The organism is Flagellimonas sp. ABD4_174, from assembly GCF_056160185.1.
This window is the reverse complement of record NZ_JBSWWP010000001.1, coordinates 2,764,740-2,821,896: the sequence shown is the minus strand read 5'-3', so window position 1 is coordinate 2,821,896 and position 57,157 is coordinate 2,764,740. Positions and strand designations below refer to the sequence as shown.

56 protein-coding genes and 1 riboswitch (2 of these 57 only partly in view) are annotated in these 57,157 nt (G+C 41.4%); of the genes, 31 read left to right on the top strand and 25 right to left on the bottom strand.

Annotated elements, in window-relative coordinates:
* Nucleotides 1-1,029, bottom strand: partial view of an NADP-dependent phosphogluconate dehydrogenase gene (gene gndA / locus ACXAFK_RS12585; RefSeq protein ID WP_474957987.1) — the 5' portion only. 381 nt of this gene lie to the left of the window's left edge; only the first 1,029 of its 1,410 coding nucleotides appear in the window; its start codon is at nt 1,027-1,029; the stop codon falls past the left edge of the window.
* A gap of 168 nt (nt 1,030-1,197) precedes the next feature.
* Between gndA and zwf the strand changes: the two genes are divergently transcribed.
* Together zwf and pgl are read left to right on the top strand one after the other, a co-directional pair.
* Nucleotides 1,198-2,730: a glucose-6-phosphate dehydrogenase gene (gene zwf / locus ACXAFK_RS12580; protein WP_474957986.1), complete on the top strand. Its 1,533-nt coding sequence runs from the start codon at nt 1,198-1,200 to the stop codon at nt 2,728-2,730.
* Between the two features lie 132 nt (nt 2,731-2,862).
* The gene (gene pgl, locus ACXAFK_RS12575) at nt 2,863-3,588 is read left to right on the top strand and encodes a 6-phosphogluconolactonase (protein ID WP_474957985.1); all 726 of its coding nucleotides are present in this window, start codon (nt 2,863-2,865) and stop codon (nt 3,586-3,588) included.
* Here pgl and ACXAFK_RS12570 read toward each other — a convergent pair.
* The 6 genes from ACXAFK_RS12570 to ACXAFK_RS12545 all read right to left on the bottom strand — a co-directional run bounded on the left by ACXAFK_RS12570 (nt 3,569) and on the right by ACXAFK_RS12545 (nt 8,992).
* On the bottom strand, nt 3,569-4,114 hold the full coding sequence (locus ACXAFK_RS12570) for an acyl-CoA thioesterase (RefSeq protein ID WP_224837791.1): 546 nt from the start codon (nt 4,112-4,114) through the stop codon (nt 3,569-3,571). The two genes, pgl and ACXAFK_RS12570, sit on opposite strands and share 20 nt — an antisense overlap.
* Nucleotides 4,115-4,185: 71 nt before the next feature.
* Nucleotides 4,186-4,551, bottom strand: coding sequence for a 6-phosphogluconate dehydrogenase (locus ACXAFK_RS12565; RefSeq protein ID WP_293296239.1), 366 nt, complete (start codon nt 4,549-4,551; stop codon nt 4,186-4,188).
* A 10-nt stretch (nt 4,552-4,561) separates the two neighbouring features.
* Entirely contained in the window at nt 4,562-5,896 is a 1,335-nt protein-coding gene (gene rmuC, locus ACXAFK_RS12560; RefSeq protein ID WP_474957984.1) for a DNA recombination protein RmuC, read from the bottom strand.
* A gap of 133 nt (nt 5,897-6,029) precedes the next feature.
* Complete coding sequence (locus ACXAFK_RS12555; protein WP_338196075.1) at nt 6,030-6,809, bottom strand: ABC transporter ATP-binding protein; 780 nt, start codon at nt 6,807-6,809, stop codon at nt 6,030-6,032.
* Nucleotides 6,809-7,840, bottom strand: a complete 1,032-nt coding sequence (locus ACXAFK_RS12550) for a FecCD family ABC transporter permease (RefSeq protein WP_474957983.1) — start codon at nt 7,838-7,840, stop codon at nt 6,809-6,811. The genes ACXAFK_RS12555 and ACXAFK_RS12550 overlap by 1 nt, the downstream gene beginning before the upstream one ends.
* Nucleotides 7,841-8,992, bottom strand: a complete 1,152-nt coding sequence (locus ACXAFK_RS12545; protein ID WP_474957982.1) for an ABC transporter substrate-binding protein — start codon at nt 8,990-8,992, stop codon at nt 7,841-7,843. It lies immediately after the preceding gene.
* Nucleotides 8,993-9,047: 55 nt separating this feature from the next.
* A riboswitch (cobalamin riboswitch) is annotated at nt 9,048-9,271 on the top strand.
* 69 nt (nt 9,272-9,340) lie between these two features.
* On the opposite strand from ACXAFK_RS12545, the gene ACXAFK_RS12540 reads away from it, so the two are divergent.
* The gene (locus ACXAFK_RS12540) at nt 9,341-11,203 is read left to right on the top strand and encodes a TonB-dependent receptor plug domain-containing protein (protein WP_474957981.1); all 1,863 of its coding nucleotides are present in this window, start codon (nt 9,341-9,343) and stop codon (nt 11,201-11,203) included.
* Nucleotides 11,204-11,236: 33 nt separating this feature from the next.
* On the opposite strand, the gene ACXAFK_RS12535 is transcribed toward ACXAFK_RS12540, so the two are convergent.
* Nucleotides 11,237-12,730 (bottom strand): S41 family peptidase, encoded by a 1,494-nt coding sequence (locus ACXAFK_RS12535; protein WP_474957980.1) that lies wholly within the window; start codon nt 12,728-12,730, stop codon nt 11,237-11,239.
* A 212-nt stretch (nt 12,731-12,942) separates the two neighbouring features.
* Here ACXAFK_RS12535 and ACXAFK_RS12530 point away from each other — a divergent pair, with 212 nt between their 5' ends.
* The 5 genes from ACXAFK_RS12530 (at nt 12,943) to ACXAFK_RS12510 (ending at nt 16,039) form a co-directional block, all read left to right on the top strand.
* Entirely contained in the window at nt 12,943-13,452 is a 510-nt protein-coding gene (locus tag ACXAFK_RS12530) for an RNA polymerase sigma factor (RefSeq protein WP_224837783.1), read from the top strand.
* On the top strand, nt 13,439-13,873 hold the full coding sequence (locus tag ACXAFK_RS12525; protein WP_224837782.1) for a hypothetical protein: 435 nt from the start codon (nt 13,439-13,441) through the stop codon (nt 13,871-13,873). Before ACXAFK_RS12530 ends, ACXAFK_RS12525 begins: the two co-directional genes overlap by 14 nt.
* A gap of 14 nt (nt 13,874-13,887) precedes the next feature.
* On the top strand, nt 13,888-14,427 hold the full coding sequence (locus ACXAFK_RS12520; RefSeq protein ID WP_224837781.1) for a DUF4252 domain-containing protein: 540 nt from the start codon (nt 13,888-13,890) through the stop codon (nt 14,425-14,427).
* A 117-nt stretch (nt 14,428-14,544) separates the two neighbouring features.
* Nucleotides 14,545-15,084, top strand: a complete 540-nt coding sequence (locus ACXAFK_RS12515; protein WP_224837780.1) for a DUF4252 domain-containing protein — start codon at nt 14,545-14,547, stop codon at nt 15,082-15,084.
* Nucleotides 15,085-15,223: 139 nt separating this feature from the next.
* On the top strand, nt 15,224-16,039 hold the full coding sequence (locus tag ACXAFK_RS12510) for a mechanosensitive ion channel family protein (RefSeq protein ID WP_224837779.1): 816 nt from the start codon (nt 15,224-15,226) through the stop codon (nt 16,037-16,039).
* Nucleotides 16,040-16,103: 64 nt separating this feature from the next.
* On the opposite strand, the gene purB is transcribed toward ACXAFK_RS12510, so the two are convergent.
* On the bottom strand, nt 16,104-17,447 hold the full coding sequence (gene purB, locus ACXAFK_RS12505) for an adenylosuccinate lyase (RefSeq protein ID WP_474957979.1): 1,344 nt from the start codon (nt 17,445-17,447) through the stop codon (nt 16,104-16,106).
* A gap of 46 nt (nt 17,448-17,493) precedes the next feature.
* On the bottom strand, nt 17,494-18,066 hold the full coding sequence (locus ACXAFK_RS12500) for a hypothetical protein (protein ID WP_474957978.1): 573 nt from the start codon (nt 18,064-18,066) through the stop codon (nt 17,494-17,496).
* A gap of 34 nt (nt 18,067-18,100) precedes the next feature.
* On the opposite strand from ACXAFK_RS12500, the gene ACXAFK_RS12495 reads away from it, so the two are divergent.
* Nucleotides 18,101-18,553: a heme-binding domain-containing protein gene (locus ACXAFK_RS12495; protein WP_474958169.1), complete on the top strand. Its 453-nt coding sequence runs from the start codon at nt 18,101-18,103 to the stop codon at nt 18,551-18,553.
* Here ACXAFK_RS12495 and ACXAFK_RS12490 read toward each other — a convergent pair.
* Nucleotides 18,543-19,235, bottom strand: a complete 693-nt coding sequence (locus tag ACXAFK_RS12490; protein WP_474957977.1) for an SIR2 family NAD-dependent protein deacylase — start codon at nt 19,233-19,235, stop codon at nt 18,543-18,545. The two genes, ACXAFK_RS12495 and ACXAFK_RS12490, sit on opposite strands and share 11 nt — an antisense overlap.
* A gap of 81 nt (nt 19,236-19,316) precedes the next feature.
* Nucleotides 19,317-21,515: a DUF5916 domain-containing protein gene (locus ACXAFK_RS12485; RefSeq protein ID WP_293296217.1), complete on the bottom strand. Its 2,199-nt coding sequence runs from the start codon at nt 21,513-21,515 to the stop codon at nt 19,317-19,319.
* Nucleotides 21,516-21,663: 148 nt separating this feature from the next.
* On the opposite strand from ACXAFK_RS12485, the gene ACXAFK_RS12480 reads away from it, so the two are divergent.
* Nucleotides 21,664-22,434: a S1/P1 nuclease gene (locus ACXAFK_RS12480; protein ID WP_474957976.1), complete on the top strand. Its 771-nt coding sequence runs from the start codon at nt 21,664-21,666 to the stop codon at nt 22,432-22,434.
* A 7-nt stretch (nt 22,435-22,441) separates the two neighbouring features.
* On the opposite strand, the gene ACXAFK_RS12475 is transcribed toward ACXAFK_RS12480, so the two are convergent.
* The gene (locus ACXAFK_RS12475; RefSeq protein ID WP_293296213.1) at nt 22,442-23,311 is read right to left on the bottom strand and encodes an AraC family transcriptional regulator; all 870 of its coding nucleotides are present in this window, start codon (nt 23,309-23,311) and stop codon (nt 22,442-22,444) included.
* 210 nt (nt 23,312-23,521) lie between these two features.
* Between ACXAFK_RS12475 and ACXAFK_RS12470 the strand changes: the two genes are divergently transcribed.
* Nucleotides 23,522-23,899, top strand: coding sequence for a hypothetical protein (locus ACXAFK_RS12470; protein ID WP_474957975.1), 378 nt, complete (start codon nt 23,522-23,524; stop codon nt 23,897-23,899).
* A gap of 50 nt (nt 23,900-23,949) precedes the next feature.
* On the opposite strand, the gene ACXAFK_RS12465 is transcribed toward ACXAFK_RS12470, so the two are convergent.
* Nucleotides 23,950-24,582, bottom strand: a complete 633-nt coding sequence (locus ACXAFK_RS12465) for an MOSC domain-containing protein (RefSeq protein WP_474957974.1) — start codon at nt 24,580-24,582, stop codon at nt 23,950-23,952.
* A 67-nt stretch (nt 24,583-24,649) separates the two neighbouring features.
* On the bottom strand, nt 24,650-25,003 hold the full coding sequence (locus tag ACXAFK_RS12460) for a DUF6249 domain-containing protein (protein ID WP_474957973.1): 354 nt from the start codon (nt 25,001-25,003) through the stop codon (nt 24,650-24,652).
* Nucleotides 25,004-25,138: 135 nt separating this feature from the next.
* On the opposite strand from ACXAFK_RS12460, the gene ACXAFK_RS12455 reads away from it, so the two are divergent.
* On the top strand, nt 25,139-25,717 hold the full coding sequence (locus tag ACXAFK_RS12455) for an RNA polymerase sigma factor (protein ID WP_474957972.1): 579 nt from the start codon (nt 25,139-25,141) through the stop codon (nt 25,715-25,717).
* Nucleotides 25,710-26,120 (top strand): hypothetical protein, encoded by a 411-nt coding sequence (locus tag ACXAFK_RS12450; protein WP_224837766.1) that lies wholly within the window; start codon nt 25,710-25,712, stop codon nt 26,118-26,120. Before ACXAFK_RS12455 ends, ACXAFK_RS12450 begins: the two co-directional genes overlap by 8 nt.
* Here ACXAFK_RS12450 and ACXAFK_RS12445 read toward each other — a convergent pair.
* Genes ACXAFK_RS12445 through htpG form a run of 3 tightly spaced genes read right to left on the bottom strand, consistent with a single transcriptional unit; the run spans nt 26,117 to nt 29,792 of the window.
* Nucleotides 26,117-26,473, bottom strand: coding sequence for a DoxX family protein (locus tag ACXAFK_RS12445; RefSeq protein WP_252080209.1), 357 nt, complete (start codon nt 26,471-26,473; stop codon nt 26,117-26,119). The genes ACXAFK_RS12450 and ACXAFK_RS12445 overlap by 4 nt on opposite strands.
* Nucleotides 26,474-26,478: 5 nt before the next feature.
* Nucleotides 26,479-27,885 (bottom strand): hypothetical protein, encoded by a 1,407-nt coding sequence (locus tag ACXAFK_RS12440; protein ID WP_474957971.1) that lies wholly within the window; start codon nt 27,883-27,885, stop codon nt 26,479-26,481.
* A 20-nt stretch (nt 27,886-27,905) separates the two neighbouring features.
* A complete protein-coding gene (gene htpG, locus ACXAFK_RS12435; protein ID WP_224837763.1) occupies nt 27,906-29,792 on the bottom strand; it encodes a molecular chaperone HtpG in 1,887 nt (628 codons plus the stop codon).
* A 331-nt stretch (nt 29,793-30,123) separates the two neighbouring features.
* On the opposite strand from htpG, the gene ACXAFK_RS12430 reads away from it, so the two are divergent.
* The gene (locus ACXAFK_RS12430) at nt 30,124-30,780 is read left to right on the top strand and encodes a TetR family transcriptional regulator C-terminal domain-containing protein (RefSeq protein WP_474957970.1); all 657 of its coding nucleotides are present in this window, start codon (nt 30,124-30,126) and stop codon (nt 30,778-30,780) included.
* A gap of 5 nt (nt 30,781-30,785) precedes the next feature.
* Nucleotides 30,786-32,096 carry an ABC1 kinase family protein gene (locus ACXAFK_RS12425; protein ID WP_474957969.1) on the top strand — a complete coding sequence of 437 codons (1,311 nt, stop codon included), beginning with the start codon at nt 30,786-30,788 and terminating at the stop codon, nt 32,094-32,096.
* 76 nt (nt 32,097-32,172) lie between these two features.
* Here ACXAFK_RS12425 and ACXAFK_RS12420 read toward each other — a convergent pair whose 3' ends face one another.
* Nucleotides 32,173-34,590, bottom strand: a complete 2,418-nt coding sequence (locus ACXAFK_RS12420; RefSeq protein ID WP_474957968.1) for a S9 family peptidase — start codon at nt 34,588-34,590, stop codon at nt 32,173-32,175.
* A gap of 149 nt (nt 34,591-34,739) precedes the next feature.
* Between ACXAFK_RS12420 and ACXAFK_RS12415 the strand changes: the two genes are divergently transcribed.
* Nucleotides 34,740-35,747, top strand: coding sequence for a 3-oxoacyl-ACP synthase III family protein (locus tag ACXAFK_RS12415; RefSeq protein ID WP_474957967.1), 1,008 nt, complete (start codon nt 34,740-34,742; stop codon nt 35,745-35,747).
* Between the two features lie 111 nt (nt 35,748-35,858).
* Here ACXAFK_RS12415 and ACXAFK_RS12410 read toward each other — a convergent pair whose 3' ends face one another.
* Complete coding sequence (locus ACXAFK_RS12410; protein WP_474957966.1) at nt 35,859-38,309, bottom strand: TonB-dependent receptor; 2,451 nt, start codon at nt 38,307-38,309, stop codon at nt 35,859-35,861.
* A gap of 343 nt (nt 38,310-38,652) precedes the next feature.
* On the opposite strand from ACXAFK_RS12410, the gene ACXAFK_RS12405 reads away from it, so the two are divergent.
* On the top strand, nt 38,653-39,012 hold the full coding sequence (locus ACXAFK_RS12405; RefSeq protein WP_224837757.1) for a CoA-binding protein: 360 nt from the start codon (nt 38,653-38,655) through the stop codon (nt 39,010-39,012).
* On the opposite strand, the gene ACXAFK_RS12400 is transcribed toward ACXAFK_RS12405, so the two are convergent.
* On the bottom strand, nt 38,996-40,483 hold the full coding sequence (locus ACXAFK_RS12400) for a sodium:solute symporter (RefSeq protein WP_474957965.1): 1,488 nt from the start codon (nt 40,481-40,483) through the stop codon (nt 38,996-38,998). The two genes, ACXAFK_RS12405 and ACXAFK_RS12400, sit on opposite strands and share 17 nt — an antisense overlap.
* Before the next feature lie 76 nt (nt 40,484-40,559).
* Here ACXAFK_RS12400 and recR point away from each other — a divergent pair, with 76 nt between their 5' ends.
* From recR to rimO, 12 genes are all read left to right on the top strand, one after another.
* Complete coding sequence (recR, locus tag ACXAFK_RS12395; RefSeq protein ID WP_224837755.1) at nt 40,560-41,180, top strand: recombination mediator RecR; 621 nt, start codon at nt 40,560-40,562, stop codon at nt 41,178-41,180.
* A gap of 79 nt (nt 41,181-41,259) precedes the next feature.
* Complete coding sequence (locus ACXAFK_RS12390) at nt 41,260-42,624, top strand: dihydrolipoamide acetyltransferase family protein (protein WP_474957964.1); 1,365 nt, start codon at nt 41,260-41,262, stop codon at nt 42,622-42,624.
* A gap of 72 nt (nt 42,625-42,696) precedes the next feature.
* The gene (locus tag ACXAFK_RS12385) at nt 42,697-43,470 is read left to right on the top strand and encodes a 3'-5' exonuclease (RefSeq protein WP_224837753.1); all 774 of its coding nucleotides are present in this window, start codon (nt 42,697-42,699) and stop codon (nt 43,468-43,470) included.
* Between the two features lie 31 nt (nt 43,471-43,501).
* Nucleotides 43,502-44,113 carry a fumarylacetoacetate hydrolase family protein gene (locus ACXAFK_RS12380; RefSeq protein ID WP_474957963.1) on the top strand — a complete coding sequence of 204 codons (612 nt, stop codon included), beginning with the start codon at nt 43,502-43,504 and terminating at the stop codon, nt 44,111-44,113.
* Nucleotides 44,113-44,451 carry an Hpt domain-containing protein gene (locus tag ACXAFK_RS12375; RefSeq protein ID WP_224837751.1) on the top strand — a complete coding sequence of 113 codons (339 nt, stop codon included), beginning with the start codon at nt 44,113-44,115 and terminating at the stop codon, nt 44,449-44,451. The genes ACXAFK_RS12380 and ACXAFK_RS12375 overlap by 1 nt, the downstream gene beginning before the upstream one ends.
* Entirely contained in the window at nt 44,452-45,702 is a 1,251-nt protein-coding gene (locus ACXAFK_RS12370) for a competence/damage-inducible protein A (protein ID WP_474957962.1), read from the top strand.
* Between the two features lie 74 nt (nt 45,703-45,776).
* On the top strand, nt 45,777-46,004 hold the full coding sequence (rpmB, locus tag ACXAFK_RS12365; RefSeq protein WP_100817573.1) for a 50S ribosomal protein L28: 228 nt from the start codon (nt 45,777-45,779) through the stop codon (nt 46,002-46,004).
* A 28-nt stretch (nt 46,005-46,032) separates the two neighbouring features.
* Nucleotides 46,033-46,215 carry a 50S ribosomal protein L33 gene (gene rpmG, locus ACXAFK_RS12360; RefSeq protein ID WP_100817574.1) on the top strand — a complete coding sequence of 61 codons (183 nt, stop codon included), beginning with the start codon at nt 46,033-46,035 and terminating at the stop codon, nt 46,213-46,215.
* Nucleotides 46,216-46,254: 39 nt separating this feature from the next.
* Nucleotides 46,255-46,407: a DUF4295 domain-containing protein gene (locus tag ACXAFK_RS12355; RefSeq protein ID WP_224837749.1), complete on the top strand. Its 153-nt coding sequence runs from the start codon at nt 46,255-46,257 to the stop codon at nt 46,405-46,407.
* Between the two features lie 176 nt (nt 46,408-46,583).
* The gene (gene ftsY, locus ACXAFK_RS12350; RefSeq protein ID WP_474957961.1) at nt 46,584-47,540 is read left to right on the top strand and encodes a signal recognition particle-docking protein FtsY; all 957 of its coding nucleotides are present in this window, start codon (nt 46,584-46,586) and stop codon (nt 47,538-47,540) included.
* Between the two features lie 2 nt (nt 47,541-47,542).
* Nucleotides 47,543-49,207: an amidase family protein gene (locus ACXAFK_RS12345; protein ID WP_474957960.1), complete on the top strand. Its 1,665-nt coding sequence runs from the start codon at nt 47,543-47,545 to the stop codon at nt 49,205-49,207.
* 113 nt (nt 49,208-49,320) lie between these two features.
* Entirely contained in the window at nt 49,321-50,622 is a 1,302-nt protein-coding gene (rimO, locus tag ACXAFK_RS12340; RefSeq protein WP_474957959.1) for a 30S ribosomal protein S12 methylthiotransferase RimO, read from the top strand.
* On the opposite strand, the gene ACXAFK_RS12335 is transcribed toward rimO, so the two are convergent.
* Nucleotides 50,619-53,201, bottom strand: a complete 2,583-nt coding sequence (locus ACXAFK_RS12335; RefSeq protein ID WP_474957958.1) for a cyclic nucleotide-binding domain-containing protein — start codon at nt 53,199-53,201, stop codon at nt 50,619-50,621. The two genes, rimO and ACXAFK_RS12335, sit on opposite strands and share 4 nt — an antisense overlap.
* Before the next feature lie 340 nt (nt 53,202-53,541).
* Between ACXAFK_RS12335 and ACXAFK_RS12330 the strand changes: the two genes are divergently transcribed.
* On the top strand, nt 53,542-54,021 hold the full coding sequence (locus ACXAFK_RS12330) for a DoxX family membrane protein (RefSeq protein WP_474957957.1): 480 nt from the start codon (nt 53,542-53,544) through the stop codon (nt 54,019-54,021).
* On the top strand, nt 54,018-55,643 hold the full coding sequence (locus ACXAFK_RS12325; RefSeq protein ID WP_474957956.1) for a Gfo/Idh/MocA family protein: 1,626 nt from the start codon (nt 54,018-54,020) through the stop codon (nt 55,641-55,643). The genes ACXAFK_RS12330 and ACXAFK_RS12325 overlap by 4 nt, the downstream gene beginning before the upstream one ends.
* Before the next feature lie 97 nt (nt 55,644-55,740).
* Here ACXAFK_RS12325 and ACXAFK_RS12320 read toward each other — a convergent pair whose 3' ends face one another.
* The 3 genes in view from ACXAFK_RS12320 to ACXAFK_RS12310 are tightly spaced (at most 31 nt apart) and all read right to left on the bottom strand, a layout consistent with a single transcriptional unit that may run on beyond the window.
* Nucleotides 55,741-56,847 carry a serine hydrolase gene (locus tag ACXAFK_RS12320; protein ID WP_474957955.1) on the bottom strand — a complete coding sequence of 369 codons (1,107 nt, stop codon included), beginning with the start codon at nt 56,845-56,847 and terminating at the stop codon, nt 55,741-55,743.
* A gap of 31 nt (nt 56,848-56,878) precedes the next feature.
* A complete protein-coding gene (locus ACXAFK_RS12315) occupies nt 56,879-57,136 on the bottom strand; it encodes a hypothetical protein (RefSeq protein ID WP_224837741.1) in 258 nt (85 codons plus the stop codon).
* Between the two features lie 5 nt (nt 57,137-57,141).
* Nucleotides 57,142-57,157: the end of an SRPBCC family protein gene (locus ACXAFK_RS12310; RefSeq protein ID WP_224837740.1), read on the bottom strand. 437 nt of this gene lie beyond the right edge of the window; 16 of the gene's 453 nt are visible here — the last part of the coding sequence; its start codon lies off the right edge, out of view; its stop codon occupies nt 57,142-57,144.

Genomic DNA, 57,157 nt, shown 5'->3' with positions numbered 1-57,157 from the left:
ATCGGATAACTGGTGCATCCCCTGAGCATAAGTAATAATAAAGGCAAAATATAAAGCTTGTTCCGCTTTGTTGGTAAATTCGGATTTGTTTACAGCTTTTGGGAGAGGGCGATCATACAATTCGTCCGCTTTTGTGCGTTCACCCTTCAATGCGGAAATCTCTCGCATACTCACGGAAATATCTATGGTGGGTACGGGAATTCCCAAATCCATTGCGTTTTGAGAGGTCCATTTGCCCGTTCCTTTTTGTTTGGCCTTATCCAAAATCATGTCTACCAGATCATTGTTGGTCAAGTCATCTTTTTGGGCAAATATTTCGGAAGTGATCTCGACCAAAAACGATTGTAACCTTCCGTTGTTCCACTGAGAAAATGTGTTGTGCAGTTCGCTGTTGGAAAGTCCCCCTGCCTTTTTAAGCAGATCGTATATTTCCGAGGTAAGCTGCATCAATCCATATTCAATGCCATTGTGCACCATTTTTACATAGTTGCCGGCAGATTTTGGACCTAAATAAGTTACGCAGGGTTCACCTTGGTATTTGGCGGAAACAGCTTCGAAAATGGGTTTTACGTGCTGGTAAGCTTCCTTGGAACCGCCTGGCATAATACTTGGACCTTTACGAGCACCTTTGGCACCTCCCGAAACACCAGCTCCAAAAAAGTTGATGCCTTTTTCTTTTAAATAAGCTTCACGGCGATCCGTGTCGGTGTAGAACGAGTTTCCACCATCAATGATAATATCACCTTTATCCAAGTAGGGCAAAAGCCCATCGATTACACTGTCCACAATTTTACCTGCCGGTACCAACAACATAATTTTGCGAGGCATGGTCAGGGATTGTACAAAAGTTTTAATATCGGAGGTAGCATTGACCTTGGCCGCATCTCCACCTTCATCTATCAGGGCGTTCACCTTTTCTTCATCCAAATCGTTTCCGAATGCGGTAAATCCGTTATCCGCCACATTAAGAATAAAATTACGTCCCATTACTCCCAGGCCAACAAGACCAAAATCGTATGTATTTGCCATGATGTATTTTTCTGCTCTTTTTTATTGTTAAGACAACACTAAGGTTGATGTTTATTGAATTATGAACCTAAAATAAACCTTATCTTCGTGATGCTCAAAGATAATGATACCAACTTGAAAAAGGGTAAGAACCTTTGATGCAATACTCGCCAGAAAACAAAAAAATATATGAAAAAGACAGAGAATCAGATGCTCGTGATTTTTGGGGCATCAGGTGATTTGACCGCTAGAAAACTTATTCCATCGCTATTTAATCTATACATGGCCGACCAGTTGCCAAAAAACTATGTGGTACTTGGTGTAAGCCGGAGCAATCTTTCGGACGAAGCCTATCGTGAACGGGTTGTTTACAACAGTTCTTTTTTGACCGAAAAGACCAAGAATATCGATGAGGCTAAACTCAAGGGCTTTGCCGATAAACTCTACTATGAGGATATAGGGGATGATTATGATACGGACTACTCCAACCTGCGAAAACGTGTCGAATCACTTAAAGAAAAACACAATACCTCGGGAAACATCATATATTACCTCTCGACCCCGCCAACCTTGTACGAGACTATTGCACATAGACTTTCGGAAGTGAGGATGAATACCCAAAACAATGGTTGGAAACGATTGATCGTGGAAAAACCATTTGGCTACAGTCTGGAAACCGCAAAAAAACTGAACAAAGGCTTGCACCAGTACTTTAAGGAAAATCAGATCTATAGAATAGATCATTATCTGGGCAAGGAGACGGTACAAAACTTACTTGTGACCCGATTTTCCAATAGTATTTTTGAACCTTTATGGAACCGCAACTACATACAACATGTCGAAATAACCAATGCGGAAAGCGTTGGCGTTGAAAAACGTGGTGGATATTATGACAAGTCCGGTGCGCTCCGCGATATGTTCCAGAACCATCTTCTACAAATTGTATCCTTGGTGGTTATGGAACCTCCAATTGGTTCTGAGGCCGAAGAGATCAGAAACGAAAAGGTAAAGGCCTTAAAGTCTTTGCGCATAATGACCGACGAAAAAGAATTGGCAGAAAACACCATTCGCGCCCAGTATGTAGGGTCTACCATTAAAGGCGAAACCGTAAAAGGGTACCGTGATGAGGATGGGGTGGACCCAAATTCGACCACAGAAACCTATGCCGCAGTAAAATTCTACGTGGATAACTGGCGTTGGCACGGTGTTCCATTTTATGTGCGTACGGCCAAACGTATGCCCACAAAGGTGACCGAAATCGTTATTCATTTCAAAAAACCGCACCACCAAATATTTAAAGGTTCCGAAATGCAGGAAATGGACAATAAACTCATTGTAAGGATACAACCAGATGAGGGAATACTGGTCAAGTTCGGGGTCAAGGTACCGGGTCAAGGCTTCAAGGTGGAAAGGGCCAATCTCGATTTTTACTATTCCAGCTTGGTCGAAACCTATGTAATGGAAGCCTATGAGCGCCTATTGCTGGATTGTATGCAAGGTGATGCAACCTTGTATGCCAGAGCGGATGAGGTGGAAGCGGCATGGGAGTTTGTAGATCCGATTCTAAATTATTGGAAAAATGGCAAGGATGTTCGTATGTACGGATATGGTGCAGGGGCCTGGGGACCTGAAAATGCCGATGACCTAATTGAAGAAGAAGGATACTGGCGCAATCCTAGCGAGAATTTAGCCGACGACCCGGGATATTGTGTGATTTGTTAAATACAGTAAGCAGTAAGCAGTAAGCAGTAAGCAGTAAGCAGAAAGCAATCGGCAATGGTCAATACTTCTCTGTTATAATTATAATACTGGGCGTAGCCGAACTAAAAGTCGAGAACCGAAAACTAAATTAAGATGGAGTTAAAAATATATAGGGACAAGCAGGAAGTAGCCGAAAATTTTTCGGACTATTTTGTAAATAGAGTGAAAGAGGCAGGTGCTTTTCATGTGGCCTTGTCCGGCGGTAGTACGCCAAAAATAGTTTTTGATCTATTGGCCCAGAAATATGCAGGTACAGTGGATTGGAACAAAATACATTTTTATTGGGGCGATGAGCGTTGTGTGCCGCCGACCGATGATCAGAGCAATTATAAAATGACGGTTGAGCATCTTTTCTCTAAAATAGAGGTGCCCAAGGAGAACATCAATCGTATTTTGGGTGAAAAGGATCCCGTAAACGAAGCAATGCGATATGCCAATCTATTGGAAATTGATCTCGATAGGGTGCAAGGGGTTCCCCAATTTGATTTGGTAATATTGGGCATGGGCGATGATGGGCATACAGCATCAATATTTCCGCACGAGATAGAACTTTGGGATTCCGATGACCATTGTGTAGTTGCCAATCATCCAGAGTCCGGTCAAAAACGGGTATCCATAAATGGCAAGGTGATCAATGCGGCCAAAGAGGTGGCCTTTTTGGTCACAGGGGCATCAAAAGCCGAAAAAGTGAAGGTGGTAGTGGAAAAAACCGAAGGCTCCGAAGTTTACCCTGCCTCTTTGGTGAATCCTGCATCAGGAAATTTAGTTTGGTTTTTGGACGAGGAAGCAGCGGCCAAGCTCAATCAAGATCCATCTTAACATTTTCACCTTCCAAAAACTCTAAATATTCGTTTACTTTAAAGTTGTTGGATTCGTATTTGCTATCGCGTTTGTACGCTGATTGTTTACGTTCCTTGCTGCGGGCAAAGCGGCGTATATCCTGCTTTGTTTTTAGGATAAGTCCGGGCACTGCTTTGTTTTTGCCATCTTTTCCTTTGGCGACCATGGTAAAATAAGAGGAATTGCAATGTTTTACTTCTCCCGTAGTTACATTTTCGGACTCAACACGTACTCCCACCACCATAGAAGTTTTACCGGTATAGTTGATGGACGCTTTTAGCGTGGCCAGTTCGCCAACTTCGATCGGGTTAAGAAAATCCACCCGGTTTACCGATGCTGTAACGCAATAGCTTTGTGAATGCTTGGACGCACAGGCAAATGCAATTTGATCCATAAGGTTTAGGATGTGCCCACCGTGAACTTTTCCACCAAAGTTGGAGTGGGAGGGCAACATAAGTTCGGTTATGGACACTCTACTTTCTCTGGATGATTTGAACTTTTTCATAGTTTATAATTATCTCGTTTTTTCAAAGAGAAAAGTTGGTTTCCTTTGTATGCGGTCGTAAAAAGATAGCTTTAATTTCTAAAAATGGGTGATTTTTCGGATTTTACCTCGGTGATAAAGTATTTGGTGTCGCCCAACCAGAAAAAGGTGGCGTAGCGCTCCTTGTAGGTCATTTTAATATACTGTCCTTGGTATTCCTTCATTTTTTCAATGATTTCTTTTTCTCCATCTTCCACCGAAAAGGAGAATACATTGGTTCCGGATAATCCTTGGCTTATCTGTCCTTCCCATGTTTTTACCAATACACCTTTTCTACTGAACTTGATCAGTTCCCCGGAACGGTATCCCTCGCTATAGGGAACGTAATATACAAATGCAAAATATCCCAATGTGCCAATTACAATGACAGCAATAAAAATGGTAAGGAATTTTTTCATGGTTCGTTCTCTAGTTTAGTTCTTCAAAATCGTCTTCGTGGGCGCGTTTTAAATAATTTTCAGGCATATCCTTTTTGGCTTTAGCCCCCATCTTCTTTAACCTTTCAACTCTTCTAATCAAATTCCCATCTCCTTCAGAAAGCTTTTTCATTGCTCCAATATAAAATTCCTGTGACTTTTTAATACTTTTTCCCACCGAGTCCAGATCATTTATCAAACCGACAAATTTATCGTAAAGGCCTCCAGCCTGACGAGCAATTTCCATAGCGTTTCGTTGTTGTTTTTCATTGTTCCACATCGAATCTATGGTTCTAAGGGTAGCCAATAGGGTAGACGGGGTAACAATAACAATATTTTGTTCAAAGGCTTTATTGTAGAGAGAATTGTCCTCATTAATGGCGATGGCAAATGCAGGTTCTATCGGAACGAACATTAAAACAAAATCAGGGCTTTCCATTTCGTAGAGATCCTCGTATTTTTTGGAGGAGAGTTGTTCCACATGCCTGCGCAGTGAATTAATGTGGTCTTTTAAAAATTTAGCTTTATCCTCTTCTTCTGCATTGGTAAAACGTTCGTAATCGGTAAGCGATACCTTGGAATCTACCACCATTTTTTTGCCGTCAGGTAAGTGGATGATCACATCGGGCATAACCCTGCTGCCATCTTCACGCTTAAAACTTTGTTGCACACTGTATTCCCGATCTTTTTCCAAGCCGGATTTTTCTAAAACGCGCTCCAATACCAATTCGCCCCAGTTACCTTGCATTTTGCTGTCGCCTTTTAGGGCCTTGGTCAAGTTTTCGGCTTCTTGGGTAATTTTTAAGTTTTGTTGTTGAAGACTTTCCAACTGTTGTTTTAGGGAAGAGTTAATGCTAATGTTTTCCTTTTGGGATTTTTCAACTTTTTCCTCGAACTCTTTAATCTTTTTATTGAGAGGGCTGAGGATGTTTTCTATGTTCTCCTTATTGCTCTTGGTGAATTTTTCACTTTTTTCGTCCAAAATTTTGTTGGCCAAATTTTCGAATTCCTTTGTGAATTTTTCCTGTAGCTTTTCAACTTCTTCTTTCTGCTCTTTGTTCTTTATTTGAAGGTTCTCCAAATCTGCTTGGTACCGAACAATTTGATTGCTTTGCTGTTCTTTTTCCCGTTGCAACTGTTTTTGGTCCTCCTCGTTTAGCTGTATTCTATCTTTTAGGGATGTGATAGTGGCGTTTAGTTGTTGTTCCCGCTCCCCCCAAACACTTTCGTTCGATTTGGTTTTCAGTTTTTGGATATAAATACCGACAAAAAGGCCCAGGGCCATTGCTATTAAGCCAATAATCAAATAGATAAATACTGTGCTCATTAAATTGTTTATTGAAGATAAAGATAATGGATTACAAAGATAAAATGTCATTTGGGCTTTGTAGGAAATCCACAATATAAATATTGACTGTTTTGATTTAAAAAAGCAGTTTTGTGCATCAGGAATGTTGTTCCTATTTTGAAACTTTATACGTACCGGTTTTAGCATCAAACTTTACCATTTCCGATGGAAAAAGACGGTCAAAGTGCTGCTTTTCTATCAATTTGCAGGGGTCGCCAAAGGGTTGGTCCTTACCGTCCAAAATTAATATTCGATCGCACAGTTGGATGGCCAATTCTATTTCATGGGTTGTAAAAAGGATGGTTTTATGTTTGTTGTGGGCCAATTCCTGGAGCATTTTAAGAATCTGTACTTTGTGGTACAGGTCTAAGTGGGTGGTAGGTTCGTCCAGCAAAATAATGGAGGTGTCCTGTGCCATGGCGCGGGCCACCAGTACCCTCTGCATCTGGCCATCGCTGAGCTCATGGCATTTTCGGTGTTTAAGGTCTTCCAGCAAAAAAGCGGCCACACTTGATCGTATCTGCTCCTTGTCCAGTTCGGTAAGTGAGCCCAACCAATTGGTGTACGGTTGGCGGCCCAAGGCAATCAATTCTTGAACGGTCAGATTTTTAGAAGCAGGTTGCTCCGTCAATACCACGCTAAGTTCTTTGGATAAATTGGAAGCGGTGTAATCTTTCAAGTTTTTATGGTTCAAAATTATATCACCGGAAATTTTGGGTTGAAACCCGCCCAAAGTGCGAAGTAGAGTAGATTTTCCAATACCGTTTATGCCCACAATTCCGCAGAGCATTCCAGCTTTTAAGTCAAAATTGATATGTTCAGCTACGACTCTTGAATCGTATCCAATGGCCAAATCCTTTATGGATAGTATGTTTTCGTCAACTTTAGCCATTAGAACATCATTTTGCGTTTACGGACCAAAATCCAAATAACAACCGGTGCACCGACCAAAGAGGTGATGGTGTTTATGGGCAATACACTAGCGGAGTTGGGCAATTGGGCCAAGGTATCGCACAACAACATTAAAATGGCCCCGTACAGCATTACGGCCGGGATCAATACTTTGTGCTCCATGGTATCAAAAATTTGACGGGTAAGGTGCGGAACGGCCAGGCCAACAAAGGCTATTGGGCCGGCAAAAGCTGTGATGCCCCCGGCCAATAATCCAGTGGCGATAATGATGGTCAATCGTGATTTTTTCAAGGAAACCCCCAAGCTTTGCGCATAATTTTCACCCAACAAAAAAGCGTTCAATGATTTAATGGAGCGCACACTGAGCAACACCCCCATGGCAACAATAGTTCCTAAAAGCAATAATTGGTCAATAGATAGGTTCCCAACGCTTCCGAACGACCAAAAAATAAAGCGTTGTAAATTTTCTGCGCTCGAAAAATAAGCGAGCACACTGACTATGGCCGAGGTAATACTACCGAACATCAAACCAATGATCAGTAAAGCCATGGTGTCCTTTACCCGTTGTGCGACAAGCATAACAACAAAGAGAACCAAAAAGCTTCCAATGCTGGCCGCGATGGCAAGGGAAACATCGCTCAAAAAAGAAAAGGTAGCAAAACCGGTTAAAAATGTTGACCCCATTAACAGTAGTGCGGCACCCAAACTGGCCCCGGAACTTATTCCCAAAACAAAAGGTTCGGCCAATGGATTTCTAAACAATGTTTGCATTAAAAGACCGCTCAAGGATAATCCTGCGCCAACCAATATGGAGGTAAATGCTTTTGGAATCCGATAGTTCCATATAATATATTCCCAAGAGTCTGTCTTTGGCAATTTTCCAAGCAAAATAGATAGCACGTCGGCAAAGGGGATGGAAACCGATCCTGAACTAATATTCAACAACGAAGAACATAATAATGCAACCAACAATAGCAAAAAGGAAATGCGATATGTTCTTGTGAATGGCATTTATTTTATGGGTTTGATAAATTGCAGCTGGTGTTCTGGTAATAATTCCGGATGCAATATCTTAATAAAATCCTTTAAGACCACATCGGGTCGGTGAGGTGCCGATTCGTAAAAAATAAGTCCACCGGTTTCGCCTTTTTCAATGGCATTGGAATATACTTTTTGGTTCGTAAAAGCAGAAAACCGGCCGTAATGTGTATTTGCGGCTTTTATTTGGTCGTAAGTGGTTTGTGCTGATGGGTTAAACCAAAATTCGGCATCTTGGGCTTTTTCCAAAACCGATTCGAGACTTAGCCCAATGCTTCCTGTCTCGGGTGTGGAAGCCCACGCATAATCGGCATTTGCATCTTTTATAAAGCGGGCCATCCAGCTTTGTCCCCCAGCCACATACCACACATCCTTGTAAAGTCCCCCAGTTAGCACGGTAGGTTTGGATTTTGCTTTTTTTGCAATCTCTTTTGCTTGTTTGTAAGATGATTCAACTTCTGTGAAAATACTATCGCCCAGGGCTTCCTTATTGAAAAATGGAGCAAAAAACTTGATCCATTCGGCTTTACCGAGCGGGGTATGCTCCACCCAATCACCATTGTAGGCTACTGGAATTCCTGCCTGTTTTAAAATATCGTAGGCCTTGTTCTCCTCATTAATGCTAAATCCAAAAATAAGTTCGGGGTCTAGGGCCAGTACCATTTCTGTGTTGAGAACATCATTCATTCCCAAATCCTTTATGTGCCCTGCCGAAATTCGCTCTCTGGCCTCGGGTGTTGAAATGTAGTCCGTATTTGGAAAGCCGATTACGGTATTTAACGCCCCAAGTTTTTGTAAGGGTTCTATGTGGGTAGTGGAAGTAAGCACCACCTTTTCTACTGGGGTGGCGATAATGGCATCGTATGCATCTTTTGGTAGAGTAATGGACGGTAATTTTTCCTTGGGAACCAACGCATATTTAAAACTTTTTGCCCCGGGCCAAGCCCCGGTGACCTCTATTATTGTAAGATCGGTCTCTTTGGTTACTTTAAATCCGGTTGCATATTTTACTTTAGAATCTAATTCTTGATTTTGGGAAGGTTGCTGTTTTTTTCCCTGTTTGCAACCTACCGAAGTCATCAAAAGAAATCCTAAAACTAGAATTGACCATTGTTGTTTTGCCATGGCCCAAAAGTAAGATTATTTAATTTTTGAGGAAAAAGATTAAACAGATTGATTAGCTTTGGCCTCGAATTTTGGTTCTCACGGTTTTCCGTGGGATTAAAAGGGAATCCGGTGCAAATCCGGAGCTGTTCCCGCAACTGTAAGTTGTGCCCAAGAATTACTGTTTTTTTAAAAGTAAGTATTGGGCGTTTGTCTCATCTTCTAAAACCACTGTCCAATGGGCGGGAAGGTAGGAGGCAAAACACAAGCCAGGAGACCTGCCACATTCAAACAAACATTGTTAAACTTTCGGGATAAAGGTTTACGTATGCAACACATACTATTCTCCCGTTTATTCAATTAAACGAAATGAAGAAAAATCATTTATGGTTAATTACCGCTTTATTGGCGGGACAGGGGATCTTTGCACAACAGATACAGCAAGATTCACTTAAAGTTCAACAACTGGACGAGGTTGTTGTTAGCGACTCAAAATTTGAATTGAAGCGTGAAAACTCAGGAAAAACGGTAATCAAGATCACAGCTGAGGAAATGCAGCGAAACCAAGGCAGAACGGTTGCCGAGATCATCAACACAAAAAGTGGTATCGAGATTGCCGGTAGCCGGGGCAGGGATGGCGATGTGCTAGGGGTTTACGCCCGGGGTGGCCGTGGCAGACAGGTCTTGATCATTATCGATGGCGTTCGTGTGGCCGACCCATCCACATTTTCTGCCGAATATGATCTACGTCTGCTGTCTCCCAGTACAATTGAGTCCATTGAGATCATTAAAGGTGCGGCCAGCACACTTTACGGAACCAATGCAGTTACTGCGGTGATCAACATTACAACAAAAAAGAGTTCCAAAAAGAAGATGGCCGGTAATTTTGAAACCAGTGTCGGGACCAATCAAACTGCGGAGGACCAGAATTATAATATAGGTAGCATTCAAAATTCCGCAAATGTAAATGGCACATTGGGCAAGTTCAATTATGGGGTGGATTTTTCCAATCGGTACAAAAGTGGATTGTCTGCTGCTGTGACACCTGAAAATGAAGAGGATGTTTTTTCAAATTACAGCACCAATGTAAGGTTTGGCTATCAATTTACGGAAAGGTTCGGCGTTCAGCTATATGGCAATCAAACCAAATTTTGGAATGAATATGATGCTTCTTTGGCCGAAGCTCCAAATGTAGGGGAGAACGAGCAGCAAAGGGTTGGGGTTTCCTCTGAATTTGAGTATGGCAAAGGATCGGTTCACTTAAATGCGGCCTATACAGATTACGAGTCCATGGCCAACGATACTTTTGGTGAAAGCACTACCGAAGGCAACAATTGGGTATTGGATGTGTACCATAAATATGTTTTTGGAGAGCAGTTCCATACGATACTTGGAGTAAACTATATTAAGGACGAGGCTATTTTTGCGGAGGAGGTTGATTTTACCATTGTAGATCCTTATGCCAATGTGGTCTATGTTTCGGATTTTGGATTGAATTTGAATGCAGGTGCCCGCTTGAACAATCACTCCGAATATGGAAACCATTTTGTGTACAACCTGAACCCATCTTATGTATTTGATACGAATAAAGGGTATATAAAATTGATGGGATCGTATGCAACCTCTTATATTACACCGAACTTGACCCAGTTGTTCGGTGCTTTTGGTGGAAACCCAGACTTGGAGCCAGAAGAAAATACCACTATTGAGGCGGGCGTGGAGTTTAAATTGAACAATACATTAAGAATCAGTACGGTTTATTTTGATAGAAACGAAACAAATGCCATTGGTTACGATGCTAACTTTACAACGATAAATGTTGCCGATGAGATTGATGCCAACGGGGTGGAAGTGGAAGCAACTTGGTTGCCTTTGAGCAATTTTAGTGTAAATGCCAATTATACCTTTACGGAACGGAAAGGCGACAATGCCATACGTATTCCCAAGCACAAGGCCAATGTTTCTTTATGGTATCAGTTTTGTGAAAGTACCAATGTATCTTTAAGCTATGCCTATACCGGTGAGCGTTTTGATACTGATTTTTCTACTTTTACCGATGTAGCCCTTGACCCGTTTTCAATATTGAATCTTTCTGTTCAGCATGAGTTGATCAAAAACAAATTAAATGTTTTTGTGAACGCGGATAATTTGTTGAACGAGGATTATAGGGAGTTGCTTGGGTTCACCACCAGAGGACGAAACTTTAGGGTCGGCCTCAGCCTGAACCTTTAAAAAAAGAAAAGCGGCCGATCGGCCGCTTTTTTATTAGTTGTTTAACTGTAGTGGTTTTTCCAAATACATATTGTCCTTTATAGGAGTTTCCAATCTAGATGACGTAAAAGATTCTGCGGGCATTTCCACAGTAAAGTCTATTTTGGCAGAGCTACCTGTAATTTCTTGTAGAGCACGGGCCAATAGAGGCTCGTTTACATCGCCCAAGACTCCAAAATTGGTTAAATCTTCTTCTAGGGCAATGTCTGGCGCCAAGCCATTGGTGTAATCATAAAACCCATCTGCATTCTCGTTCCTTCCAACCAAAGGTTGTAATCCCCAAGAATTTTCAGCATTGATATTGCCCTCACGGTCACTATTATAAATAAAAGAGTTTTCTGGGTCATCTACCAAGGTAATTGAAAATTCATTTTTACCACGCGTTGTTTCTCCAATATGGATTACATCGATATAGGGGTCAAGTCCGTTCATTACCAATTCACTTGCCGAGGCAGAATCACCTGTGGCAATAACAAAAACACGGTCTAAATTTAAGGAGTTAATGGCGCTGGTGCCTGTGGAATTTGCAAAATAATCAGTTAAAAATTCTTCGCTGAACTGTACTTGTATTTTATCGTTCCACCTTTGTTTTATGTATACCTCACCTGTGTTGGTCCCATAGACCATACTGGCCAGTAAACGGGATGTGTTTACGGAACCTCCCGGATTGTAGCGCATGTCCAAAACAAGTTCTGTTGCTCCGTCGGCTACAAATTTGGCAAAGGCAGCGTTCAAATCTTCATCGAAACTGCTTAAAAAACGGTTGTACATTAAATAGGCAACTTTAGTCCCGTTTACATCCAGTGTTTCGGCAATCAAGATGGGGTCCTCGACTTGATTTTCTATTTTGGTAAGTTCTACTTCTTTGGCGCTATCAGAGATGGTATTGTCGGTAACGGTCGCCATTCCAAGCGTGTAAGTGCTGTTATCACCGAACAAAAGATTCCTGTAGTTGTTAATGGTAAGTTGGGTGCCATCGACCCTGGTGAAAAACTCGCCACGTTGTATATCTTTGGTCGAGGCATCGGAATCCGGCCATATGTAAAGTACATAGCCAAAAACATTTTCCGTACCGCTAATCAGGCTCAATCTAAATTCGACCCCATTACTTTGGGATATTCCAGATAGGCCACTTACCAGTTCCGAATAGTCATCATTGGCAAAACTAAATCGATCTATGGCGTTGTCATCCCCAAAAATCTCCTCATGTCTGTTACAAATGCTATAAAAAAAGTTTTCGGCATTTGAATTGGCCTCTAAAAAAGCAGTGTACTCGGCATTTGTGGAAAACCTATCATCTGCCAAATCCTCAACATCCCCTTGCCAAAAATACCAAAGGTTCATGGCCTGCCACATAAAATTTTGTGCTGTAACATCCGCACCGGGTTCTGGGTCGGGGGTAGGGCCATTATTGATTTCATTGTCGTCACTACTACACGAGGTGAATAGGAGTGTTGCTCCCAAAAATAGATAGAGGTACTTTTTCATAGCTTAATTTTTTTTGAATTTACTCAAATTTTGTTCCAAACTCTAAGAAACTAGGATGGGTAAGAGTAAAACCAAACGTTATATCAAATAAATTTACCTTGCAAAATAGGCTTATCTGAGGAAATCGCAAATTTTTTGTAACAATATTCGATATGTATCGTCGTGATAGTGTAGGTCGATAAGAAAGGCCTTAAAATAACTAAGACAACCAAATGAAACAAGCAGAATTTTTAAATGTGGTTTTGCCTTTTCAGGATAAACTTTTTAGGCTCGCCAAGCGCCTATTGGTCTCCCGAGAAGAAGCGGAAGACGCCACTCAAGAAATTTTGTTGAAGCTTTGGTCTAAGAACGAGTCGATGGGGAAGTACAAAAATGTAGAGGCTTTTGCCATGACCATGACCAAAAACTTTTGTTTGGACCGCTTAAAGTCCAAACAAGCAGGAAACCTAAAATTGGTTCACAGTAATTACAGTGATGAAAACACCTCCTTACAAAAACAATTGGAGGCCGAAGACAGTGTAAACTGGATGGAACGAATTATAAAAGACCTGCCAGAACAACAAAAAATGATATTGCAACTACGCGATGTGGAGCAATACGAGTTCGACGAAATATGCGAGCTCATGGACATGAAACCGACAGCAGTGCGCGTAGCATTGTCGAGGGCAAGAAAAACAGTAAGAGAAGAATTGATTAAAAAACATAACTATGGAATTGGGTAACATAGAAAAAATATTGGAAAAGTATTTCGAGGCCACTGCTACAGTGGACGAAGAAAGAACACTTAGGGCCTATTTTTCACAAGAGGAGGTCGCACCTCACTTGGAGCAGTACAAGCCCATGTTCAACTACTTTTCCATGGCCAAGGAAGAAAAGTACACCAAGCAGGTACCATTAAAACCTAGAGTAAACTATTACAAGTGGCTATCCGTTGCAGCGGCAGTAGTTTTGACCTTTGGCATCTATTTTGGTAATCAGTACCAAGAAACAAAGCGTTTGGAGCAAGAAAAGGCAGAGTTTGCCTACGAGGAAACCAAAAAAGCACTCGAACTCTTAGCAGTGAACTTTAACCGAGGTACGGAAAAAGTGGCCTACTTAAAAGAGTTTGAAGATGCAAAACAAAAAATTTACAATAACAATTAAAAAATGTAACAAAAATGAAAAAGTATATTTTAATAACAGTAATGGCATTGTTGCCTTTGGCAGGATTCTCTCAGTCCGTTTTTGACAAGTTTGAAGATCTGGACGATGTGACCACAGTGATCGTGAACAAGAGTATGTTCAATTTATTGGCAAAAATAGATGTTGAAGTGGATGATCCAGAGGCACGCGATTTTATGGAAATTGCCAGCAGTCTTAAAAGTTTAAAGGTATTTACCACCGAGAACAAGAAAATTGGCGACGACATGAAATCTTCTGTCGATAGCTACCTAAGATCTTCAAAAATGGAGGAGTTGATGCGAATCAAAGACAAGGATGCCAATGTAAAATTCTACATTAAAGAAGGTAAAGATGCCGATCATGTAAGCGAGCTGCTGATGTTCATTACCGGAATGAAAAATGTGGAGGCCAATGGTCAAAAGTTTGAAACGGTAATCCTTTCCCTAACCGGCGATATAGATTTGAACAACATAAGTTCTTTGACCAAAAAAATGAACTTGCCAGAAGAGCTTAACGAAGCAGGAAAGAAAAACTAGATTAGAATATCGGTTGGCAATAATCGGTTGGAAATTGTAACAAAATACAAAACCCTCCAACTAATTATTGTCAACTGATAATCAGTTGACACTATCAATCAAAAAAAGAATAGAAAAATGAAACATTTAATTAAATCCATAATGGCAATCGGAGCATTGTTCTTGGCTTCGTGCGCGTCGCAGCCCACTTTGCAGGAGTATTATGTGGACAATTCGGAAAACCCGAATTTTTTGTCCATCGATGTACCGGCAAGCATTCTCAAAATGGATGAGGTGGAGCTGACCCCGACCCAAAAAGAGGCCATAGAATCATTGCGAAAGTTTAATTTATTGGCCTTTAAAAAGAATGAGGACAATGTTGCCGAATACGAGATCGAAAAAAAGAAAGTGAGCCAAATCTTAAAAGGGGACGACTTTGTTGAACTCATGAAGATAAACTCCAAGTATGGCAAGGGGGTTATCAAATATTTGGGAGATGAGGATGCCATTGATGAAGTGATTATTTATGGAGATAGTAAGGACAAAGGCTTTGCCCTGGTCCGTGTGCTCGGCAAGGATATGAACCCGGCACATATCATACAATTAATGCAGGCCATTCAAAAATCCGATTACAAAGGCGAAGGGCTAGGTGAAATCGGTGATTTTCTAAAAGGCTAAGACCAATCATTATATAATCCAAGGAGGGCGACAATTGTCGCCCTTTTTCTTTTTACGATAAAGATTCGATACATAAAAAAGTGACCTAGTTTAGTATCTTAGTGTCTAACAACAAGAACACTAACAAAACTATAGCATCATGGAAAAAGCACAAGAATGGTTCGACTACGGTATTGAACTGGCCAAAGAATTCGGCCCTAAACTAATTACAGCACTTCTTATCTACATTGTGGGGATGTGGGTGGTAAAGAAAATCATCGGTGGAACCCGAAAGGTAATGTCCAAAAGTAAATATGATGAATCCCTGCAAAAATTTTTGTTGAACCTACTGTCTTGGTCGCTCAAAATATTTTTGATCATTATCGTTATCTCTCGACTAGGGGTAGATGTTACCACATTTGCTGCAGTAATCGCAGCTGCAGGTCTTGCCGTAGGTTTGGCGTTGCAAGGTTCGCTGTCCAATTTTGCTGGAGGTGTACTTCTCATGATATTTAAACCTTACCGTATTGGAGACCTTATCGAGGCCCAAGGCGTTCTTGGAGTTGTAAAGGAGATAGAAATTTTTACAACAAAAATGGTAACACCACAAAACAAACTGGCTATTGTCCCGAACGGAGCAATGGCCAACGGCAACATAATCAATTACACGGCCGAAGGTAAAATGCGGGTGGATACCGTTATTGGCGTAGGTTATGGCGAAGACATAAAAAAAACCAAAGAAGTGCTGTTGAACGTGCTCACTTCCAACCCAAAAGTACTTAAAGAACCTGCACCGTCGGTTAATGTGATGGAACTGGCCGATAGTTCAGTGAACTTTGCAGTACGGCCCTTTTGTAAGCCGGAAGATTATTGGGATGTGTACTTTGGAACCTATGAAAATTGCAAGATTGCCTTGGATGAAGCCGGAATCGAAATTCCTTATCCACACCAAGTGGAAATCCACAAAGAAGCATAAGAATTATTGTCGTTTCGAAGCAGTGAAACAACCGAGAAATCTATTCGGTTCAAAATCACAAGACCTAAACCCCGGTGTAATTCGCTGGGGTTATTTGTTTCAGTTCAGTTTTAATGGCATCCGATACCTCTAAGGTTTCTATAAAATCGGCAATGGATTTCTGGTTGATTTTCTCGTTGGTACGGGTCAGACCTTTTAAAGCTTCGTAAGGGTTCGGGTAGCCCTCCCTTCGTAAAATAGTCTGAATGGCCTCTGCGACCACGGCCCAGTTATCCTCTAAATCCTGCTCAAACTTAGCTTGATTTAGCACCAATTTGTTCAATCCTTTTAAAGTGGATTGAAAACCAACAATGGTATGTGCGAAAGGGACTCCCACATTTCTTAAAACCGTACTATCCGTAAGGTCGCGTTGTAGGCGTGAAATTGGCAATTTAGCAGATAAATGCTCAAAAATGGCATTGGCCAAGCCCAAGTTACCTTCGGAATTCTCAAAATCAATGGGGTTTACCTTGTGCGGCATGGCCGATGAGCCAACCTCTCCTTTTTTGATTTTCTGTTTAAAGTAATCCATGGAAATATATGTCCAAATATCCCTGTTAAGGTCGATCAAAATAGTGTTGATTCGTTTAAGACAGTCGAACAGGGCGGCCATATGGTCGTAATGTTCAATTTGGGTGGTGGGAAAGGAGTGGTGCAACCCCAGTTTTTCCTGCACGAACTGTTTTCCGAATGCCCTCCAATCGTTGTTTGGATAAGCAACTTTGTGAGCGTTATAGTTACCTGTAGCACCACCAAATTTGGCTGCACTTGGAATATCGTTCAATAAATTGAACTGCTCTTTAAAACGCTCTACAAAAACATCGATTTCCTTGCCTAAACGCGTAGGGGAGGCAGGTTGTCCGTGCGTGCGTGCCAACATAGGGATGTTTTCCCATTCTTTGGCCAATTCCTTCAGTTTTTCAAAAACCTCGAAATAAGATGGCACGTACACATCGTTCATAGCTTCTTTGATGGAGAGGGGAACAGCCGTATTGTTAATGTCTTGCGAGGTCAACCCAAAGTGGATAAACTCCTTGTATTTTTGAAGGTCCAATTCATCAAACTTTTGTTTGATAAAATATTCCACTGCTTTAACATCGTGGTTGGTGGTTTTTTCAATGTCCTTGATGGCCTGTGCATCTTCCGCGGAAAAATCTTGATAGATTTTCTGTAATTCTGGGAACAGTCCCTGGTTAAAATCGGCCAATTGTTGCAAAGGGATCTCACAAAGCGCAATAAAGTATTCGATTTCTACCTGGACGCGATATTTGATCAAGGCTTCTTCGGAAAAGTAATCTTTTAAACTTTCGGTTTTATTTCTATATCTACCGTCGATCGGCGAAATGGCGTTTAGTGGTGTCAATGACATGGTCAGGAAAATTTTGAAAGCATCAAAGATACTTAAACGCTGCGGTTTAGACACCTAATTTGGCCAACTTATCCAGAGTTTTTTTTGCTCTGTTTTTGTACCCTGTGGTTCCGGTCGCGTAACTATCTTCCAGAACTAGTTTGAGCTCGGCGTGTACCCAATCAAAGCGTAGCCCCAAATAATATAGACTGGTCATGGAGAATACCTTGGGCGCCATGTTCATTGGGCCTATTAACCAATCAAAACAAGCGGTCAATATTTTTTCCAGTTGATCATTGGTAATATTTTCAATAAAAACAGGGTCTTTTTTCTTAAAATAAGCTTCACAGACCATTTCGCAAACATGGGCAACGGGCCTAATGCACGATTCGGTCTTTAATTGGGCAAGGCCGTTTACAAAATCATCAAAAAAAGGGAGGAGATAGGCCAGTTTTTTGCGCATTAAATGATCAAAGGTCCAGCTGGCATTAAAGGTACCTTCCTTGTCTTCCGCTATTATTTCTTTATAAAGCGTTTTGGCCAATTGGGGCGCTTGCTGTAATTGCAATACCAAATCATCTATTTGTGATTTTGATATTCTACCGGAATTAAGTGCGATATGGAGCTCGGTTTCGGTCACAAAAAAATCGATATATTTACTAAAATCCTGTATGATGAAAATAGTAAAAAAAATAGCAATTGCCCTATTGGTGGTTTTGATTGGAATGCAATTTTATCGTCCTGAAAAAAATACCTCCGAAGGGGACTATGTTGCCGCCTTTGAAGCTGAAACAAAGCCCTCCCGGGAGGTGAAGCAAATTCTGAAAACAGCTTGCTACGATTGTCACAGTGCGAATACCGAGTACCCTTGGTACAATACTATTGCTCCGGTCTCGTATTGGCTGGCCGACCATATTGAAGATGGTAAAAAACATTTGGATTTTTCCGATTGGCAGAATTATGACGAGAAGAAAAAAGACCACAAATTGGAAGAGCTCATAGAGGAAGTAAAACGGGGCAGTATGCCGTTGAACGAGTACACTTGGACACATGCCGATGCCAAATTGTCCGAGGAGCAGATCAGTGCATTGGTAAGTTGGGCAGAAAAGACCAGGGCTACCTATTAAAAAGATGTTCCACTAAAGTGGGAACTCCTTCGGCAGCGGTTTTTGGGATTATAGTGAGGTTCTCAAAATCCGATGCACGGATATTGGGCCTTGGGTCTATAAAATAAATTGGGGTAATGCTGGGGGCGTAGTGTATTAAACTTGCCGCAGGATACACTTGCATGGAGGTGCCTACGATAATCAAAATTTCGGCCTGTTGCGTAATTTGAGCCGCAGTTTCCAGCATTGGGACCATTTCGCCGAACCAAACAATATGTGGTCGTAGTTGATGTCCGTTTTCATCGGAATCCCCTAGTACCAAGTCTCCTGTCCAATCCAAAATATAATTTTCGTTCCTTGTACTTCTTACTTTGAACAATTCTCCGTGCAAATGGACCACGTGTGAGCTGCCGGCCTGCTCGTGTAAATTATCAACATTTTGCGTAACAATACTAACATCGAAAGTTTGCTCCAACCGTGCCAATGCCAAATGACCTTGGTTTGGTGCCACATCCAACAATTGTCGCCTACGTTGGTTATAAAATTCCAACACTAAATCCGGATTTTTGGCAAAACCCTCCGGAGATGCAACCTGCATTACATCGTGTCCTTCCCATAGTCCGTTTTCATCACGAAAGGTTTTTAGGCCGCTTTCGGCGCTCATTCCCGCTCCGGTAAGTACTACAATTTTTTGCTTCGACATTTTTTATCCAAATTCACAATTTAAAAACTGTACGATGCAATTTAAACATTGGAGCCAGAAATAAATAATTATTTAAACTGATTAAATGTTGAGCCAATAGGTCAACTTAAGATTAATGGACCGGCTTCGGGGCATAAACGAGTTTACAAAGTAATTGTCGTTATAGACCAGAAACAGGTCGGAAAGCGGTGCAAATCTCCATTGTAGCCTCGAATTGAATCCAAGATTATCCAATTGGTTTCCATATTGGATCAAAGTGGACCAAAAAATGGATTTGTTGAACGTAATGTTTATTCTTGGACTTAACAATAAGATGTCCTCGCTCTCATAAGGTTCTGGCAATTTTATACTGTTATATATAACCCCTAAAGAAAGGAATACCGTCGGTTGAAGCCTCAGGCTCATGTCCCCTTCGAAGACATATCGCGTTCCATTGTAAAATTCGCCGTATCCGGGTTCGAGATTGTACGAAAAGACTTTTCTACGGTCACTTTCAAAAGATACTTCAAAACTGGTATAATGGTATCCATTGTCTCCTAAAAGTTCTACTCCGCCATCGGTGCCGGTTGGATCAAAGGTGTCGGTGAGGTAAGTGTACCGATTGAACAAACGAAAGGCCAATTTTTCTTGTGAGGTAAACTCTGCTTGCCACTGGGTAAAAATAGTATAATCTGTATTTTGGTAGTCCAAGGTAGGTCTCCATATAAAGTTGGGGCTAAACCGGAAACCATGGGTATTCACCTTTCCTTTGCTGGGCCAAAAATTAAATTCCACAAAAGGCCTTGCAGCAACAATGTCCTCTCTTCGGATAAAGCCGAGGTCCGACCTAAAATCATTCCCGACAAAATTTCCGCGTAACCCAAAGTTGAAGTATCTGGAGTTGTATTGGAGGTCCATGCCGCCTGAGTCGTTACGGTCCCCAATATCGTGGGCAAAGGCCTTATGGTAAAAAAACTTGCCTGTCCAAATATTGTTTTTTGATGCAAGGTTGTAGTCCAGTCCCACCACACGGTTGTACCGGTCCATGGGGTCCACAAAGTCGTAATCCCCAAAAGTTTGTCGGTTAACAAAAAGGAAGCTTAAATTGGATCTTGAAAACATTTTCTTTTGCAACGCGAGTACGGTGTTGTTGTTACTGGGTATCTCGTTGATCTCGTCTTCTTCCGTTTGGATATTGAGTAGGCCCAACCTCCAGTTGTTGTTCAACTTCCCACTTAATCTAACCCCGCCTATAATCCCATTTTCTATGGTTTCACCATCTTTGTCCTCTGCAATTCCAATTCTTCTGGAGAAAAATGGATTGGAATCCCTTTCGTTCCCGAAGGAACCAAAAAGGTCACTGTTATCTATAAAAAATTGTCTTCTCTCTGGTAAAGAAACCTCAAATCGGGTTAAGTTGGTAACAAAATTATCGACTTCCACATTGGAGAAATCCGGGTTTAGGGTTACATCGAGATTCATGCCGTTTCCTATGGAGATTTTTGCATCTCCACCAAAGCCCATTCTGCTTAGATCTTCATTGTTTTCGTAGTCTTTGGCAATTATCCCATTGGCATAAGGTATCAATGCCATTGGAGTCCTGGATTTTCCCAATGGTTTTTCAAACACCATATCACCCATAAAAGCCAAACTGTAAACAAGTTGGTTTTGTGGAATTTTCATCCAGGTACTGGTTTCGTTGGTCTGCATATCAAAGCGGTAGCTGTTGAACCGCCATTTGGTCTCACCCTGTTTAAATTTGAAGGAAGTTAATGGAATGGCAAGTTCGCAGATGTAGTAGCCATCGTACAATTTGGCTTCGCCTTGCCATTTTACGTCCCAAGAGGTGGTGAACCCATTTGGACCAGACCCGCCGTTGGATATCAAAGCTTCCCTTCGGACTCCATAAGGATTCATTCCAAACAGGAATGCGTTGGTACCGTCGTTAAAAGTATCGAACATTAAACTAATGTTGTCATTTCCCCCTGCCCTGTAATCTCTTTGTAGTGAGGGTATCACATAATTGTCGCCCTCTGTATATAATTTAATACCAATAAATAGTGTAGTGTTGTTGTAGACCATTTTGATCTGGGTCTGCTGGAAGGCGAGGGTGGTGTCGGATGGAAAATATTGATGGAAATCGTCTGCATTTTCTGCAATCTCCCATACACTTTCATCTAAGATACCATCTACTTTGACTATGTCGTCGACATATTTTACGGTAAAACTTTTATGGTCTGTTTGAGAAAGTAAGGCGAAAGGCAGAAGAATTGCAGCAAGTACAATACATTTTTTTAACATTGGTCGAGTTTAGTTGGTGGTTCAAATTTAACAGATACATAGTTAAAAATTTACTAAAATTTTAAAATATGTTGCTGTTTGGTAAATCATTGCGAAAATTAGTGGCAAGAATTTTCTAAGCCTTTTTCTAATTAAGGGACGTTAAAAAATGAAAAAAACCTTATTCCTATTCTTATTTTTTCCTGTAATTGTTTTTGGTAACGCCTTTTGGGGCAAAACGGGACACAGGGTAACCGGTGAAATTGCAGAAAACCATTTGTCCGGAAAAGCGAAGCGGGCCATAAACGATCTGTTGGATGGACATAGCTTGGCCTTTGTATCTACATTTGCTGATGATATAAAGGCTGACCGGGCCTATTCCAAATACTCGGCATGGCACTATGTCAACTACCCATTGGGGATGTCCTATGCGGATTCCGATAAAAGCGAGTATGGCGATATTATTACAGCAATAGAGACATGTAAATCCGCTATAAAGGATAAAAATGGCTCAAGGAAAGATCGTATTTTTCATTTAAAAATGCTGATTCATTTAATCGGCGACCTGCATCAGCCCATGCATGTGAGCAGGGCCGAGGACAAAGGGGGAAATACCATACAGGTCCAATGGTTTGGACAAGGAAGCAATCTACATCGGGTTTGGGACAAAAACTTGATAGAATCTTATGGTATGACGTATACCGAGCTTGCCATGGAACTACAAAACGTCAGTAGAAAAAAGCGAAAGGAGATCCAGTTGGGAACTGTGTACGATTGGGTGGACGAATCGCACGAACTATGTGCGGATTTATATGATTCCGTTGAAATTGGTGCAAAACTGGGCTATCGTTATTCCTACGACCATAACGATCTTTTATTCGCACAGCTACAGAAGGGGGGTCTTAGGCTCGCCAAGGTATTGAACGATATTTTTGGGTAGTTTTTTACTAGTGCAGAACCGTTTTTAACTGGTTTCGGTATTCCGAAGGATTCTGTCCGGTAAATGCTTTGAACGATTTATTGAAATGTGAAAAGTTGTTGAAACCACTTTCGTAACAAACTTGGGTTATGCTCATGGGTTGTTCTGCCAATAGCTTGGATGCATGTACCAATCTATATTCGTTCACGAACTGAGTAAATGTCTTATTGGTTATTTTTTTAAAGTACCTGCAAAAAGAAGGGACCGTCATGCTTACCATATCTGCAATTTGCTCAAGTTTTACGTCCTCTTTGAAATTGGTCTTCACATAATTAAAAACAACATTGATACGATCGTTGTCCTTTACTTCGGTTTCCAGGGAGAAACCTTCTGCGTTCAGCACGTTCATTTCGTTGGACGTGGCCAAGATGTTCAATATATTAAGGATGGACAATAATCGCTGAAAATCTGTCTGATACTCCAAGATTTCCATTTTTTCGCCAACCTTCATTTTGGTTTTACCGGAAAAGGCAATTCCGCCTTTGGCAACTTCGAACAACTTTTGGATATTCTTCATCTCGGGAATATTAAAGAAATCACTTCCCAAAAAGTCGGCTTTCATTTGGACCAAAGTCTCACTTTTATTGCCCGTAAGTCTGTCCGTAAAGCCACAATGTGGTAAATTGGACCCTATTAAGATGAGGTCCCCGTTCCTATAATAGGATACATGGCTCCCAATTTGTCTTTTGCCCGAGCCTCCGTTTACATATACCAACTCCAATTCTGGATGGTAGTGCCAACCTAAGTTCTTGTTCTCGTGGTTTTCGTTAAACTTTTGAAAGGTAAACGAATGGCCAAAACTTGGTGCTATAGCTTCAAATGCCGGTTTCTGAATCATACTCAACTATTTTCTTTTTTCTACAAACAATAACTTGTGTGTAAAGTGCAAATATCTACAATGTTAACGCAAAGTTATGCTATTTTATCATTAATGCTATGTTAAGTGTGTTGCCATGTTAATATAGCATAGAAAGTGGAAAAAATGGTGGTATTCCACTGTTCCAATCCGGTATACATTTGTACTGTAATCTTAAAAAAGCGATGTGTTATGAAAACAGTAAAGAACCTAGTAGTAGCAACGGCCTTGTTGATCAGTGCAATCGGGATGGCCAACACAGCAACAGCCGATTTCGGTAAAAAAGTAGTAAAAAGATACGAGGTAGAGAAAAACTTGGTAAAAGTCAACTTGGACCCAGTATTCATCAAAAAAGGTCAAAAGGTAATGATGAACCTTTTGAACATATCTCAGGGTAAAGTACTTCTTAAAGTATACGATAGCAAGAATAGATTGGTCTTTGACGAGGCTATCGACGGAAAAGTAGTAGTGGAAAAAGCTTTCAACTTCGAGCAAGCATTCGAAGGTGAATATACCATAGTTGTAGTGGACAAATTTGGAACCTACAAGGAAACTATGGAAGTAAGATAGTTTGTTTAGTTAATTTTTATGTGCATGGGGGGTCGGGAGGCCCCCTTTTTTTATGCCCACTTTTTTAGTTTTTCCCTCTTGCTATTTGGGATAGCTTCATTCTGCAAGGCTAATCGCAATACATCGCTATCCTTGGTTTTGGCATATAGAAGTTTATAAAATTCCTGCACGGTCAATGGAGTTTCGGATGCCTTTGACAACTCCATGGAATCACCTGTTTTTACAGTTCCATTCTCCAGAACCCGCACATATGTCCCAGGAAATCCTTGATCTATAAATTGTTTAATCATGTTCTGGTCCTTAAAACGTATGCCTAGTTTATAACAGGGCTCCCTAGGTTGTGTAATTTGAACCAATGCAGTGCCGAGCCGGTATATGCTTCCGATTCTAATTTGGGATTCATCCAAACCTTGAATGGTCAAATTTTCCCCGAACATACCCCAATTCCATTCTAAATCGGGATATTTCTCCTTCCAGTATGCGTAACGGTCAGCAGAAAAAAGGTAGGCGGCCTTGTAGATGCCGCCATGGTGCTTTCGGTCTATCACCGAATCGCCCTTTACATCTGTGCTCTCTAATAAAATGGGTTGGTCCACGGGAAATTTGTAAATGCCAGTGGTGGTTTCTTTACCGTTCCAAACTATTTTGGTACGGTTGCCGAGATTGGTGGATATTATTTTCATAATGGCAAGTTATAAAAAACCACCGCTTGTGGCGGTGGTCTTTTACCTCTTTTTAAAAGAGATGGTTTTACTCCTTCTTTTCCAATTTTTTGGTCATGTTAAAACCTACCATAAGGCCAACGCCCGCCAAAAGGAATATGGTTCCCGGATAAGCGACCTCATCCTCCACCCCTAAATTATAGTGAAGAATGGAGGCAACAAAAATGGCAACCCCGATACCCATTAATAATAAGGAAAGGTTTAGAATGATGATTTTCCAGAACGGAGCGGCGCCTTCCCGTCTTCCTTTCATAAAAATACTGGCGTCGGCACCTTTTTCGATTAAGGCCAAGCGTTCTTTGTTCCTTGTTGAAAAAAAGAGGTAGGCAATGGCAAAAATTACTCCAAAAATGATTGGTAAAATGATTACTTCAGATCCCATAACTATTCGTTTTAATGATTATTCATAATTTGTTTGTTCATAACCTATGACGACGGTTTTCTGAGTAAGGTTACATTTTTTTATAAATTTTATTTTCTGTGTAACCTTAACAATGGTTTAATCGTCCAATGAGCAATGCTGACCAACAAGGAAAAAGTACTGATCTCGAAAATTTGCATGGGAAATTCCCGTGCATTCTCGGATTTTGTGGATAGTTATAAGGATTTGGTGTTTACATTGTGCATAAGAATGTTGACCAATAGGGAGGAGGCCGAAGAGGTTTCGCAAGACGTATTTATCAAGGTGTACCGATCTTTGCCCAATTTTAAAGGGGGGTCTAAACTTTCCACATGGGTGTATAGGATTGCATATAACTCATGCCTGGATAAGATGAAACAAAATAAAAAGGCAAGACTGCACGACGATTTAGAACAATTGGATCAAATTGCCTATGCAGAAATCGATACGGCCCTAGATAGTATGATAAGGGAGGAAAAAAACAGATTTATAGATCAATGCCTGTTACAGCTATCCTCGGAAGATGCTGGAGTCCTTACTTTGTTCTATCTTGAGGAGAAGAATCTACAAGAAATGGAAAAAACTACAAATCTTCCCGCAAATACACTAAAAGTAAGGTTGTTCAGGGCCCGGAAAAGACTGGCTGCGATCATGGAAAAAAGTATGAACAAAGAAATTTTGCAGAGCAATGGATAAGGAAGAAAATAAAAAACTGGAAGCTTTAATGGATAAATTCATGGCAGAGGCACCAATCGAATCGCCTTCTGCGGATTTTACCAAAAATGTACTACGGCAAATAGAGGCGGAATCCCCAAAAGAGGTTTTTAAGTACCAACCGATTTTATCCGGAAGAGTTTTATCCTTCGGGTTTATTGCATTTGTTGCACTTTTGGCTTATCTAGGCACACAGTTAGGACCGAGCGGTGGCCAAGGCTGGTTCAAAAACATCAATATGGATGCTTGGTTCCATATGGACTGGCAATGGATGAGCGGTTATTCTTTTCCCAAAACCATGGTGTATGCATTTTTGTTCCTAGGATTATTGTTTTTTGCTCAGGTACCTTGGCTAAAAAAACATTTGGGCGGTAATAGTTATTAGAGATACGCATAAAAATACGCCCAGTACATTAAAAAGAACTGTAGCGGTATCCTAAGGATCAATATCCATTTTGGAATGCCCGCCGATGCTTTTTCGCCCGAGAGCATATAAAAGTGTACGGATAGAAAAACGCCCAACATTAAAATAATACCAAAAGAACTCAGTTTTCGGGTGGCATCAAAACAAACGCCAATGCCCAATAAAATTTCCACCAACCCGCTCAAGTACACCAAAAGCTTATGTTTTGGCAAATACATGGGCATTATCCGCATATAGATTTTGGGTTTTATAAAATGCATTGCGCCTGCAAAAACATACATTCCGGCCATTGCATAGAGGTGCCAAGGAATCATAACATTTAGTTTTTAAAGTACCAAAACGGTAAGATAGCATCCGATACCGTTACAATAGAATCTTTTTCCTTCCGTTTTCGCCTCAAACGAATAAGATGTTTCCCTTCTTTCAGTTGAGAGATTTTGAGGTAGGTTTCAAAACCCAGAATATCGTTCATTGCAGTAGTTATTATAAAATCCTCGTCCATATCAAGGGTGTCGATTCGGAAGGAATACATCTCGTTAAAGGTTTTTAGATATTTTTTGCGAATACTGTCCTTTTGACGGAGGCTCGTGATCTCGTCGCTCCAATTTGAATTGACTTTTATACTACTGGAAAGTCCTCTGCGGTCTTCTTTGGGAGTCAAAGAATCGTTGAAGGCAAATACACGATTTTCCAAATTTTCCGAAAAAGGAACAAAAACTTGGAGATAGGGTTGGGAAATTACTTTTGAAGGAATCACCATGCGTCCGGGGAAATCTCCTTCCTCTGTCATCATGTCCCAATAATTATCTTTTTTGGCAAAAATGCTGGACGATCGCTGTTCTTTGTCCAGATAGTTGGATTGACGGTATTCCAAACTGGTCAGCATCAAAATGGCAATATAGATGGGGGTCAGGAGCAAGGTCAGTTTTTTTCCAAAGCGGTTATCCAAAAAATTATAGACCAATGGCCGATAAAGAAACGAAAGGGTGAGAAAACTAAAAACCCAATATATAGGGAAATATATACGAGAGACCCATTTCCTTTTTTTTAACCAACCTTGTGTAATAAAGTCGATAAAGGTCAGGAACATTCCAAAAATGATGAACAAAATCAATATACCCCCTATTATACTGGCGGCGGCTTCGGGCAAAACATCGCTCTCGAGAATATAGTTGGCCACCAATATGATCGACAGGATGATCATGGTCATGGCGAGCACATAAAAAATCAACAGAAACGAAATGGCGAACAATACACTGCAGTAATTTTCCAGATTGGCGATGTAGCGATCAAAAGAAATTATGCGCTTTTTTAAATATTTGGTAAAGCGTTCGGAATAGCGGAGCCGCTCGAACTCAATATCTCCGGAAACATAACGAAGACCGAGCGCCCCGATCCATAAACCTCTTAAAACAACGTGGAGCAATAGGTTGAACAGCAGAATGGAACAGGCAATGTTCAGGATAAAGTAAACCACGAAACGATAGATCTGGTCTTCGTTTTGTGCATTAATCATTTCTATACGAAGCGGTTCGTAGGCGGTAAAGAGCCCAAAAATGGCAAAACCGGAAATGATGAGTTCCAATTCCCAACTCTGTTGTTGAAGGGAATCCAATAATTTTCTAAAAGTTGGACTGTTGTAATCGTTGTTGCCCACGGTGTAATTGGTTTGCCCTCTCAAGATAGTCATAAAATACAAAAACCGCTCATTTAGAGCGGTTTTCACGATCAATAGGATTTTTATGTCTATTTGATCATATCGTAGCTACGGGAAATAAACTTGGTAAGTTCCTCTCCCTTTAAGAGTCCTTTGGACAATTTTGCCAAGTCCAGGGACTGATTGATCAATCTTTCCCGCTTTTTTGCTGTTTTGGTATTCAGTATTTCGCCCACCAATTCGTGGTTGGTGTTTACGATCAGGTTGTACATATCCGGCATGTTGCCCATACCGAACATTCCTCCGCCCCCGGTCTGCTGCATCTCCTTCATTCGGCGCATAAATTCTGGCTCGGTAATAATAAAAGGTGAAGCACTGCTTTCCATGGCCTCCAATTGAATTGTATAGCCCTTATCGGAAATTACTTTTTCCAAATCAGCCTTTAGGCTGTCTTTTTCCTCATCGGACAATTTGGATATGGTCGTATCTTCTTTTTTGATGAGGTTGTCTATATGATCCGAATCCACTCGCACAAAGGATAGATTCTCTTTGGAGGTCTCCAATTTCTGCATCAAATGGGGGACAATGGGCGAATCCAGTAGGAGCACTTCGTAACCTTTGCCCTTGGCGGCTTCGATATAACTGTGCTGCGCTTCTTTATCGGAAGTGTAGAGTACCACCAATTTATCGTCCTTGTCGGTCTGGTTGTCCTTGATTTTGGCTTCCAGCTCTTCAAAAGTATGGTAATCCCCATCAATGGTTGGATAGAGCGCAAATTTGTCCGCTTTCTCAAAAAACTTGTCTTCCGAAAGCATACCGTATTCTATCACTACTTTAATGTCGTTCCATTTTTGCTCGAAGTCCTCTCGATTATTCTTAAAGAGCGAGCTTAATTTATCCGCAACTTTTCTGGTGATGTAAGAGGATATCTTTTTAACCGCACCATCCGCCTGTAAGTAGGACCTAGACACGTTCAATGGAATATCCGGGGAGTCGATGACACCTTTCAACATGGTCAGAAACTCGGGAACAATACCTTCTACGTTATCCGTTACGAACACTTGGTTCTGGTACAGTTGGATTTTATCCTTTTGGATACTGAGGTCGTTGGTCAACTTTGGGAAATATAAAATACCTGTTAAGTTGAACGGATAATCCACGTTGAGGTGGATGTGGAACAAAGGTTCCTCGAACTGCATGGGGTATAGCTCCCTGTAAAAGTTTTTGTAATCCTCGTCCTTTAAATCCGAAGGTTGCTTGGTCCAGGCCGGATTTGGATTGTTGATGATGTTGTCCACCTCTTGGGTTGGAGCTGGATCTTCTTCTTTTGCATCTTCAGGTTTGGGAAGCGTCTCGGTTTTTGTTCCGAATTTGATCGGAATGGGCATAAACTTATTATACTTTACCAAAAGCTCCCTTATTCTGGCATCTTCCAAAAATTCGGTGGAATCTTCGGCGATATGCAGTATGATCTCTGTTCCTCGCTCTGTTTTGTCGCTAGGTTCAAGGGAGAATTCGGGAGAGCCGTCGCAGCTCCAATGCACCGCTGGCTCATCCTTATGGCTCTTGGTAAGGATTTCCACTTTTTCCGCAACCATAAAAGCGGAGTAAAATCCAAGGCCAAAGTGCCCAATGATCCCGGCATCCTTGCCCGCATCTTTATACTTGTCCAAAAACTCTTCTGCACCGGAAAAAGCTACCTCGTTAATGTACTTTTTCACTTCATCCTCCGTCATCCCGATACCTTGGTCTATAATATGGATTCGTTTATTGTCCTTGTCGACTTTTACCTCGATCATAGGGTTGCCGTATTCCACCTTGGCCTCTCCAATGGATGTGAGGTGCTTTAGTTTTAAGGTCGCATCCGTAGCGTTGGAAATAAGTTCCCTTAAGAAAATCTCGTGATCACTGTAAAGGAATTTTTTGATCAAGGGAAAAATGTTCTCTACTGAAACATTGATTTTACCTGTTGCCATCGTTTTGTTGTTTTAGTCTTTTTATTGCTGACTGGTCAAAAAAAATACCAGAATCATAAATATGACAAACTGACATTTGGACGAAAAAAATGACCTGATATCATTTTTAACAAAATTTTGTTTATTTAATTATAAAAATCATTAAACAAAAAATGTATCTTTACATTGTTATGGGAAAATTGCTATGAAAAAGCACTACTATAACAAGTTTGTTTATTTATTGGTTAGGTTGTGAAAATGCACTTTCGCTCGGAAGTGCATTTTCTTTAAAAATTCAATTTTATCACCTGCCAATCACATTTTATACAGAACCTTTTAAAAACATACCAAAATGGGAAATACATCAAAATCCAAAATAACCGAGGATAAGATAATCGGCTTGTTCATGGAGTCCGTATTGGAGCAGGAAAAAATACCTGGCTCAGTTTATAAATTCTGTAAGGAGAACAAAATTAAGGAGGATGAGTTCTATGGCTTTTTTGGTTCTTTGGATACCCTGCAAAAAACTATATGGAACAAGTTTTTCGACAATAGTTTTGAGTTGATCCAAAAAAATAAGGAATATCCGGGAATGACGAACGAGGAAAAGATGCTTACTTTCTTCTACACCTTTTTCGAGAATTTGACACTTAATAGGAGTTATGTTCTCTTTATGATGAAGGAGCACAAGCATTCCATGGAGGGATTAAGTCAGTTAAAGGGGCTTCGCAAACGTTTTAAGGATTTTGCATCTACTTTGATCGAAGAAAGAAATGAGGAGAAAAATCTAAAAATCTTAAAATTTAATGCCCCGTTGTTTTCGGAGGGTGCTTGGCTGCAATTTTTGTTCATTATAAAATTTTGGGCGGAAGATGGTTCTCCCGGACTGGAGAAAACAGATATTGCCATTGAAAAGTCGGTGACCACTATTTTTCAGATTTTCGAGAATACATCACTGGAAAAAATCGTAGATCTAGGGAAATTTCTTTATAAAGAAAAATTTGTGTAACGCCTATGAAAACAATCGATACCATCCCGACCGGGAAAATAGAACGTGCCGGGAAACTCGTAAAAACGGGCGTAAAAATAGGGGGCAACTACGTAAAGTATTACGGCAAAAAACTGGTGGATCCCCAAACCTCACGGGATACTTTGAACCAAGATAATGCCGAAGATATTTACGATGGCCTAAAAAGCTTAAAGGGGAGTGCACTAAAAGTGGCGCAAATGTTGAGCATGGAAAAAAACCTATTGCCAAGGGCCTATGTGGAAAAGTTTTCCCTGTCACAATTTTCCGTACCACCTTTGTCCGCTCCTTTGGTGCGAAAGACATTCAAAAAATATTTGGATAAATATCCGGAACAGATTTTTGACGAATTTGAAAAGGATTCCGTAAACGCAGCAAGTATTGGTCAGGTGCACCGTGCCAAAAAAGATGGAAAACAGTTGGCCGTTAAGATCCAATACCCGGGCGTGGCCCAAAGTATCAGCAGCGATTTGGCATTGGTAAAACCGGTGGCCATTAAAATGTTCAACTTAAAGGGAAAGGATTCTGAAAAATATTTTAAAGAAGTAGAGCATAAACTAAAGGAAGAAACCGATTATATATTGGAACTCGAGCAAAGTCGTGAAATTACTTCCGAATGTGCCGTGATCCCGAATATGCAGTTTCCAAAGTACTACCGAAATCTTTCCAGTGAACGTATCTTGACCATGGATTGGATGGAGGGCGTGCATTTGGGAGAGTTTACCCAAAAGGATTTCAATGACGAACTGGGCAATACTTTGGGTCAGGCACTATGGGATTTTTATATGTTCCAGATTCACAAATTAAAGCGGGTACACGCTGATCCCCATCCGGGAAATTTTTTGGTGAGTGATGAAGGTAAATTGATCGCAATCGACTTTGGTTGCATTAAACAAATCCCAGATGAATTTTATGTGCCTTATTTCGAATTGGCCAAACCGGAAAATATAAATAACGATGAGGTTTTTATGGAGAAACTCTATGAGCTCGAAATCCTGACGTCTACCGATTCGGAAGAGGAGCTCCGGTTTTTTACGGCCTTGTTCAAGGAAATGTTGACCATTTTTACATCACCTTTCCATAAGGAAACCTTCGATTTTGGTAATGAAGATTTCTGGACCAAAATTGCAAACCTGAGCGAGCGTTATTCCAAAGACGAACAGATTCGTAAAATGAACGGAAACAGAGGTTCCAAACACTTTTTGTACATCAACCGTACATTTTTTGGCCTTTATAACCTCTTGCACGACCTAAAAGCCAAGGTTGAGGTAAATGTGTACAGAGAGTTTTTGGGTTGATTTCTTGGATAGGAAAGAAAAATCCCGTTCCAATTTTTTTGGAACGGGATTTTTTTATGCCTAAATACGTAATAGATTACTTTTTTTGCTTCACATATTTTTCCAACCATTGGTCTTGTTCCCAAAGCATGTGCAAAATACTTTCCTTGCCCCGGTATCCATGACTCTCTTTTGGCAACATCACCAATCTAACGGTGGCGCCCAAACCTTTAAGAGCGTTGAAATAGCGCTCACTTTGCATAGGGTATGTACCGGAATTATTGTCCGCCTGCCCGTGGATCAACAGTAAAGGGGTTTTCATTTTTTCTGCATGCATAAATGGGGACATGGTGTAATAGACCTCAGGGGCTTCCCAATAGTTTCTTTCCTCACTTTGAAAACCAAACGGTGTCAAAGTTCTATTGTAGGCGCCGCTTCGGGCGATACCTGCAGCAAATAGGTCTGAATGGGATAGTAAGTTGGCCACCATAAAGGCTCCATAACTGTGACCGCCCACTGCGATACGTTCGCGATCAATGTACTCCAAATTATCTACCGCATCAATGGCCGCTTTGGCGTTGGCCACTAGTTGACTTCTAAAGCTGTCGTTGGGCTGTTCGTCACCCTCACCGATAATGGGAAAGGCCGCTCCATCCAATACAACGTAACCTTTGGTTACCCAATAAATGGGTGATCCCCAAAATGGGTATGTAAACTCGTTGGGGTTCGAGGTATTTTGCGAAGCACTGTTCTTGTCCTTGTATTCCCTTGGATATGCCCATAAGATCATTGGCATTTTTTCTTTTTTCTCCATGTCGTATCCAACAGGAAGGTATAGGGTTCCGGAAAGTTCCAATCCGTCATCTCTCTTATAGGTTATTACCTCTTTGTGTACGTTTTGAATGCTTTTGTACGGATTATCAAAATCTGTCAACTGCACGGGCCCTTTTCTTTTTATCAAACTTTTGTAATAGTAATTCGGGTACTCGCTGGCAGATTCAATACGCACTAAAAGTTGGTCTTTTTTAGGGTCATACTCAATCAAGTTCTCAAGTTTGCCTTCTAGCTTTGAGGTGTACAGTCTGGTTTTTTTAAGGGTTTTTAAATCCATTTTTTCTACAAAGGGGAACTGGCCCTCATCGGTATACCCATCTCCGATCAGAAAGGCGTTGTTGTTTTTGTCCAAGGACAGTACCCAACTGCCGTTTTCGTTCCTTTTGGTAACAAAACTTCCGGGGTCGCTATATACATCTTGATAGTTTCTATCTTCAATAATTTGAGCTCCTTGTTCTGGGTTGGAGGGGTCAAAAACATAGGTTTTTGTGTTTCTGTTGTTCCACCAACGGTCGTGGGCGATCGCCAAATTGTCGTTGCCCCATTGTATGTAGCTAAACCTGTTTTTGGTTTTTAAAATGGACCTGCCCTCACCATTAAATGGTGCTTCGAGTTCAAAGACTTCATCGCGGAAGGGTACTTCGTTTTCAGGATCACCGCCATCCAAGGCCTCTACATAGGTAATGGTTGCCGGTTTGTCGTTTCTCCATCTTATGTTTCGCATGCCGGTTCTGGTTGCCATAAAACCTTTGGGAAGATCTTCTATAAGTGGAACTTGCAACAAAGTTTTAACCATACCGCCATCGTTCGTATAAACAGTGGTCGTGTTCGGAAATCTATAATAGGGCACTAAATAGGAGAAGGGCTTGTCCAAGGTTACCGTCATCACATATTCCCCATCGGGCGAAAAACTGATGCTTGTATATAGATTGGCATCTTTCCACTTGGTCTTACTGCCGTCCATGTTCACTTTATAAAGTTCTGAACGGGCCAATTGTTCAAAATTGAACTCGTCGTTCGGGTTTTTTAAAAGGTCTTGATAGGTTCTGTTCTGTGCCTTTTTTCCATCATTGGTGGAAATGGTTGGTCCTTCCGGAACGGCTTCGTCCACATTGATCAATGGTTTTCTGTCGGAGGGCAACATTTTTACCAAAATGGACTCTCCATCCTTGAACCAATTGATGATATCCCGCATATTGGCATTCACGTTGGTATCCGTTATCGATTTGGCAGAGGCCGATTTTAAATCCAGTACCATAACCTCCACTCCATCTGGGGTAGTGTTTGTAAATGCTATTTTAGATTGATCTGGAGACCAATTAAAATTGGCCAATCGTGGATTTTCCGACAGACCGGTTACCTGTACGCCATCTTTATCACCAATTTCCTTTACCAAGATATTATTATAATAATTGGTGCGGCTTCCGATATTGGTCTTAGGATTGATCCGTAGACCGGCAAGTCTTAGTTCGGTTTCCGATAATTCTGCAATTGTTTTGTAATAATCCCTGTAGAGCAATACCATATACTTGCCATTGTCCGAGATGAGTACACTGGGAGCCAATGGGGCGTTTACAAGTTCTAAAATTTTTTCTGACGGTTTCTGATAAGTGAGTTTTTCCTGAGCTTGGGCCAAACTTATGGCGAAAGCAGCCAAGAATAACCAAACGTAATTTTTCATTATCTTGTTTTAAGTTTAATGAGTGAATTTTTAGCGATTTTTAAAAGTACAACTTTTAAAAAGTTTTATTTTGCCGACTTCTTGAAAATTTGGCATGTATATTTGCTAATTTTCAAATTCTAACTATCTTTTTATTTAAAACAGTATACATGTACAATTCCAAGATTGCTGGACTAGGTTTTTACGTCCCTGAAAATGTGGTCACCAACGATGATCTGTCCAAAGTAATGGACACGAATGATGAATGGATCCAAGAGCGTACCGGGATAAAGGAAAGACGCCACGTGGTCAAAGGTACCGATACCACTACTTCTATGGGGGTCAAAGCAGCCGAAAAGGCGATTGAGCGTGCCGGTATAGACAAGAACGATATTGATTTTATTGTATTTGCCACATTGAGTCCTGACTATTATTTTCCCGGACCAGGGGTATTGGTTCAGCGAGACCTGGGACTAAAAACAGTGGGCGCTTTGGATGTACGCAACCAATGTTCGGGTTTTGTTTACGGAATCTCCGTGGCAGACCAATATATTAAAAGTGGCATGTACAAAAATGTACTTGTAATTGGTTCCGAACTGCATTCGCATGGGTTGGATATGACCACAAGGGGCAGGGGAGTGTCCGTAATTTTTGGAGATGGTGCCGGTGCTGCCGTGCTTACCCGGGAAGAGGATACCTCCAAAGGTATCTTATCCACCCACTTACATTCCGAAGGTCAACATGCCGAAGAGCTTTCCTTGATCGCCCCTGGCATGGGCAAACGTTGGGTTACCGATATTATCGAAGATGCCGATTCCGAGGATACTTCATATTTTCCTTATATGAACGGCCAGTTTGTGTTTAAAAACGCCGTGGTTCGATTCAGTGAAGTGATCATGGAAGGATTACAAACAAATAATTTAAAACCAGAGGATATCGATATGCTGATTCCGCATCAGGCCAATTTGAGAATATCGCAATTTATACAAAAGAAATTTGGTCTAAAAGATGATCAGGTGTTCAACAACATCATGAAATATGGAAATACTACCGCAGCATCCATTCCCATTGCCTTGACAGAGGCTTGGGAGGAAGGAAAAATCAAAGAAGGAGATTTAGTGGTGTTGGCTGCTTTTGGCAGTGGTTTTACGTGGGGGAGTGCCATAATTCGGTGGTAACCCCTTTTTAAACTAAAAGTTAAAACCCCGATCACCAGGATCGGGGTTTTTTATTGATGCTCTCACAAGATAGATAACCAACCAACACTCGAATATGGAGCATCAATATGTTTATAGGATTCCACCGCTACCTTGCTTAGTGTTGTCGTCTCTTCTTTTACGTTGCTTGGCACGATACTTTCCACTTCCAAAACGATAGGAGAGTCCAACGTAAACATTATTGCTTTCCCAGTTAAAACCGCCTTCTTGGGCATATGGAAAATCTCCATCAAAAGCAAACCGCATGGTATTGAAAATGTCGTTGTAATTAAAGCTAAGGGTGCCTTTGCCCTCGGCAAAGCTGTAGCGAGCTCCCAAGTTCACAAAGTACATGGGTTCTGCATCGAACTGTATACTTTTGTTTCTTCCACGGTAGAAACCAAAGGCTTGTAGCGTTAGCTTTTTTGTTACCGTAAAGCTATTGTTCATCCGTAGGTTCCATGCCGTATTGTCAACCTCAACCCGTTGTTCCACGATGTCCTCCTCGCTAGGTGTTGGTCCGGTAGCGTTCAAGGTTTCTGTTATTCCTCTTTGCGTTTGCGAAAAAAGGTCGAAACTACCATTTATATTCCACCATTTAGTGGGGCGATAATTGGTGGAAAGTTCAATTCCGTAGGCCGAGGTTTTATCAAAATTATCGAAAGTCAGAATGGTTTTGTTCAAATCCAAGCGATCTATGTACACGGCTCTGTTGATTTCGTCGGTAATACTTCGATAAAAGACTCCGCCTGTAACACTACCGTTCTTTATTCTTTTGGTATAATTGGCTTCGTAGGAACTGGTGAACTGCGGTACCAAATTTGGATTTCCGAAGGAAGATATCAGGGGCGTGGCAAATTCCCTGATCGGATTTACTTGTTGTAGGCCTGGACGATCTACCCTTCTGCTATAGCTTACTTGGAGCTGGTCTTTTTCGTTGGGCTTGTACGTAACAAATGCCGAGGGATAGATTTCCGTGTACTTATCGGTAAAGGCTCGTACCGCATTGGTATCCGCTTTTACCTGAACATCTTCTAGGCGAACACCCACTTGATAGGACCAACGCTCGTAAGATTGGCCAAAAGTGGCATATGCGGAATAAATATCCATGTCGTAAATAAACTTTGTGGAGGGGGTGGGGGCCAAATTACCATTGCTATTGAACGATTGCCCGGTAGAGGAGTAGTCCACTTCGGTCTCAAAGTTTCTGGATTCGAGGCCAAGTTCGAGCTTGGAAATGCTGTCCAAAGGATTAACGTAATCCAAGTTTGCCGTAGTCTGCGTTCTCTCCGTATCCACAAAATCCATATAATTTGGATAGGTAGATGCGCCGGTTGAGCTAAAATCCGCATCTTGTTCACTTTCGAACTGGTTGTGGTCTATTTCCAGTTCAATGTTGTGCCCCTCCTTGTTAAAATCAAGTTTGTAATCAAAATTGTACTGTTCACTTCGGTTATTGGAATCGTCCAGGAACAATTGGTTCACGTTGCGAGATGGGTCGTTAAAATAGGATACCTCCGTACTTCCGGTTCCTTCGCCCTCAAAAATATTTTGGTTGGTGAAAAAGGAGATGGTGTTTTTATCATTCAGGTAAAAATCCACTCCCAATTTGTAGAGGTGGGATTTGTTATTGTTGAAAAAATCAAACTCTTGTAGTGAGTTTTCCTCGGTACGACGAATGCTTCCATCGTTTACCCATTTGCCAATGTTATTTCCGTAGTTTCCGTACAAATTGAATTTTCCGTTGCGATAGTTCATATCTATGGAGCTATTGAACTTGGCTTCGATACCCTTGGTAAGACCTAAATTTACATTACCGTTAAAACCGATATTTGCATTTTTGTGCAGTACAATATTAATGATACCGCTCATGCCCTCAGGATTGTATTTGGCGGACGGATTGGTAATCAATTCTATGGATTTAATGGCAGTGGAGGGAATCTGTCTTAGCAATTGCGCCACTGGTATGTTGGACAATTTGCCATCTACCATTACCCGTACATTGGAATTTCCCCTTAGGCTAATGTCACCAGTTTGGGAATCCACATTCACAGAGGGTATGTTGTTCATAATATCGGAAGCGGTTGCACCTGCAGTGGTCAGATCTTTACCAACATTAATAACTTTTCGGTCTACGCGCTGTTCTATGGTGGTCCGCTCGGCCACCAGTTCCACGCCTTCCAGCTCTTTGGTTTCTTCAATAAGGGTTACTGTGCCTATATTGAGGTTTCGTTTTCCTTTCGCAATTATCAGTTTTTGGGAATAGGTTTTATATCCAATAAATTGAACTTCGAAAAGGAAAGTGCCATCGGGTAGTTTATCTATTTCAAAAGTTCCGTTTTCGGTGGTAATGCTACCGGTTATGGTCTGGCTGCCATCTTCGGATTTGATTACCACGGCCGCATAAGCGACAGGTTGTTTGGATAGTTCATCGACAACGGTCCCATTAATGGAGCCCAAGGCGCTGCCAGGGTCGTTTGCAGATAAAGTTTTAGGGAGTGCCATGCACAGAAAAAGTGCAAAAAGAAAGCTCACATTTTTCATGAGTAGTTCGTTTTTTGATTGATGATTAGATTGATTGATGATATACTTAAGACGCCGAGGCCCGAGGTTTGTTACACGTTAAATCATTTTTAACAATCTTTAACAAGTATGGAGGTAACTTGGGTCTTGTAAGGAGTTGGGTCTTTGCAAGACCATTAGGTAGGTCCTTAAAAGAAGAAACCCCGGTAAATTTACCGGGGTTGTACATTGATAAGCTATACTAAACACTAACCATTAACTATAAAAATACAGTCTTACCAATGAAGTTTAAGATATAAAAAATAGACGAGTATCTTTATTAAAAGTTACAGTCTACATTAAAGTTTAACACAAAAATTAACAAATGCAAAAAACACTTGTTGTAGGGGCTTCTACAAACCCGAGAAGATACAGTAACACAGCAATTCGTAGGCTGGTCGATAACAAAATTGAAACAACCGCATTTGGGATACGTGGGGGAACTGTATCAGGGGTGCAAGTTAAGGATAACTGGAGTGATTTTCAAAATATTGAGACGGTAACTTTATATCTTAACCCAAAAAACCAAAAGGAATATTATAAAAATATACTGGACCTTAACCCCAAAAGGGTCATTTTTAATCCCGGGACCGAGAACCCTGAGTTTTATCAAATCCTTCAAAATAAGGGTGTTGAGGTGGAGGTTGCCTGTACTTTGGTGCTGCTTGCTACTGGGCAGTACTAGTGTTGGGCAACGGTTCTTTTTTTCGTATTAACCATAAACCAATAAAGGTCAACAAGCCATTTAGCGGCAAAAGTTCGTAGCCAACTTGGTATCCTCCTAGGTAAGAGGCGGGAATATTGGCGATACAAACTATGGATACAACGGACACGAGGGCCACGATCCATACATAATTGTCCTTGATCTTGTGCTTGGTGAAGATGCCGAATGCAAAAAGCCCCAATAAAGGCCCGTAAGTATACCCTGCAACGGTCAACAGGCTATCTATTACGTTGCTGCTCAATATATATTTAAAGGCTATGATCACCAAAATAAGCATCAGGCTCATTACAATGTGGGTTCGTTTTCTGATCTTTTTTTGCTCATGATCCCCCATTTGCTGAACATTTAAGAAGTCCACACAGAAAGATGTGGTCAAAGAAGTAAGGGCGCTGTCCGCGCTACTGTATGCCGCTGCTATAAGTCCCAACATAAAAGTAACGGACAAGGCCAGGCCGAGCCCCCCGTTCAAAGCAATTTCCGGGAAGAGCAAATCTGTTTTGGGCGAACCATCCATCAATGGAATGCCAATACCTTCTCGCTGTGCAAAAATATAGAGCAATGCACCTAAAAGCATAAACAAAAATGTTACCCCGACCAGAACAAAACTAAAGGATACCATGTTTTTTTGTGCATCTTTCAGTGATTTGCAGGTAAGGTTCTTTTGCATCATATCTTGGTCAAGGCCTGTCATGCAAATGGTAACGAACATACCTCCAACAAAAGATTTGATAAAGTAACTTCTATCGAGAAAACTATCGGTCACCCAAAAATCATTATAATTTTTTAATTCTTCAGAGGCTAAAAACTCACCAAAGCTCCATCCCAATTCTTGGTTGATCATAATTATGGATAGGATTACGGCCAAGATCATAAAAAGCGTTTGCAGAGTGTCTGTCCAAACTATGGTTTTTATGCCGCCTTTATTGGTGTAGATCCAAATCAGTAAAATGGAAATTACCACTGTAAATTCAAAACGTACCCCAAGGTCATCAAAAACAAATTGTTGCAGAACAATGGCCACAAGGTACAATCTGAAAGCTGCGCCCAAAACCCTCGAGATAAAAAAGAAAAATGCGCCGGTCTTGTGGCTAACTTTGCCAAATCGCTCCAATAAATACTCATAAATAGAGGTGAGGTTCAGCTTGTAGTACAGTGGCAAAAGCACATAAGCGACCACAAAATAGCCGACCAGATATCCCAAAACTACTTGCATGTAGGTCAATTGGCTGTCACCGACCCAACCGGGAACCGAGATAAATGTAACACCGGACAGTGATGCGCCCACCATTCCAAAGGCGACCACGTACCAAGGAGATTGTTTGCCGGCTTTAAAAAAATCGGCGTTGGAGTCGTTTTTACCAGTAAAGTAAGAGATAAGGATAAGCACCAAAAAATACGCGCCTATCAACAATAGAATTTGGGTGGCTGACATAGTTGAAATTTGATTTGCAAAGTAAGAAAGTAAATTGATAATAGTAAAATCGTAATTTTGCAAAAGAAATACTAGTATGGAATTTTCATCTAAGCTATTGGAAAATGCGGTTTACGAGATGTCCCAATTGCCCGGAATCGGGAAGCGGACGGCATTGCGATTGGTGCTGCACCTTCTCAAACAGCCCGAAGAAAGAACCGAGCTTATGGCCCATGCCTTACTTAAGTTGAGAACCGAAGTAAACTTTTGCAGGAACTGCCATAATATTTCCGATACCGAAGTGTGCGAAATCTGTGCCAACCCCAAACGAGACGAAACCATGGTATGTGTTGTAGAGGATATCAGGGATGTTATGGCCATAGAAAATACCTCGCAGTACAATGGATTGTACCATGTTCTCGGAGGGAAGATTTCGCCAATGGAGGGCGTAGGTCCCCAAGATTTGAATATACCGTCCCTAATAAAAAAAGTGAAGGACGGAACCGTGAAAGAATTAATTTTGGCCCTGAGCTCCACCATGGAAGGTGATACCACCAATTTCTACATATATAAGCAATTGGAAGGACTGGAAGTTGCCACCTCCACAATTGCACGGGGTATTTCGGTAGGTGATGAGTTGGAATATGCAGATGAGGTTACTTTGGGAAGAAGTATCATTAACAGGGTGCCTTTTGAAACCTCTATTAAAGCAAATTAATGAACATAAATCAAAAATAAGTCGATTTCTTTAGTATTTTTGAAAAATATAAATCAAAATCTCTTCGATAAATACGAATATGTCAAAATTTGAATTGAAATTACCGCAAATGGGTGAGAGTGTTGCAGAAGCTACACTGACTACTTGGCTTAAGGAAGTGGGCGATACCATAGAGATGGACGAAGCCGTCTTTGAAATTGCCACCGACAAAGTGGACTCCGAAGTTCCCAGTGAAGTAGAGGGGGTGTTGTTGGAAAAGCGGTTCGATGTAGACGATGTAATTAAAGTAGGAGAAGTTGTTGCCGTGATCCAAGTAGAGGGAGAGGTGGACAACGTTGCAGACGATGCCGGTGTCCAAGAAGCCCGGGCGGAAGAATCTGCCGAGGCCCCAGCAATGGAACTGGAAGCACAAATGGCAGGGGTAAAGGAATCCGTATCTGCATCCGCTCCCGATTTTTCCAGCTCCGAAAGGTTTTATTCACCCTTGGTAAAAAACATAGCCAAAGAAGAAAAAGTTTCCATGGATGAATTGGAAGCTATTGTGGGCACAGGAAAAGAAGGCCGGGTAACCAAGAATGATATAATGGCCTATTTGGAAAACCGATCCAATGGCAATAAGGTGAACCAGTCCACAACACAGCAAACAGAGGCTAAAGAGGAAAGGGTTTCCGCTCCACAACCAGTACAAACTAAGTCAGCGGATAAGCCGATGGCCGCCAAAGTACCGGTTAAAGCAGGTGATGAGGTAATCCCTCTTTCCCGAATGGGTAAATTGATCGCCCATCATATGGTGGAAAGTATCTCCACATCGGCTCACGTTCAAAGTTTTGTCGAGGTGGACGTAACCAATGTGGTCAACTGGAGAAACAAGGTGAAAAATGCCTTCCAACAGCGCGAAGGAGAGAAATTGACCTTTACTCCAATATTTATGGAAGCTGTGGCCATGGCCCTTAAAAAGTTTCCGATGATGAACATTTCCTTGGACGGGGACAATGTTATTAAAAAGAAAAATATCAACCTAGGTATGGCAGCTGCCCTGCCCGATGGAAATTTGATCGTGCCCGTAATTAAAAATGCCGATCAACTAAACTTGGTGGGTATGGCCAAAACAGTCAACGATTTGGCCAACAGGGCAAGGAATAATCAGTTAAAACCGGATGAGATCAAGGATGGGACCTACACGGTGACCAACGTTGGTTCTTTCGGTAGTGTTTTTGGAACGCCGATCATTAATCAGCCACAAGTTGGAATCCTTGCATTGGGAGCGATTAGAAAGATACCTTCGGTAATAGAGACCGATCAAGGCGAGTATATTGGAATTCGCAGTAAAATGTATCTTTCCCATAGCTACGACCACAGAGTGGTAAATGGTGCTCTGGGAGGAATGTTCGTAAAATCGGTGGCCGATTATTTGGAAGCTTGGGACATAAACAGGGAAATATAACGGAAAACCGATCATATTCCTGTCACTATGCTTAATTTAGAAGTCACGTGAATTTTATTTAATAATCCCCACATGCAATTACAATTGACCAAACCTATCTGTTTTTTCGATTTGGAGACCACCGGTACCAACGTCGCAAAAGATAGAATAGTAGAAATTTCCATTTTAAAAGTATATCCCAATGGAAATAAAGAAAGTAAAACTTGGTTGGTGAACCCGGAAATGCCAATACCGGCAGAATCGGAGGCCATTCACGGAATATCCGACGAGAAGGTGGCCAATGAGCCTACTTTTAAACAATTGTCCAAAGAGATTTACGCAATGATCCGCGATAGCGATTTAGCGGGGTTTAATTCCGATAGGTTCGATATACCGTTATTGGCGGAGGAAATGTTGCGTGCTGGAGTGGATTTTGATATGAAGAGCATGGTTTCCGTAGATGTACAGACCATTTTCCATAAAATGGAAAAAAGAACCTTGGAAGCCGCTTATAAGTTCTATTGCGATAAAAACCTGGACGATGCCCACAGTGCGGAAGCCGATACCCTGGCAACATACGAGGTGTTATTGGCGCAATTGGAGCGTTATCCGGAACTCGAAAACGACATAAAAAAACTATCGGAGTTCACCACAAGAAGACAAAATCTGGATTTTGCAGGTTTTATAGGGCTTGATGAAAACGATAACCCTATATTTTCGTTTGGAAAACACAAAGGAAAAACCGTGGACGAGGTAATGGAAAAAGAACCCGGTTACTTTGGATGGCTCCTAAACGCAGATTTCCCCTTGTACACTAAGAAAGTGCTTACCCAAATAAAGTTGAGCAAGCTCAACAATAAATTTTAGAATACATACTCGTAAACCCGAAGAACAAATTATGAAGCTGATTTGTATTGGACGTAATTATGTGGACCACATCAAAGAGTTGAGCAACAAACGTCCGGAAGAGCCCGTGGTGTTCATAAAGCCGGATTCTGCAATTTTGCCCAAAGAGCAGGATTTTTATATCCCGGAATTTTCCAACGATATCCATTACGAAGTAGAAGTATTGATCAAGATCAAAAAAGTGGGAAAACATATTTCGCGCGAGTTTGCCCATAAATATTTTGACGAAGTAGGGCTGGGCATCGATTTTACAGCGCGAGATCTACAGGGCAAGTTAAAGGCCAAAGGCCTCCCTTGGGAAAAAGCCAAAGGTTTTGATGGTGCCGCCATAGTTGGAAAGTGGCTGTCCAAGGAAAGGTTCAAGGATATGGACAACCTTAATTTTTCATTACAAAAGAACGACCAAACGGTACAGGCCGGAAATACCTCTTTAATGTTGTGGAAGATAGAGGAGATCATAGCCCATGTTTCCCAGTATTTTATGTTGAAAAAAGGAGATATCATCTTTACAGGTACGCCGGCCGGTGTTGGTAAAGTAAGCCCAAATGACTACCTTGTAGGTTTATTGGAAGGAGAAAAAATGTTTGATATTAATGTAAGATAATGATTTACAACCTCGATAAGATAAATGAAATGGCGGAAGGTGATGAGGAATTTATCACCTCTGTCATTTCTGTGTTTTTGGAAGAAGTGCCGGAGGATTTGGACAGTCTGGAAAAAGCTATTCATTCCAAGGACTACGAAAACATATATAAGCTCGCACACAAAATCAAGCCCAATGTGGATATTTTGGGCATGGAGCAGACTAGGGCCAAGGCGCTGGAAATAGAAACCTTGGGAAAAACGACCGGGAGCATGCAAGAAATAGAGGCAACCTTCCCTATTCTAAAAAAAGATGTGCTCCAAGTGGTCACGGAATTAAAAAACGACTTTAATTTATAGATGCAAGCCGAAATCATCACCATTGGAGATGAGATTCTCATTGGCCAAATAGTAGATTCCAATTCTGCCTTTATTTCCAAAGAATTGAACAAAATAGGAGTTTCTGTCTATCAGATTACTTCGATTCAAGATGATAAGGAGCATATACTAACATCCCTTAAAGAGGCTGGAGAACGTTCCTCTGTAGTTATACTTACAGGAGGACTTGGGCCAACAAAGGACGACGTTACCAAGCGGACCCTTTGTGACTTTTTTGGGGATGAGCTGGTTCGTAACGATGCTGTACTCAAGCATATCGAGGAACTTTTCAAAAAATACATCACTACGCCCATTTCCGATTTGAACAGGGAGCAGGCCTTGGTGCCATCAAAAGCGACGGTGCTCCACAACGAGTTTGGAACAGCACCCGGTATTTGGATGAAAAAGGGAGCGACGGCCTATATTTCGTTGCCCGGTGTACCATACGAAATGAAAAACCTGTTGATCAAAGCCGTTCTTCCCAAAATAATCGAAGAATACAACCGACCCCATATTGTACATAAAACCCTTATGACCTATGGTCTGGGAGAGAGTGCGATTGCAGAGAAGATCGAGGACTGGGAGAATAATTTGCCCTCCTTTATCAAATTTGCCTACCTACCCAATCTGGGCAGGGTTAGATTGCGCTTATCCGCAAAAGGATACGATAAAGAAGCGTTGATATCGGCTATAGATGAACAAATACAAAAATTATACCCCCTGATCGGCGATATAATTTATGGGGAAGAAGAAGAGAACGGGAATGTAGAAAAGCAGATAGGTGCATTTTTGAACGATAAAAGGATGACCTTGTCAACTGCAGAAAGTTTTACGGGAGGTAGTATTGCCGAACGGATAACCGCAATTCCTGGTGCTTCCAATTATTTTAAGGGTAGTTTGGTATGCTATGCCACAGAAATGAAGGTTCGGTTATTGGGCGTTCCACAAGATCTTATAGATAAGCATTCCGTAGTTAGTGAAGAAGTGGCCATTGCCATGGCCGAGAATGTGAAAAGCAAAATGGCAACAGACTTTTCTATAGCCACAACAGGTAATGCCGGTCCTACAAAAGGCGACTCCAATGCCGATGTTGGTACCGTTTATATAGCAATTGGAACACCGTCCGGTACGTTTGCCCATAAATTCGTGATGGGACAGCACAGGGAACGGGTGGTAAAAAAGTCTGTAAACAAGGCTTTTGAGTTGTTGTACAAAGAAATTTTAAATTTCTGAAAAAGAATTTTGTACGTCCCATTAAAATGGTATAAATTTGCAGCTTCAATAAAATCACTCAAATAGTTAGGGAGATGTCTAAAGTTTGTGAAGTAACAGGAAAAAAGGTGATGTTTGGAAACAACGTTTCCTTTTCTATCAATAAGACCAAAAGGAGATTCGATGCAAATATCTCCAAGAAGAGATTTTATATCCCAGAAGAAGATCGTTGGGTAACCTTGAACGTTTCTGCCCGTGGGTTGAAAATCATCAACAAAAAAGGAATCTCTGCTGTCTTAAAGGAAATCAATTCCAAAAAGTAAGTTGTAAAAGCATTTTAAGTACAATACAATGGCAAAGAAAGGAAATAGGGTTCAGGTAATTTTAGAGTGTACAGAGCACAAGGAATCTGGTATGCCAGGTACTTCTAGGTATATTACCACAAAGAACAAGAAGAACACGCCAGATAGGATGGAAATCAAAAAATACAATCCTATTCTTAAGCGTATGACCGTTCATAAAGAAATTAAGTAATCGCTTTTTTACAAAGTAAAGAGCAGAAAAAGATAAGCCATGGCAAAGAAAACAGTAGCAACACTTCAGTCATCATCCAAAAGATTGACAAAGGCCATTAAAATGGTTAAGTCACCCAAAACCGGTGCATACACATTTGTAGAGTCTGTAATGGCACCAGAATTGGTTAACGACTGGTTGAACAAGCAATAATAAGGAACGTTTCCTTATTCAAATTATAGAAGCCGCTGATTAGCGGCTTTTTTTATGCCTTATAACTCTTATTTTAAAATATTCATTTAAAAAGATAGGCTGAATGAAACCTGGAATTTTCTGTTAACAAAACTCCCCTTACTTTCCTATCTTTGACCATTCTCAAAGAATACAGGATGAGCTTATTCAAAAATATATTTTCAAAAGACAAAAAGGAGACCTTGGACAAAGGCCTCGAAAAATCAAAGACCAGTTTTTTTGGCAAGTTGGGCAAGGCTGTGGCCGGTAAGTCCAAAGTTGATGATGAGGTACTCGACAGTCTCGAGGAGATTTTGGTCACTTCCGATGTTGGTGTGAACACCACACTTAAAATTATCGACCGAATCGAAGAGCGGGTATCCCGAGATAAATATTTGGGAACAGAAGAACTCAATACAATTTTACGGGAAGAAATAGCCGGGCTGCTCTCGGAAACGGAAACCGGTGAAGATAGTGAAGTCACGGTTCCAAAAGATAAAAAGCCTTACGTGATCATGGTTGTGGGTGTAAACGGTGTGGGCAAAACGACCACGATTGGAAAACTCTCCCATAAATTTAAGAATATGGGCCTAAAAGTGGTGTTGGGAGCGGCCGATACCTTCCGTGCAGCGGCCATTGACCAATTGGAGGTCTGGGCCAAACGTGTGGATGTCCCTATTGTGAAACAAAAAATGGGCAGCGACCCCGCATCCGTTGCCTTCGATACCCTAAATTCCGCGGTCGCGGAACAGGCAGATGTTGTTCTGGTGGACACAGCGGGCCGATTGCATAACAAAGTCAATTTAATGAACGAACTTTCCAAGGTAAAGCGCGTCATGCAAAAAGTTGTTCCAGATGCCCCGCACGAGGTACTTTTGGTATTGGATGGCTCTACCGGGCAAAATGCATTTGAACAGGCAAAGCAATTTACCAAAGCCACCGAAGTCACCAGTTTGGCCGTGACCAAATTGGATGGTACTGCAAAAGGTGGGGTCGTCATCGGTATTTCCGACCAATTCCGGATTCCAGTGAAATACATCGGTGTGGGCGAGGGCATTGAGGATCTTCAGGTGTTCAATAAATATGAGTTTGTGGATTCATTCTTTAAAATATAGCTATGTGCCGGTACCTTTGGTTTGTTTTACTGTTGATCGGATTCATTTCTTGTAAAGATCACAAGGCCAAGACCAACGAAAACATTGTACTCTGGACTCCCTACAACGATTCCACCGAAGTGGCTGCCAATGCAGAGCACGAAAATAAGAGAATGCGCTATAAATTTATCCAAAGTAAGGTATTGGATAAAAATGAGGTGTTTCTTCCTTTGTATGATGAAGTCTCAAAATTTTCTGAAGAAAGTTATGAAGCCATGAGACCATTGGTTTTGGAGCAGGACATACCATCTATCCAAAGCCATATCGACCAAGGAAAATTCACGTATGAAGAGTTGGTGCTTTTTTATCTGCATAGAATCTACAAATACGAATTGCCCAACAGTACCACATTAAATTCCATAATCGCCTTAAATCCGAATGTGTTGCATGAGGCACGCCAGTTAGACGAATCACTGGAAATCCATCATCCTATTTATGGTATGCCCATTCTATTAAAGGACAATATCGGGGTCGCGGGAATGAAAACGACTGCAGGCGCCATTGCTTTAATGGAAAATGAAACCGATGATGCATTTATTGTGGAACGTTTGAAGGCAAATGGAGCCTTAATATTGGGCAAAGCGAACCTTAGCGAGTGGGCCAATTTTATTTGTGACGGATGTCCGAACGGGCAGAGTGCGGTCGGCGGACAGACCTTGAACCCCTACGGAAGAAGAATTTTTGATACAGGAGGTTCCAGTGCTGGTAGTGGTACATCTGCTGCTGCAAATTATGCCGTGGCAACAGTGGGCACGGAGACTTCGGGTTCCATTTTGTCCCCGTCCGGTCAAAACTCAGTGGTCGGACTAAAACCAACTATTGGCCTCTTGAGCCGAACCGGGATTGTTCCCATATCAAGTACTTTGGACACGCCCGGGCCCATGACAAAAAATGTGACCGACAATGCCATTTTATTGGATGCCATGTTGGGTAAGGATGAAACAGATTACAAATCGGTAAAAGCGGAACCGGGCATCTTATCCGCGTGGAATAATCCGGAGCCTTTAAAGTCAATCCGTTTTGGGGTGATACAAAGTTTAATGGAAGGTGATTCCCTGTATGCCGCTGCAGTAGCCAGATTAAAAGAAGTTGGAGCAGAGATTGTAACATTTGAAAACCAAAATTATCACCTGCCCTCTACATTTCTCACCTTATTGGAGGCAGATATGAAGAACGACTTGAAGACTTATTTAGAGACTCAGGTTAAAAATAAAGATGCTGTTAAAATAAGTTCGGTGTTAGATGTGGTAAGTTTTAATGGTAAAGATTCGTTGGTTAGGATTCCATACGGACAATTACGTTTTGAATCCATTCTGCGTGATTCAACATCAGAAGAAAGATTAAAAAGAATAAAAGAGGATGTGTTGCTTACGGGAAGAGGCTATTTTGAGCCAATGATCCAGAATGATTTGGATGTTTTGTTAAGCATCAACAATTACCACGCAGGTTACGCAGCTGCTGCTGAATATCCTGCCCTTACCGTTCCCATGGGCTATAAAGCAGATGGTGAGCCCGAAAATTTAACCTTTATAGGTCAACCGTTTTCCGAGGCCCTGCTATTACGAATAGGAAAAGCATTTGAGGATATTACCAACGCTCGAAAAATACCAGAAGGCTATCAAGATTAGTGTAATCGTTTTTGGGATATTGCACCCGTAGAAACCTTCATTTCCAAAAATATATCCCAAATTGATCGTAATGCTCCTTGTTGTTGTATTTTTGCACTCCATTTAAAGAAAATATGCGCACAAAATCGCTCAAAAAGAACAAAATCAACGTGGTGACCTTAGGTTGTAGCAAAAATGTCTACGACTCGGAAGTGTTAATGGGACAATTGCGCGCCAACAACAAAGAAGTGGCCCACGAGGAAGAGGGCAATGTCGTGGTAATCAATACCTGCGGATTTATTGCCAATGCAAAGGAAGAAAGTGTCAATACTATTTTGGACTACGTACAGCGAAAAGAAGCAGGTGAAGTGGACAAAGTGTTCGTAACGGGATGTTTGAGCGAGCGGTACAAACCGGATTTGGAAAAAGAAATTCCCAATGTTGATGAATATTTTGGAACTAGTGATCTTCCCAATTTATTAAAAGCTCTTGGAGCCGATTACAAGCATGAGCTCATCGGGGAACGACTTACCACAACCCCTAAGAATTATGCCTATCTAAAAATTGCGGAAGGATGTGATCGTCCTTGTTCTTTCTGTGCCATACCTTTGATGCGAGGAAAGCACCGAAGCACCCCCATTGAGGATTTGGTCTCCGAAGCAGGGAAACTGGCTGCGAACGGGGTAAAAGAGCTCATTTTAATTGCGCAAGACCTGACCTATTATGGCCTTGATCTGTACAAGAAAAGAAATTTGGCAGAATTGCTCCAAGCGTTGGTGAAAGTTGAGGGGATAGAATGGATCCGTTTGCATTATGCCTTCCCAACAGGCTTCCCAATGGATGTTCTGGAAGTAATGCGCAACGAGCCAAAAGTGTGCAATTATATAGATATTCCCCTTCAACATATATCCGATTCCATACTTAAAAGTATGCGGCGGGGGACTACACAGGCGAAAACTACAAAACTGTTGAACGATTTTAGGGAAACCGTACCTAACATGGCCATTCGAACCACTTTGATCGTTGGCTACCCTGGAGAAACCGAACAAGATTTTGAGACCTTGAAACAATGGGTACAAGAAATGCGCTTTGAACGTTTGGGCTGTTTTACTTACAGCCACGAGGAAAATACACATGCCTTTAATTTGGAGGACGATGTTCCCGAAGAAGTAAAGCAAGAACGCGCAAACATTATTATGGAGATCCAATCACAGATTTCCTGGGAATTGAACCAAGAGAAAATAGGGGAGACTTTCCGCTGTATCATCGACAGGAAAGAAGGCAACCATTTTGTGGGCCGCACCGAGTTCGATTCGCCCGATGTGGATAACGAAGTGCTGATCGATGCCACCAAACATTATGTGAAAATCGGTGACTTTGTAAATATCAAGATTACAGATGCATCGGATTACGATTTGTTTGGGGAGCCAGCTTAAGCATCTGCAGCCAAATCAAACGATTCTTTTTCCATAGGATTCTCGGAAGAGAGCAAAGCTGTTTTGATCACCTCGCTCCAAATAGTATATCCTTTTTTGTTTAGGTGCAATCCATCCGACATGTACAGATCAGGTTTTGGCCGGTTGTCCGCAGTAATCATTTGTCCGAACACATTTATATACTGCGCATTAAGCTCTCCAATTGCGTATTTGGACAACAATAGATTGGTCTCTATGATCTGGGGAATCATGTCCTCGCGTTCCAAACTGGGTTTCAGGCTTATAAAAGCCAGTTCCACCTTAGGATATTTTTTAAGGATCATTTGAACCAGTTGGTTGCAGTCGTTCAAAACTTCTTGCGGCGATTTGCCTTGTGCAAGGTCGTTTTCACCGGCGTACAGTACAATTTTGCTAGGTTCTGCTCCTTTAAAGATTTCATCAAAATAATGAATGCACCACACATAGGTAGATCCACCAAATCCTAAATTAAGAACATTAAATGGAGCTAAATCCTTTTTCATTCCTACCCATAGACGCACAGAGGAACTTCCATAAAAAACAATCAGGTCGTTCTGGTTTTCCAGATTGTTTACCCTTCTTTTTAAACGCTTGATCTCGTTGCGCCATATTTCTGGTGGTTCTTCGATAACGTTTGGGACTGGTTTCATGTGCAATTCTTCGGCACGTTCCTTTGCTTCCTCTACGTACCCTGCGTAGGTGTACTGATAATGCTTTACAAAATCGGACAAATTTTTCCCAGTCTCCAATAGTTTGTCACTCAGTTTAAAAGGTTCGTGGATCTTACAGTAAAAAAGGCCGTTCGAAATGCGCTTATCAAAATTCACTAAGACAATAGGTACAATGTAAGGTTCGTTTTTCATGGATTGGGCCAGTTTAAAAACACCCATTTTAAAAGGCCCAGGGGATTCCTCGGTAGAGTAGGAGGTTCCTTCCGGACTAACGACCAAATTGTGTCCGGTCTGTAAAAATTCTGCGGCCGTTCTATAGAATATACTACGTGTTGCCTTTTTACATTCTTTGTCAACCGACTCAGAATCTTTGGTATAGACATTGATATATCCCAACTTGGTATAATAGTTTTGATGGCCATATTCTTGTCCCTGACCTATACGCACCGTCCGGATACCAGGATCGTTATATTTATCATCCAATATTTTGGCACTGATAAAATGTGAATCCAATGTAATTTGAAATTTGTTGTTGAGCGTATAAAATGGATGGTTGAAAAGATGATTGTATATAAAAATACAGCCACTTTTGTCGGGAAGGTTATCCAGTCCTTCAATTTTATGCTGCACGTGTTCAAAAGCTTTTTTTGTTGCAGTAGCGCAAGATTTGCGGATATCCATGCCTGTTTCGTTCTTATTTTCCGCTACCGTTTCATAAATATGCTGGAGTCCTTTAAGAAACTTTAGCTCCTGCATATCCTCTTGTAAAAGCTCCAAGCTCAACGAAGCGATATGTCTTTCCAGATGAGAGCCGTAGGAAATCAGTTTGGAGAGAGCATTGTACCCCAATTGTTTGGTGTTGGTATTGGATAGCAAATGCCCGACCTGATGCAAAGGGGATGATACGGCCAATCTTGATTTGTTGTTCTCTATTAATTGATAGACAGCTTGGAGGTTGTGCTTGCCCAAAAGTCCCAGGTAGCGGACGAAGGCTGCGTTAATCTGGTTGCCCATCAGCCAAAACAACCGCATAAAAAAGTTGTGTGCGAAAACGGAGTATTTGTCCAGCAGTTGTAGCAAATCCTTTTGATGGATAAAATAAATGGAGGTTTTCTGAGTAGTGACAGCGGAGCAAATATCCTTTTCTCCCATAGCACAGGACCAGCCAAAAATAAACCCCGGATTGTTTATGGACCGCTGGCGTATCTCAATGTTCCCTTCCAATCGTTTGATGGCAACTTCACCACTGATCAAAATAAAGAGCCCGTTGGTAAGCCTGTCTTGTATATAAAGTACTTCGTCGGGTTCATATTCCCGTCGTTCGGCAATGGAAGCGAGTTGTGATAGTTGCTGATCGTCAAAATAGTCCAAAAAAGGGGAGCGTCGCATCAAGGAGACTATTTCCGCCTGTTCGGTCGCCGGGCCCATATAAAACTGTTGATCATTGTGCAGGGAGCGATAACGTGCAGCTTGTAACAAATCGGTCTGTTTTAAAAGTGCTTGCCTCAATTGATGGTATAACGAACGACTTATCTTTAGAATGGTTTGGTTGTTCTCAGTATGGGCTAGGTGATGGATTATTACTTCAATAGGTACTTCAAAAAAAGTAGCTTGATCGGAAGATACCACGATCTTGTACGTATACCTTTTTCTATCGTTGAGCCCATTTAGGCCCAAAATGCTCATCGGCTCTGAAATTTGACAGACCAAAACCTCTTCCTCCGTATCCTTGGTTGTTGTAAAATAGTCAAAGGTGCCTTGCAGTAACCATCGGAACGTATTCACTTTGGAGTGTATGTTGCAAATGGCATGTCCCTTTTGGTGTATGTTTAGGATACCGTTGGGAAATTGTTTTTTTAGATAAACTATATCCGTTTCAATGTGGTTCACAGGCCTGTTTCAAGTGTGGGTTGGTAATGTTAACTTCATCAAAAAAAAGCGGTTGACGAAAGAATTTGGGAATAAAAATCAATTTCAAAATAGGAGGGAGGTATGATAGCGATATTTATAAAATTAAGCCTTGTTATTGATCAATCCAATATTGCGAAGTGATCAAAAATATATCAGTTTTTGACTTTTGTCGTACTGCAGGAACATGTTGTGTTCAGACTGTTGAAAACTGATAATGGTCATGGTATTTAGGTTTACTGTGGGGTACTTTTAATACTTAGAAGGAAATCTTGCTTTCTTCAAAGAGGAACTGGGATATTTACAATTAACTATAACAATTATGAACCAAAATCAAAATAAACTGAAAGCCAGTGTTGCCTTGCTTCGCATCTTTATCGGGTGGCACTTTTTGTTTGAAGGTGTGGTGAAGATGTATCATCCGGAATGGACATCTTTTGGGTATTTGGCCACCGCACAAGGACCATTTGAATGGTTTTTTACCATGTTGATTGGTGATGCAACCATAGGTTGGGTGGATACCATGAACATAATTGCCCTTATGGTGGTAGGGGTAACCTTTACCTTGGGGGTTTTTGAACGAATCGGTGCCTTTGTCGGGGTAGGGCTATTGGCACTTTATTTTTTGGCACATCCGCCATTCCCAGGACTCACCCAAATGAACGTCGAGGGAAACTACTGGATCATCAATAAAAACTTGATTGAGCTGGTGGCCTGTATTGTAATATATCAATTGCCCACGGGAAGTTACTTTGGCTTGGATTATCTCAGAAAGAACAAACTTAAAACACAGGAACAATGAAATGGACTAGAAGAGACCTATTGATAGGGTTGGGCGGCCTTCCCATACTTGGAGCTGTATGGTGGGCAGGAGCGGCAACCTCGGTCAACTCGCGAAAGAAGCGTTCAGAAATATTGGAGCAGCTCAATATAAAACCATCATTGCCACCTGCGGTTCCCGGGATAGGAGGCGACCCAGTTCGCATAGGGGTAATTGGATTTGGTATCCGTGGTGAGCAATTGACAAGGGCCTTGGGCTTTGCTACCGACGAGTGGAAAGAAGAAATGCGCTTGGCTGCCGAAGAAGACCCCAATAACAAAAGACTGGAGGATTTTGAGGCCCAAGAACGTCTCAACGTGAAATTGGTGGGCATTTGTGATGTATTTGATGTGCGGGCAGAGAAATTCATCAACTCTTTCTCCACGGAGGACAATAAGATCAAAAGATATTTGAATTATAAGGATATGATCAAAAGTGGTGAAGTGGATGCCGTGGTGATCGCAACACCAGATCATTGGCATGCCCCCATGTCCATTGAGGCTTTGAACCATAATGTACATGTCTATGTGGAAAAACCTATGACACATACGGTTGAAGAAACCTACACTTTGCGCGATGCTGCCGAAAAATCCGAAGCAGTGTTCGCTGTGGGACACCAGCACAGGCAAACCCTAAGTTTTAGGACCGCCCGCGATATTGTGGAGAAAGGGACTTTGGGACATGTGTCGTTGATCCAGACCAACACAAACCGTAACGATGACAACGGCGCTTGGAATTATGACCTCCATGAGAAAGCCAGCCCCGAAACCATTGATTGGGAACAGTTTTTAGGCACTGCACCAAAAGTACCGTTCAATAAGAACCATTTTTTTAGGTGGCGTAAGTGGTGGGCCTATGGTTCGGGTCTTTCGGGCGATTTGTTGACCCACGATTACGACAGGTTAAATTGTGTACTGAACATGGGTATTCCAACTGCGGTCAGCGCTTCGGGCGGAATTTATACCCATAACGATGGTAGAAATGTTCCGGATGTGATCCAGGTGAATATGGAATTTCCCGAGTTCAGTACCGGAAGCAGTCAAACCAAGGGCAAAGAAAGGGGGATGACCTTTTGTTACAGTGCCACTTTGGGCAATGGTTTTAATCGACCTACAATTTTAATGGGACACGATGCTACCATGGAACTGGGCAATAGATTAACTGTTTGGCCCGATAGCGCATCCACCCGATATGCCGACATGTTGGAGGCTGAGAAAATGAAACCCAATGTGCCCATTTACCAATATGATCCAGCTGCAGGGTCGACCGATGCGGTTTCATCGGCCACATCGCAATATTTTGCAGATAAGGGTCTTATGTGGACCTATATAGATGGTGTTCGTGTAGATTCTACTTTCTTGCATATGCGGGAGTGGCTGAGTGTAATTAAGAATGGCGGAAATGTGAGCTGTGGCATTAAAGAAGGTTTTGATGAGGCCATTTCGGCACACATGGCCGGCTTGTCCTGGAAATTGGGCAGAAAAATAGAGTGGGATGCAGCCAGTCAAACATTAAAGCCCATTGAGGGTGTCGATTTTGACCAAGTACTGTTGGCCAACGATAATTGGAACATCCAGCCAGAAATGGTTGATGAGGTTTCTTGACTTTTAGGATTTTAATCCGGAAGTGGGATGTTGCCGAGTAAGATAAGATTACGAGGCAATGTCCCGCTTTTTTATAATGGTATATTTTAGGGATGGACTATTTTTTACGCTCCAACTCGATTTCATAAATTTCTCTTCCTAACTGTGCCAGAAACGGGATTCCTATTTCGTCATATTCATAAGTGTTATCGTTAAATATGCCATTGTTGTTTACCAAAATGGTTGCGGTCAGTATAAAATCCACATCGTTTTTAGTGTCTTTAATGTAGGCGCAATCCGTTAAGGTGCCATAGGCATACCCTACTTTGTTGTAAATTTTTATGTGGTTTGGCATGGGGTCCGTGTGGTCGCCAAACATAAAAAACTTAACATAACTATCGTAATACTCATCCGGGTCATAACCCACCTTAGCGGGTAAGGTGTGCATGGCGGTGTGGAGAAGCTCGTATTGTTCTTCATTTAAATTAAAACGCTCTTCTGCTGGAAATGCTTCAGGAAACATCACCCTTTTTAATAAGTTGCTCTGGGCTTGGATAGGGTAGTAATTCTTTAAACTAAAATCGAACGGGGTCTTTTGGAGTTTATCATCGCCCATAAAACCGATTCCCTTTTTAATGTTTTGCAAATCCAATGGGAGTATCGGATCGTTTACTATAGGAGCGCTCATGGTGGTCGTGGAGTCGTTTAGGTAAAAAACCAAAGACTTTGTGGTGACCTCGTCGGCATTGCTGGTGGATAAACGGTGGGAAATCCTAATGGGGGAAACGCCACGCTCCAACATTCTTTTATTTAGGTCGTCCTGACCCAAGAATTCAATTAACCTGTTGTTGGCGGCATTGTCCGAAACCGCAAAAATCTCCGATATGGCCTTTGCGAATGTGGTTTGTACAGAATCGCCTTCCACAAAAAAGGTGGAATGGGCGTTCAGTGTATCGATTTCGTTCAACTTTTCCAAGGCAGCCACTGCAGCTGGGAACTTGACTGTGCTCGCTGGATAGAAATAATTGTTTTTTTCTACCTGAAAATCATAATCGGTAAATATAATGCTGTCGTTCCTACGGTCAATTTGAGTATATCTGATCTGCACTTCGTGGGCCTCCAGATTTTGCATAACATTGGCAATCTTTGTATCGTTAGAGGAAAGCGCTTGTAGCAAAGGGTCGCTGGGGCCGTTCTCTGCACAGGACGTTATTAAACCCAGCATACAGAGAATTGAAAGTTTACGTAACATATACTTAAATTTCACCGTTATACACCTGGCCCCTGTGTGGTTTAAGGATGCTTCTCACTTCCTTTAGCTCAAATTCTGCGACGACCAAAAAGGCAATACTGTGCGTGGGACTGTAATGTTCGATACCGCCCAGGTCGTATTTTAATTCCTCGACTTCAACAAACTCTTTTAGGTGTTTTAAATAGTGTTCTGCGGTATGGGCTGCGCTTGGTCCTCTAAAATCCCAAATAATTTTTATTTTTCTATCCAAAAGTTTTTCCATTGTTTTTAAGATTCGGTTACA

Excerpts from the sequence above, each read along its gene's own strand:
- zwf (WP_474957986.1), top strand. The coding sequence starts at position 1,198 with ATGAAAAAGACAGAGAATCAGATGCTCGTGATTTTTGGGGCATCAGGT.
- pgl (WP_474957985.1), top strand. The coding sequence starts at position 2,863 with ATGGAGTTAAAAATATATAGGGACAAGCAGGAAGTAGCCGAAAATTTT.
- ACXAFK_RS12570 (WP_224837791.1), bottom strand. The coding sequence starts at position 4,114 with ATGAAAAAGTTCAAATCATCCAGAGAAAGTAGAGTGTCCATAACCGAA.
- ACXAFK_RS12565 (WP_293296239.1), bottom strand. The coding sequence starts at position 4,551 with ATGAAAAAATTCCTTACCATTTTTATTGCTGTCATTGTAATTGGCACA.
- rmuC (WP_474957984.1), bottom strand. The coding sequence starts at position 5,896 with ATGAGCACAGTATTTATCTATTTGATTATTGGCTTAATAGCAATGGCC.
- ACXAFK_RS12555 (WP_338196075.1), bottom strand. The coding sequence starts at position 6,809 with ATGGCTAAAGTTGACGAAAACATACTATCCATAAAGGATTTGGCCATT.
- ACXAFK_RS12550 (WP_474957983.1), bottom strand. The coding sequence starts at position 7,840 with ATGCCATTCACAAGAACATATCGCATTTCCTTTTTGCTATTGTTGGTT.
- ACXAFK_RS12545 (WP_474957982.1), bottom strand. The coding sequence starts at position 8,992 with ATGGCAAAACAACAATGGTCAATTCTAGTTTTAGGATTTCTTTTGATG.
- ACXAFK_RS12540 (WP_474957981.1), top strand. The coding sequence starts at position 9,341 with ATGAAGAAAAATCATTTATGGTTAATTACCGCTTTATTGGCGGGACAG.
- ACXAFK_RS12535 (WP_474957980.1), bottom strand. The coding sequence starts at position 12,730 with ATGAAAAAGTACCTCTATCTATTTTTGGGAGCAACACTCCTATTCACC.
- ACXAFK_RS12530 (WP_224837783.1), top strand. The coding sequence starts at position 12,943 with ATGAAACAAGCAGAATTTTTAAATGTGGTTTTGCCTTTTCAGGATAAA.
- ACXAFK_RS12525 (WP_224837782.1), top strand. The coding sequence starts at position 13,439 with ATGGAATTGGGTAACATAGAAAAAATATTGGAAAAGTATTTCGAGGCC.
- ACXAFK_RS12520 (WP_224837781.1), top strand. The coding sequence starts at position 13,888 with ATGAAAAAGTATATTTTAATAACAGTAATGGCATTGTTGCCTTTGGCA.
- ACXAFK_RS12515 (WP_224837780.1), top strand. The coding sequence starts at position 14,545 with ATGAAACATTTAATTAAATCCATAATGGCAATCGGAGCATTGTTCTTG.
- ACXAFK_RS12510 (WP_224837779.1), top strand. The coding sequence starts at position 15,224 with ATGGAAAAAGCACAAGAATGGTTCGACTACGGTATTGAACTGGCCAAA.
- purB (WP_474957979.1), bottom strand. The coding sequence starts at position 17,447 with ATGTCATTGACACCACTAAACGCCATTTCGCCGATCGACGGTAGATAT.
- ACXAFK_RS12495 (WP_474958169.1), top strand. The coding sequence starts at position 18,101 with ATGAAAATAGTAAAAAAAATAGCAATTGCCCTATTGGTGGTTTTGATT.
- ACXAFK_RS12490 (WP_474957977.1), bottom strand. The coding sequence starts at position 19,235 with ATGTCGAAGCAAAAAATTGTAGTACTTACCGGAGCGGGAATGAGCGCC.
- ACXAFK_RS12485 (WP_293296217.1), bottom strand. The coding sequence starts at position 21,515 with ATGTTAAAAAAATGTATTGTACTTGCTGCAATTCTTCTGCCTTTCGCC.
- ACXAFK_RS12480 (WP_474957976.1), top strand. The coding sequence starts at position 21,664 with ATGAAAAAAACCTTATTCCTATTCTTATTTTTTCCTGTAATTGTTTTT.
- ACXAFK_RS12475 (WP_293296213.1), bottom strand. The coding sequence starts at position 23,311 with ATGATTCAGAAACCGGCATTTGAAGCTATAGCACCAAGTTTTGGCCAT.
- ACXAFK_RS12470 (WP_474957975.1), top strand. The coding sequence starts at position 23,522 with ATGAAAACAGTAAAGAACCTAGTAGTAGCAACGGCCTTGTTGATCAGT.
- ACXAFK_RS12465 (WP_474957974.1), bottom strand. The coding sequence starts at position 24,582 with ATGAAAATAATATCCACCAATCTCGGCAACCGTACCAAAATAGTTTGG.
- ACXAFK_RS12460 (WP_474957973.1), bottom strand. The coding sequence starts at position 25,003 with ATGGGATCTGAAGTAATCATTTTACCAATCATTTTTGGAGTAATTTTT.
- ACXAFK_RS12455 (WP_474957972.1), top strand. The coding sequence starts at position 25,139 with ATGCTGACCAACAAGGAAAAAGTACTGATCTCGAAAATTTGCATGGGA.
- ACXAFK_RS12450 (WP_224837766.1), top strand. The coding sequence starts at position 25,710 with ATGGATAAGGAAGAAAATAAAAAACTGGAAGCTTTAATGGATAAATTC.
- ACXAFK_RS12445 (WP_252080209.1), bottom strand. The coding sequence starts at position 26,473 with ATGATTCCTTGGCACCTCTATGCAATGGCCGGAATGTATGTTTTTGCA.
- htpG (WP_224837763.1), bottom strand. The coding sequence starts at position 29,792 with ATGGCAACAGGTAAAATCAATGTTTCAGTAGAGAACATTTTTCCCTTG.
- ACXAFK_RS12430 (WP_474957970.1), top strand. The coding sequence starts at position 30,124 with ATGGGAAATACATCAAAATCCAAAATAACCGAGGATAAGATAATCGGC.
- ACXAFK_RS12425 (WP_474957969.1), top strand. The coding sequence starts at position 30,786 with ATGAAAACAATCGATACCATCCCGACCGGGAAAATAGAACGTGCCGGG.
- ACXAFK_RS12420 (WP_474957968.1), bottom strand. The coding sequence starts at position 34,590 with ATGAAAAATTACGTTTGGTTATTCTTGGCTGCTTTCGCCATAAGTTTG.
- ACXAFK_RS12415 (WP_474957967.1), top strand. The coding sequence starts at position 34,740 with ATGTACAATTCCAAGATTGCTGGACTAGGTTTTTACGTCCCTGAAAAT.
- ACXAFK_RS12410 (WP_474957966.1), bottom strand. The coding sequence starts at position 38,309 with ATGAAAAATGTGAGCTTTCTTTTTGCACTTTTTCTGTGCATGGCACTC.
- ACXAFK_RS12405 (WP_224837757.1), top strand. The coding sequence starts at position 38,653 with ATGCAAAAAACACTTGTTGTAGGGGCTTCTACAAACCCGAGAAGATAC.
- ACXAFK_RS12400 (WP_474957965.1), bottom strand. The coding sequence starts at position 40,483 with ATGTCAGCCACCCAAATTCTATTGTTGATAGGCGCGTATTTTTTGGTG.
- recR (WP_224837755.1), top strand. The coding sequence starts at position 40,560 with ATGGAATTTTCATCTAAGCTATTGGAAAATGCGGTTTACGAGATGTCC.
- ACXAFK_RS12390 (WP_474957964.1), top strand. The coding sequence starts at position 41,260 with ATGTCAAAATTTGAATTGAAATTACCGCAAATGGGTGAGAGTGTTGCA.
- ACXAFK_RS12385 (WP_224837753.1), top strand. The coding sequence starts at position 42,697 with ATGCAATTACAATTGACCAAACCTATCTGTTTTTTCGATTTGGAGACC.
- ACXAFK_RS12380 (WP_474957963.1), top strand. The coding sequence starts at position 43,502 with ATGAAGCTGATTTGTATTGGACGTAATTATGTGGACCACATCAAAGAG.
- ACXAFK_RS12375 (WP_224837751.1), top strand. The coding sequence starts at position 44,113 with ATGATTTACAACCTCGATAAGATAAATGAAATGGCGGAAGGTGATGAG.
- ACXAFK_RS12370 (WP_474957962.1), top strand. The coding sequence starts at position 44,452 with ATGCAAGCCGAAATCATCACCATTGGAGATGAGATTCTCATTGGCCAA.
- rpmB (WP_100817573.1), top strand. The coding sequence starts at position 45,777 with ATGTCTAAAGTTTGTGAAGTAACAGGAAAAAAGGTGATGTTTGGAAAC.
- rpmG (WP_100817574.1), top strand. The coding sequence starts at position 46,033 with ATGGCAAAGAAAGGAAATAGGGTTCAGGTAATTTTAGAGTGTACAGAG.
- ACXAFK_RS12355 (WP_224837749.1), top strand. The coding sequence starts at position 46,255 with ATGGCAAAGAAAACAGTAGCAACACTTCAGTCATCATCCAAAAGATTG.
- ftsY (WP_474957961.1), top strand. The coding sequence starts at position 46,584 with ATGAGCTTATTCAAAAATATATTTTCAAAAGACAAAAAGGAGACCTTG.
- ACXAFK_RS12345 (WP_474957960.1), top strand. The coding sequence starts at position 47,543 with ATGTGCCGGTACCTTTGGTTTGTTTTACTGTTGATCGGATTCATTTCT.
- rimO (WP_474957959.1), top strand. The coding sequence starts at position 49,321 with ATGCGCACAAAATCGCTCAAAAAGAACAAAATCAACGTGGTGACCTTA.
- ACXAFK_RS12330 (WP_474957957.1), top strand. The coding sequence starts at position 53,542 with ATGAACCAAAATCAAAATAAACTGAAAGCCAGTGTTGCCTTGCTTCGC.
- ACXAFK_RS12325 (WP_474957956.1), top strand. The coding sequence starts at position 54,018 with ATGAAATGGACTAGAAGAGACCTATTGATAGGGTTGGGCGGCCTTCCC.
- ACXAFK_RS12320 (WP_474957955.1), bottom strand. The coding sequence starts at position 56,847 with ATGCTGGGTTTAATAACGTCCTGTGCAGAGAACGGCCCCAGCGACCCT.
- ACXAFK_RS12315 (WP_224837741.1), bottom strand. The coding sequence starts at position 57,136 with ATGGAAAAACTTTTGGATAGAAAAATAAAAATTATTTGGGATTTTAGA.